The organism is Bradyrhizobium sp. CCH5-F6, from assembly GCF_001556045.1.
Taxonomy (GTDB): Bacteria; Pseudomonadota; Alphaproteobacteria; order Rhizobiales; family Xanthobacteraceae; genus Bradyrhizobium.
Genome location: NZ_LSIC01000041.1, coordinates 1 through 56981, shown reverse-complemented (window position 1 = coordinate 56981; position 56981 = coordinate 1). Strand labels below are relative to the sequence as shown.

Annotated in this window: 53 protein-coding genes (1 of these 53 running past the window's edge); 28 read left to right on the top strand and 25 right to left on the bottom strand. The window is 65.0% G+C overall.

What is annotated here, in order from left to right; all coding sequences use genetic code 11:
- A protein-coding gene (locus tag AX729_RS06835) for an ExeM/NucH family extracellular endonuclease (RefSeq protein WP_061021366.1) crosses the window boundary here: on the bottom strand, positions 1–3823 show its 5' end (the start). The gene continues 4673 nt to the left of window position 1, outside the view; the window shows 3823 of its 8496 coding nt (coding positions 1–3823); the start codon lies at positions 3821–3823; its stop codon lies beyond the left edge, outside the window.
- 492 nt (positions 3824–4315) lie between these two features.
- Here AX729_RS06835 and AX729_RS06830 point away from each other — a divergent pair, with 492 nt between their 5' ends.
- Both AX729_RS06830 and AX729_RS06825 read left to right on the top strand, forming a co-directional pair.
- Positions 4316–6094 carry a type I secretion system permease/ATPase gene (locus AX729_RS06830; protein ID WP_061021364.1) on the top strand — a complete coding sequence of 593 codons (1779 nt, stop codon included), beginning with the start codon at positions 4316–4318 and terminating at the stop codon, positions 6092–6094.
- Positions 6095–6104: 10 nt separating this feature from the next.
- The gene (locus AX729_RS06825) at positions 6105–7427 is read left to right on the top strand and encodes an HlyD family type I secretion periplasmic adaptor subunit (RefSeq protein ID WP_061021361.1); all 1323 of its coding nucleotides are present in this window, start codon (positions 6105–6107) and stop codon (positions 7425–7427) included.
- 409 nt (positions 7428–7836) lie between these two features.
- Here the strand turns inward: AX729_RS06825 and AX729_RS06820 are convergent, their stop codons facing one another.
- Positions 7837–8052: a hypothetical protein gene (locus tag AX729_RS06820; RefSeq protein WP_245325084.1), complete on the bottom strand. Its 216-nt coding sequence runs from the start codon at positions 8050–8052 to the stop codon at positions 7837–7839.
- Between the two features lie 251 nt (positions 8053–8303).
- Between AX729_RS06820 and topA the strand changes: the two genes are divergently transcribed.
- The 9 genes from topA (at position 8304) to AX729_RS06775 (ending at position 19403) form a co-directional block, all read left to right on the top strand.
- Positions 8304–11048, top strand: a complete 2745-nt coding sequence (gene topA / locus AX729_RS06815; protein ID WP_061021359.1) for a type I DNA topoisomerase — start codon at positions 8304–8306, stop codon at positions 11046–11048.
- A gap of 7 nt (positions 11049–11055) precedes the next feature.
- Positions 11056–13410, top strand: a complete 2355-nt coding sequence (gene rnr / locus AX729_RS06810; protein WP_061021357.1) for a ribonuclease R — start codon at positions 11056–11058, stop codon at positions 13408–13410.
- Complete coding sequence (locus AX729_RS06805) at positions 13404–13844, top strand: DUF983 domain-containing protein (protein WP_061021355.1); 441 nt, start codon at positions 13404–13406, stop codon at positions 13842–13844. Before rnr ends, AX729_RS06805 begins: the two co-directional genes overlap by 7 nt.
- A 33-nt stretch (positions 13845–13877) precedes the next feature.
- The gene (locus AX729_RS06800) at positions 13878–14630 is read left to right on the top strand and encodes an NUDIX hydrolase (protein ID WP_061021353.1); all 753 of its coding nucleotides are present in this window, start codon (positions 13878–13880) and stop codon (positions 14628–14630) included.
- A gap of 263 nt (positions 14631–14893) precedes the next feature.
- Complete coding sequence (locus AX729_RS06795; protein WP_061021351.1) at positions 14894–16219, top strand: LLM class flavin-dependent oxidoreductase; 1326 nt, start codon at positions 14894–14896, stop codon at positions 16217–16219.
- Positions 16220–16344: 125 nt separating this feature from the next.
- Positions 16345–16512, top strand: coding sequence for a 50S ribosomal protein L33 (gene rpmG, locus AX729_RS06790; RefSeq protein ID WP_007603295.1), 168 nt, complete (start codon positions 16345–16347; stop codon positions 16510–16512).
- Between the two features lie 249 nt (positions 16513–16761).
- Positions 16762–18003, top strand: coding sequence for an acyltransferase family protein (locus AX729_RS06785; protein WP_245325083.1), 1242 nt, complete (start codon positions 16762–16764; stop codon positions 18001–18003).
- A gap of 106 nt (positions 18004–18109) precedes the next feature.
- Entirely contained in the window at positions 18110–18616 is a 507-nt protein-coding gene (locus AX729_RS06780) for a DUF6789 family protein (RefSeq protein WP_063817223.1), read from the top strand.
- 142 nt (positions 18617–18758) lie between these two features.
- Complete coding sequence (locus AX729_RS06775) at positions 18759–19403, top strand: DUF6064 family protein (protein ID WP_061021347.1); 645 nt, start codon at positions 18759–18761, stop codon at positions 19401–19403.
- A gap of 97 nt (positions 19404–19500) precedes the next feature.
- Here the strand turns inward: AX729_RS06775 and AX729_RS06770 are convergent, their stop codons facing one another.
- Complete coding sequence (locus tag AX729_RS06770; RefSeq protein ID WP_061021425.1) at positions 19501–20739, bottom strand: MFS transporter; 1239 nt, start codon at positions 20737–20739, stop codon at positions 19501–19503.
- Between the two features lie 129 nt (positions 20740–20868).
- Between AX729_RS06770 and AX729_RS06765 the strand changes: the two genes are divergently transcribed.
- Positions 20869–21435, top strand: coding sequence for a TetR/AcrR family transcriptional regulator (locus AX729_RS06765; RefSeq protein WP_061021345.1), 567 nt, complete (start codon positions 20869–20871; stop codon positions 21433–21435).
- Between the two features lie 343 nt (positions 21436–21778).
- Here the strand turns inward: AX729_RS06765 and AX729_RS06760 are convergent, their stop codons facing one another.
- Together AX729_RS06760 and AX729_RS06755 are read right to left on the bottom strand one after the other, a co-directional pair.
- Complete coding sequence (locus AX729_RS06760; protein WP_061021343.1) at positions 21779–23152, bottom strand: PleD family two-component system response regulator; 1374 nt, start codon at positions 23150–23152, stop codon at positions 21779–21781.
- Between the two features lie 14 nt (positions 23153–23166).
- Positions 23167–23532: a response regulator gene (locus AX729_RS06755; RefSeq protein ID WP_008566616.1), complete on the bottom strand. Its 366-nt coding sequence runs from the start codon at positions 23530–23532 to the stop codon at positions 23167–23169.
- Positions 23533–23769: 237 nt separating this feature from the next.
- Here AX729_RS06755 and AX729_RS06750 point away from each other — a divergent pair, with 237 nt between their 5' ends.
- Positions 23770–24081: a DUF3572 domain-containing protein gene (locus tag AX729_RS06750; protein WP_061021341.1), complete on the top strand. Its 312-nt coding sequence runs from the start codon at positions 23770–23772 to the stop codon at positions 24079–24081.
- The gene (locus AX729_RS06745) at positions 24078–25367 is read left to right on the top strand and encodes a DNA polymerase IV (protein ID WP_061021339.1); all 1290 of its coding nucleotides are present in this window, start codon (positions 24078–24080) and stop codon (positions 25365–25367) included. Before AX729_RS06750 ends, AX729_RS06745 begins: the two co-directional genes overlap by 4 nt.
- Positions 25368–25391: 24 nt before the next feature.
- Here AX729_RS06745 and AX729_RS06740 read toward each other — a convergent pair whose 3' ends face one another.
- A complete protein-coding gene (locus AX729_RS06740; protein WP_061021338.1) occupies positions 25392–25901 on the bottom strand; it encodes a DUF4269 domain-containing protein in 510 nt (169 codons plus the stop codon).
- A 67-nt stretch (positions 25902–25968) separates the two neighbouring features.
- On the opposite strand from AX729_RS06740, the gene AX729_RS06735 reads away from it, so the two are divergent.
- Complete coding sequence (locus tag AX729_RS06735; RefSeq protein WP_061021336.1) at positions 25969–26376, top strand: ACT domain-containing protein; 408 nt, start codon at positions 25969–25971, stop codon at positions 26374–26376.
- A gap of 5 nt (positions 26377–26381) precedes the next feature.
- Here the strand turns inward: AX729_RS06735 and AX729_RS06730 are convergent, their stop codons facing one another.
- Both AX729_RS06730 and AX729_RS06725 read right to left on the bottom strand, forming a co-directional pair.
- Positions 26382–26783, bottom strand: coding sequence for a RidA family protein (locus AX729_RS06730; protein WP_061021334.1), 402 nt, complete (start codon positions 26781–26783; stop codon positions 26382–26384).
- 77 nt (positions 26784–26860) lie between these two features.
- Entirely contained in the window at positions 26861–27706 is an 846-nt protein-coding gene (locus AX729_RS06725; protein WP_061021332.1) for a cell envelope integrity EipB family protein, read from the bottom strand.
- Between the two features lie 229 nt (positions 27707–27935).
- On the opposite strand from AX729_RS06725, the gene AX729_RS06720 reads away from it, so the two are divergent.
- The 4 genes from AX729_RS06720 to AX729_RS06705 are packed head-to-tail and all read left to right on the top strand — an operon-like array spanning position 27936 to position 30940.
- Positions 27936–28403 carry a RidA family protein gene (locus AX729_RS06720; protein WP_061021329.1) on the top strand — a complete coding sequence of 156 codons (468 nt, stop codon included), beginning with the start codon at positions 27936–27938 and terminating at the stop codon, positions 28401–28403.
- A gap of 5 nt (positions 28404–28408) precedes the next feature.
- Positions 28409–29155: a glycerophosphodiester phosphodiesterase gene (locus AX729_RS06715; protein ID WP_061021327.1), complete on the top strand. Its 747-nt coding sequence runs from the start codon at positions 28409–28411 to the stop codon at positions 29153–29155.
- Between the two features lie 54 nt (positions 29156–29209).
- The gene (locus AX729_RS06710; RefSeq protein WP_061021422.1) at positions 29210–30451 is read left to right on the top strand and encodes a GNAT family N-acetyltransferase; all 1242 of its coding nucleotides are present in this window, start codon (positions 29210–29212) and stop codon (positions 30449–30451) included.
- Positions 30452–30511: 60 nt separating this feature from the next.
- Entirely contained in the window at positions 30512–30940 is a 429-nt protein-coding gene (locus tag AX729_RS06705) for an HIT family protein (protein ID WP_061021325.1), read from the top strand.
- Between the two features lie 121 nt (positions 30941–31061).
- Here the strand turns inward: AX729_RS06705 and tsaA are convergent, their stop codons facing one another.
- The 4 genes from tsaA to AX729_RS06685 all read right to left on the bottom strand — a co-directional run bounded on the left by tsaA (position 31062) and on the right by AX729_RS06685 (position 33847).
- Positions 31062–31553, bottom strand: a complete 492-nt coding sequence (gene tsaA, locus AX729_RS06700) for a tRNA (N6-threonylcarbamoyladenosine(37)-N6)-methyltransferase TrmO (protein ID WP_061021323.1) — start codon at positions 31551–31553, stop codon at positions 31062–31064.
- A gap of 31 nt (positions 31554–31584) precedes the next feature.
- Complete coding sequence (locus AX729_RS06695) at positions 31585–31935, bottom strand: AzlD domain-containing protein (RefSeq protein ID WP_061021420.1); 351 nt, start codon at positions 31933–31935, stop codon at positions 31585–31587.
- Entirely contained in the window at positions 31932–32672 is a 741-nt protein-coding gene (locus AX729_RS06690) for an AzlC family ABC transporter permease (RefSeq protein WP_061021321.1), read from the bottom strand. Before AX729_RS06690 ends, AX729_RS06695 begins: the two co-directional genes overlap by 4 nt.
- A gap of 221 nt (positions 32673–32893) precedes the next feature.
- Entirely contained in the window at positions 32894–33847 is a 954-nt protein-coding gene (locus tag AX729_RS06685) for a lytic transglycosylase domain-containing protein (RefSeq protein WP_061021418.1), read from the bottom strand.
- Positions 33848–33935: 88 nt separating this feature from the next.
- Here AX729_RS06685 and AX729_RS06680 point away from each other — a divergent pair, with 88 nt between their 5' ends.
- Positions 33936–34574, top strand: a complete 639-nt coding sequence (locus AX729_RS06680) for an HAD family hydrolase (RefSeq protein ID WP_061021319.1) — start codon at positions 33936–33938, stop codon at positions 34572–34574.
- On the opposite strand, the gene AX729_RS06675 is transcribed toward AX729_RS06680, so the two are convergent.
- A complete protein-coding gene (locus AX729_RS06675; RefSeq protein WP_061021317.1) occupies positions 34571–35602 on the bottom strand; it encodes a phenylacetaldoxime dehydratase family protein in 1032 nt (343 codons plus the stop codon). The genes AX729_RS06680 and AX729_RS06675 overlap by 4 nt on opposite strands.
- Positions 35603–35622: 20 nt before the next feature.
- Complete coding sequence (locus AX729_RS06670; protein ID WP_061021315.1) at positions 35623–36639, bottom strand: carbon-nitrogen hydrolase family protein; 1017 nt, start codon at positions 36637–36639, stop codon at positions 35623–35625.
- Positions 36640–36828: 189 nt separating this feature from the next.
- Between AX729_RS06670 and AX729_RS06665 the strand changes: the two genes are divergently transcribed.
- The 4 genes from AX729_RS06665 to AX729_RS06650 all read left to right on the top strand — a co-directional run bounded on the left by AX729_RS06665 (position 36829) and on the right by AX729_RS06650 (position 40066).
- The gene (locus AX729_RS06665; protein ID WP_061021314.1) at positions 36829–37785 is read left to right on the top strand and encodes an AraC-like ligand-binding domain-containing protein; all 957 of its coding nucleotides are present in this window, start codon (positions 36829–36831) and stop codon (positions 37783–37785) included.
- Between the two features lie 151 nt (positions 37786–37936).
- A complete protein-coding gene (locus AX729_RS06660; protein ID WP_061021311.1) occupies positions 37937–38962 on the top strand; it encodes an aldo/keto reductase in 1026 nt (341 codons plus the stop codon).
- Between the two features lie 78 nt (positions 38963–39040).
- Positions 39041–39385 (top strand): c-type cytochrome, encoded by a 345-nt coding sequence (locus AX729_RS06655; RefSeq protein ID WP_061021309.1) that lies wholly within the window; start codon positions 39041–39043, stop codon positions 39383–39385.
- Positions 39386–39616: 231 nt separating this feature from the next.
- Positions 39617–40066 carry a PEGA domain-containing protein gene (locus AX729_RS06650; RefSeq protein WP_061021307.1) on the top strand — a complete coding sequence of 150 codons (450 nt, stop codon included), beginning with the start codon at positions 39617–39619 and terminating at the stop codon, positions 40064–40066.
- Positions 40067–40144: 78 nt separating this feature from the next.
- On the opposite strand, the gene clpA is transcribed toward AX729_RS06650, so the two are convergent.
- Positions 40145–42547: an ATP-dependent Clp protease ATP-binding subunit ClpA gene (gene clpA / locus AX729_RS06645; RefSeq protein ID WP_061021305.1), complete on the bottom strand. Its 2403-nt coding sequence runs from the start codon at positions 42545–42547 to the stop codon at positions 40145–40147.
- A gap of 285 nt (positions 42548–42832) precedes the next feature.
- The gene (clpS, locus tag AX729_RS06640; protein WP_061021417.1) at positions 42833–43165 is read right to left on the bottom strand and encodes an ATP-dependent Clp protease adapter ClpS; all 333 of its coding nucleotides are present in this window, start codon (positions 43163–43165) and stop codon (positions 42833–42835) included.
- Between the two features lie 482 nt (positions 43166–43647).
- Between clpS and AX729_RS06635 the strand changes: the two genes are divergently transcribed.
- Positions 43648–45009: a TadE/TadG family type IV pilus assembly protein gene (locus tag AX729_RS06635; protein WP_061021302.1), complete on the top strand. Its 1362-nt coding sequence runs from the start codon at positions 43648–43650 to the stop codon at positions 45007–45009.
- An 81-nt stretch (positions 45010–45090) separates the two neighbouring features.
- On the opposite strand, the gene AX729_RS06630 is transcribed toward AX729_RS06635, so the two are convergent.
- Positions 45091–45429: a phasin family protein gene (locus tag AX729_RS06630; RefSeq protein ID WP_061021300.1), complete on the bottom strand. Its 339-nt coding sequence runs from the start codon at positions 45427–45429 to the stop codon at positions 45091–45093.
- Between the two features lie 388 nt (positions 45430–45817).
- On the opposite strand from AX729_RS06630, the gene AX729_RS06625 reads away from it, so the two are divergent.
- Complete coding sequence (locus AX729_RS06625) at positions 45818–47668, top strand: D-alanyl-D-alanine carboxypeptidase (RefSeq protein WP_061021298.1); 1851 nt, start codon at positions 45818–45820, stop codon at positions 47666–47668.
- Between the two features lie 239 nt (positions 47669–47907).
- On the opposite strand, the gene AX729_RS06620 is transcribed toward AX729_RS06625, so the two are convergent.
- The 4 genes from AX729_RS06620 to AX729_RS06605 form a co-directional block, all read right to left on the bottom strand.
- The gene (locus AX729_RS06620; RefSeq protein ID WP_061021415.1) at positions 47908–48633 is read right to left on the bottom strand and encodes a DnaJ domain-containing protein; all 726 of its coding nucleotides are present in this window, start codon (positions 48631–48633) and stop codon (positions 47908–47910) included.
- A 79-nt stretch (positions 48634–48712) separates the two neighbouring features.
- Positions 48713–49459 (bottom strand): vWA domain-containing protein, encoded by a 747-nt coding sequence (locus tag AX729_RS06615; protein ID WP_061021296.1) that lies wholly within the window; start codon positions 49457–49459, stop codon positions 48713–48715.
- A 122-nt stretch (positions 49460–49581) separates the two neighbouring features.
- The gene (locus AX729_RS06610) at positions 49582–50442 is read right to left on the bottom strand and encodes an alpha/beta fold hydrolase (RefSeq protein WP_061021294.1); all 861 of its coding nucleotides are present in this window, start codon (positions 50440–50442) and stop codon (positions 49582–49584) included.
- Positions 50443–50786: 344 nt separating this feature from the next.
- Complete coding sequence (locus tag AX729_RS06605; protein WP_061021292.1) at positions 50787–51710, bottom strand: division plane positioning ATPase MipZ; 924 nt, start codon at positions 51708–51710, stop codon at positions 50787–50789.
- A gap of 282 nt (positions 51711–51992) precedes the next feature.
- On the opposite strand from AX729_RS06605, the gene panC reads away from it, so the two are divergent.
- Entirely contained in the window at positions 51993–52844 is an 852-nt protein-coding gene (gene panC, locus AX729_RS06600) for a pantoate--beta-alanine ligase (RefSeq protein ID WP_061021289.1), read from the top strand.
- Here panC and AX729_RS06595 read toward each other — a convergent pair.
- The 4 genes from AX729_RS06595 to AX729_RS06580 all read right to left on the bottom strand — a co-directional run bounded on the left by AX729_RS06595 (position 52841) and on the right by AX729_RS06580 (position 55648).
- Entirely contained in the window at positions 52841–53281 is a 441-nt protein-coding gene (locus AX729_RS06595; RefSeq protein WP_061021288.1) for a DUF1489 family protein, read from the bottom strand. The two genes, panC and AX729_RS06595, sit on opposite strands and share 4 nt — an antisense overlap.
- Positions 53282–53323: 42 nt before the next feature.
- Positions 53324–54310, bottom strand: coding sequence for a hypothetical protein (locus AX729_RS06590; protein ID WP_061021286.1), 987 nt, complete (start codon positions 54308–54310; stop codon positions 53324–53326).
- A gap of 156 nt (positions 54311–54466) precedes the next feature.
- Complete coding sequence (locus tag AX729_RS06585) at positions 54467–54670, bottom strand: hypothetical protein (protein ID WP_085966667.1); 204 nt, start codon at positions 54668–54670, stop codon at positions 54467–54469.
- Between the two features lie 315 nt (positions 54671–54985).
- Complete coding sequence (locus tag AX729_RS06580) at positions 54986–55648, bottom strand: glutathione S-transferase family protein (protein WP_061021284.1); 663 nt, start codon at positions 55646–55648, stop codon at positions 54986–54988.
- Between the two features lie 121 nt (positions 55649–55769).
- Between AX729_RS06580 and AX729_RS06575 the strand changes: the two genes are divergently transcribed.
- On the top strand, positions 55770–56483 hold the full coding sequence (locus AX729_RS06575; RefSeq protein ID WP_061021282.1) for a DUF599 domain-containing protein: 714 nt from the start codon (positions 55770–55772) through the stop codon (positions 56481–56483).
- Positions 56484–56981: the final 498 nt, after the last annotated feature.

Below are 56981 nucleotides of genomic sequence, written 5' to 3'. Positions count from 1 at the left end.
CGATAAGCGCGGTTTTGCCGTCGGCGTTCGCGGTGACGATCGGATAGGTGTCGGCAGCGGTATCGCCGGCACGGAGCGTGTCGGTCTCGTCCGCCAGCAGCGTATGCGAGCCGCCGGCGACGATGACGTCGACGCCGTGCAGCAGGGGCGCCAGCGCCTTTTCGAGCGCGAGCTGCTGCAGATGGCTGACCAGGATGATCTTGTTGATGCCCTGAGCCAGCAGACCGTCGATCGTCGGCTGCAGGATTGCCGCCAGCGCCGCCATGTCATCGACATTGTCGCCGATCACTTCGACGCCGCCGGTCGAGGAGATGCTCTGCACGATCTGGGTGGTCGCGCCGATCACGCCGATCTTTTCGCCGTTCTCCTCGATGACCGTGGCCGGCGCGATCTTCTTGCCGATACCGGCCACCGGCGGGAAGCCGGTGTAGGCGTCGGCATCCTGGATCGTGCCGGTGTAGACCGAAGCGAGATTGGCATCGGCCGAGAAGTCCAGATTGGCCGCGAGGTACGGGAACTGCGCGCCGGGATAGCCGGCGGTCTGCTTGATGATGTCGGCGAACGCCTTGGTGCCGGCGTCGAATTCGTGATTGCCGATCGCCGAGGCCTGCACGCCGATGATGTTCAGCATCGCCATGTCGGCGGTGCCGAAGCCGGGCGAGATGTTCAGCGTCTCGGCAGCGAGGCCGTAATAGGTTTCCAGCGCGGTTTCGTAGACCTCCTTCAGCGAGCTGTCGCTGCCGGCGCTGAAGAACGGGCTGGGAATGAAATTATCGCCCGAAGACAGCGTGATCGAGTTCGCGTAGGTCTCCTCGAGATAGTCGACGATCGCCGCGAAGTTGCCGGCGCGATCGACCGCATTCAGACCCGCCTCGAAGTCCGATGCATGCAGGATTTGCAGCGTGTAAGCCGGGGTCGGCTCCTGTTCCCCGAGATTGAGGCCCACGATCACCGGATCGTGGTCGGACACCCGGATCGAGGAGTCGCCGTCGAAGATCGAGGTGTCGCGGCCATAGTCGGTGTTGTAGTCGAGCGCGTCGGCCTCGTCGGCATTGATGTGCCAGGTGGTCACACCGGACACCTGCGTGCCGAGGCTGGCATTGGCGAAGGCATAGTCGAGCGTGCCGGTCTGGCCGTCGAACACATAGGAATAAGCGCCGTCCTCGCGATCCTGCAGATTCTCATAGCCCGCGCTCTCGATGAGAGCGGTCGACTGCTCCTTGGCGTAGCCGTTGAAATCGCCGAGCAGCATCACGTCCGGATCGCCCGAGCCGGTCGGATCGCTCGCCGCCCAGGCGGTCAGCGCGGTGGCGGCCAGCTCGCGCTGGTTCTGCCAGTTGCCCTGGCCGTCGCCCTGATCGGAATCGGCGCCGGAGCCGGTACCGCTCTTGGACTTGAGATGGTTGGCGATCGCCGTGAAGGTTTCGCCGGTCGCGAGTTCCTCGAAGGTCACCGCAAGCGCGTTGCGGCTGGTGTTCTCGCCGTCAAACACCGCACCGACCGTGCTCTGCCCGAGCAGTCCGCCGAGGCCGAGGCCGGGCAGGTCGGCGTCGTTGAGGATCTCGATGGTCGTACCGTCGGCGATCTTCACCGCGGTGGTGTCGTAGATGAAGCCGACCGCGATGGCGTCGCCGCCAACGAACTGCCGGCCGGGATCGACCCAGGCATAGGTACCGGCCCCAGCCACGGCATTGAGCTGTTCCACCAGATACTTGATGGCATTGCCGGACGATGCAGCGGAGAAGTCGTTCTCCAGTTCGGTCAGCGCCAGCACGTCGACGTCCATGTCGAGGATGGTCGCGACCAGCTTCTCGGTCTGACGTGCGAACTCCGCGGCGTTGTCGGCACCGCGCGGCTCTTCGCCGATCGCGGTGTTGCCGCCATTGTCGAGCGTGGTGAAGTAGTTCAGCACGTTGAAGCTCGCCACCTTCAGGCGGCCGCCGACGTCTTCCGGCGCATCGGTGCGCGGATTGTCGCCGGCTCCGAAGGTGTTGGCACCGTCCTCGACCGAGCGTATCCGCCACGTCGCCCCCGAGGCAGAGTTGCCGGCCCACTGATAGTCGAGCACGCCGGTCAGGCCGGTGATGGTGTCGCCCATCCGCGCCGCGTCGGCGGTGCCGTAGTTCGGAGTGGCAGACGGGTTGTCGTTCGGATCGAAGCCGTCGAGGTTGTTGATCGCGGCGTTCTGGACGTTCAGGCCGTCATCATATGTGATGGTGCGGGCGCCGAGCTCGGCCAGATGCGCCTGGTAGGCGGCGGCATCGGGCGCGTTCTCCTGCGTGAACTGTTCGGGCCGTTCGCCCGCTACCAGCTTGATCTCGTTGAAGCGGTCGAGATTATACTGCTCGGTGACGGTCAGGGTCTCAGGGATCGTGACCAGCATGCCTTCATAGGCTTCAAGATCGGGCTGGTAGTCGCCGTCCTGGCTCAGCGTGGTGCCCATCGACGACAGGTCGATCTGCACCGCCATCGTGTCGACGTCGGCCACCGCGCCGGCCTGGACGACCGAGATGTTGCTCGCGGTCAGCTCTGTCAGACCGAAATATTCGCTGATCGAGCCGGTCACGCGCACCCGGTCGCCGATCTGGACGTCGGTGGCGCCGCCGTAGACGAATATTGCCTCGGAGGTCAGGACATTGCCGTCGGAATCGGTGGTCTCCTCCTGGAGATAGAAGCCGTTGAGATTGCGGCCGGCGTCGGCATCGCCGTTCTGGAAGTCGCCGACCACGATGGCTTCGACGGTCACGGTCTGGCCGACCATGGCACTGCTGGCCCCGCTACCCTGAATCGTGCTGATCTTGGTGATACCGACGTCGTCGTTGACGATGGTGCCGGTCGCCGTCGCGGCGCTGCCGATCGTGGTGGTCACGGCCGCCGAATTGGAAACGTTCTGCAGCGTCAGCGTGAAGCTCTCGTTCGCCTCATTGCCGGTGTCGCCGGCGACGGTGACGGTCACGACCGCTGAGGTCTGTCCGTCAGCGATGCTGCCGCTGAAGCTGACCGGCTTGCCGCCGACATAGTCGGCCGCATCGGTCTGCGCCGAAGCGATCGTTCCCGAGAACGCGACGTCGCCCGTCGTGCCGCCGCTCCGCTCGACGGTGAACTGATAGACGGTCGGACCGCTGTTGCCTTCGTCATGCGAGACCGTGATCGACGCCGGCGCGAAGGCGACGTGCTGCGCTTCGACCGACGATTCGGACGAACTGGTGACGCGGATGTCGTCGATACCGACCCACTCGTCATTGCCGGCGGCGTTGGTGGTGAGAATGCGAACCTGGATGTCGTTGCGGCCGTCGACGGCGGAGGGCAGCAGCAGATCGAACGGCGTCACCTGGGTCGCGGCGCCACCGGTGGTGGCGTCGGCGGCGTAACCGCTCGGAACGTTGGTCCACGACCCGCTCGAACCGAGCCGGTACTGCACGTTGATCTGCTGCGCGGAGTCGTCCGTGCCGGCGTCGAGGTCGCGTGCATTGAAGCTCAGCCGGACATCTTTGCGGCCGGTGGCGTCGAGATGGATCACGAGGCTGGGGGCATCCGCGCTGTTCGAGCCGTTCAGCGCCACCGTCGGGTTGGCGATCTGGAATTCGGCCACACCGCCGTTGGTGATTGCGGTGTTGGTCTGGTTGGCGATGACGTCGACGTCTCCCGACGACGATCCGGTAGCCGTACGCGCGTCCACCCCGGTGGCCGAAACGACATCGTTGCCGAGATAGCCGACGATCGATGCGACTCCCGACCAATCATCGTTAGTCGTGATGAGGCCGGTGTTGGACCAATCCTGCAGGAAATCGCCGTTCGCCAGGACATGGGGGGTCGTCGACATGTATCGCACTCCAGCGCTTGAGAAGAAGACGTCGCGGATCACCGCCTCACGGCATGCGTGAGGGCGCGGTCCAGACGGCCGATGGTTAACGGATCGTTAATGCGCGTTGATAGAATGCCGACGACAACAGATCGGTGACTGCTTCTTAACGGGTCGGTGAAGTCGCACTATGGAAAGTGACGCGAAGACCGCGCGAACCGACGACTCCTTGCGGCGTGCTCGACGGTCGGCCGGCAGCGATCGCCATTGAGTCATCGCGCTAAAGCTTGATCAGCCCGCCGCGAGGGACGACCACGCCAGGCTTCGGTTGCCGGCCGGTGCGGCCGAATTCCGAACCAGAGCGGCGTTTCGTCGCAGGATGTCGCGCCTCGTTGCCACTGGAACGCGTTTTCGCGCACGCGCCGCCTTGTCATGCGCCTGACGTTGAAGCTCGCTAACGAACGCCGACCGCACCGACCGTGACGGTCCGACGTCGTTTTGAATTTGAGTATCATGACCGCAACAACGTCCTCCGCGTCGACTCCCGCGTCCGGCGATCTCACGTCGGCCGCGCTCGCCTCCTGCAGAACGGCCTTTCTGACGGTGGGACTGTTCTCGGCGGTGCTCAATCTGCTGATGCTCACCGGCTCGATCTACATGTTGCAGGTGTACGACCGGGTCATTCCTTCGCACAGCATTCCGACCTTGATCGCTCTGTCGATCGCGGTGGCGGCGGCGTATGCGATGCAAGGGCTGTTCGACCTGCTGCGTCAGCGCATTCTGACCCGGATCGGATCGGCACTGCACGCCGCGCTGTGGCAACCGGTCGTCCGCAACATCCTGCGCGGGCCGCTGCGCGGCGGCGGCGCCAATCGCGGCCTGCAATTGTCACATGATCTGGACTCGGTCCGGTCGTTCCTTTCCGGGCTCGGCCCGACGACCCTGTTCGACTTGCCGTGGATGCCGCTGTATCTCGCCGGCTGCTTTCTCCTGCATCCTTATCTCGGCTGGACGCTGGTCGCTGGCGCGGTGCTGCTGTTCGGAATCGCGCTGCTCACCGAGGTGCTGACGCGGGCGCCGACCCGGGACGCGTCGCGTGCCGGCGCAATCCGTGGCGTCCAGCTTGAAGCCGGCCGGCGCAACGCCGAAATCGTGGGCGCGTTGGGGATGGAACAGCGGTTGATCGACCGGATCGGTGCCGCCAACGACGATCTCGTCGCCGCCCAGCAGCGCAACGCCGATATCGCCGGATCGCTCGGCGCATTGTCGAAGACGCTGCGCTTCATGCTGCAATCGGCGCTGCTGGGTCTCGGCGCCTATCTGGTGATCGAGGGGCTGGCCAGCGGCGGCGTGATGATCGCCGCGTCGATCATGGGCAGCCGCGCGCTCGCGCCGGTGGAACTGGCGATCTCCATCTGGCGTCCGTTTCTCGGCGCGCGACAGGCGGGCCAACGGCTCCGCGCCGCTCTGCGCGACGGCGACGCCCCGACCCCCGACGTCGCGCCCGAACGCGCCGTCCATCGGCTCACGGTCGAGCAGGTAACGATCGCCGCCCCCGGCGGCACCACCGCGATCGTGCACAACGCCTCGTTCGCACTCGAAGCCGGCCAGGCGGTCGGCATCATTGGCCCGTCAGCCGCCGGCAAATCGACGCTGGCGCGGGCGCTGGTCGGGATCTGGCCGATCGCACGCGGCGAGATCCGCCTTGATGGCGCCACCCTCGACCAGTGGCCGGCAGAAATTCGTGGGGGCATGATCGGCTACCTGCCGCAGGATGTTGAATTGTTCGATGGAACGGTGGCGGAGAACATCGCACGTTTCGACCCGGGGATCGACGAGGCGGCGGTGATCGCCGCGGCAAAGGCCGCCGGCGCCTACGAGATGATCCTGAAGCTGCCGAAGGGGTTCGAGATGCGGATCGGCGAAGCCGGCGCCACCCTGTCGGGTGGCCAGCGGCAGCGGATCGCGTTGGCGCGCGCGCTCTACAAGGATCCGTTCATGGTGGTGCTCGACGAGCCGAACGCCAGCCTGGACGCGGAAGGCGACGCCGCGCTGACCGACGCAATCCGGCGTGTCCGGGCTCGCGGCGGCATTGCCGTCATCATTGCGCATCGACCGGCGGCGCTTGCGGCGGTCGATCTCGTGCTGACGCTTGCGTCCGGCCAGGTGCAGGCGTTCGGCCCGAAGGACGAAGTGCTGCGCAAATCGCTCGCCGCTCATCCGGCGCCGGGCGGCGCGGCGCTGCAGGCGGTGCCCGATGCGCGCCCAGTTCCGGCCGCAGCCGTCAGTTGAGGACCTCAATATGACCGCACCCCGCACGCGCGAAGCTCGCCGCAACGATCCGTTTCGCGACATCCGGCGCGCCACAGGACTCGGAATCGGCGCGCTGGCGATCGTGGTGTCCACCGCGGGCGTTTGGGCCGTGACCGCCCCGCTCGCCAGCGCCGTGATCGCGCCGGCGCAGGTGGTGGTCGACAGCAACGTCCGCCGAATTCAGCACCCGACCGGCGGCGTGGTCGCCGAAATCTACGTCAACGACGGCGATCAGGTTCGGGCCGGCGACATGCTGGTCCGCCTCGACGAGACGATGTCGCGCGCCAACCTTGCGCTGATCGAAAACCAGCTCAACCAGCTCGGGGTGCGTCGTGCCCGGCTGCAGTCCGAGCAGAACGGCCGCGACGCTGTGGTGCTGCCCGGGGAGATCGCCGCACGGCGCGCCATCGCCGTGATCGCGGAGATGATCGAGGGAGAGACCACGCTGTTCGCCCGGCGACGCGAGGCGATCAGCGGCCAGCAATCGCAGCTACGCGAACGCAAGGCCCAGATCGCAGACGAAATCCGCGGCCTGGAGGCGCAGATCGCGTCGAAGCGCGAACAGATCCGCTGGATCGAAACCGAGCTGGAGGGCGTCCGCCAGCTGTACGACAAGCGTCTGGTGCCCTATGCGCGCCTCACCGCGCTCGAGCGCGAGGCTTCCCGTCTGACCGGCGAGGAAGGCCAGCTGGTCGCCGAGATCGCGCGCGCCAGGGGCCGGATCACCGAAACCGAGCTGCAGATCATCCAGCTGGTCCAGGACCAGCGCCGCGAGGTCGCGACCGAATTGCGCGACGTCGAGACCAAGCTTGCGGATCTCGGCGAACGCCGCATCGCCGCGATGGACCAGCTCGATCGTGTGGTATTGCGCGCGCCGCAGGACGGTCTGATCCACCAGAAATCGGTCTTCACCGTCGGTGGCGTGATCACCGCGGGCGAACAGCTGATGCTCATCGTGCCGAAGGATTCGCTTGTGGTCGAGGCCCGGATCGATCCGCAAATGATCGACCGGCTCAAGGTCGGGCAATCCGCCAAGCTCCGCTTCAGCGCGTTCGACGCCGCCGTGACCCCCGAGCTCCACGGCACGCTGACGCGGATCGCCGCCGACCTTACCAAGGAACAACAATCCGGCGCGGCTTACTACGTCGCCCGCATCAGCCTCGACCCGAGCGAACTCGCCAAGCTTGACGGCAAGGCGCTGGTACCCGGCATGCCGGTTGAAGCCTTCATCCAGAACGGCGTGCGGACGGCGCTCGCCTACCTGCGCAAGCCGCTGGAAGATCAGCTCGCCCGCGCGCTGCGGCAGAAATAGTCCTAAATTAGTCTGGCATCCGACGAGCGTGACCCGGCGGACCGTCTTGATGCGGTCATTGCTCTGATGCCGGCCGAACGCGACATCGTAGTTGAGGTCATAGAGGCAGCCGACCTTCATGGCGGCAAATTCAGCATTGCGCTCGATCACGTAATTGCCTGCTGGATCCGTCCTGAGATGGACGATCCCGGGCTCCGCCCATGCCTGGTCGACGCCGCGATAGATGACGCGATCCGTCCGGCCGGCGATCATGAACCAGAGGATCAATCCTCCGATCAGCAAGGCGGCGATGACGAGGCTGCGGACGTCGCTGGCCAATTGGTCGGCCAGGGTCGAGAGTTTGAAGGCGTTCTTCACATCGGCTTGGTCGCCGGGAGCACCACGGCAGTTCACGAGCAAGGCTCGCCCCCTACGAGAGCTTGCGCTTGCTCCGCAGACGCAGATGCTCGTCGGCTTCCAGCTTGGTCATGCCAAGCAAATAATGCAGCACGTCGAGCTTGTGCCGTTCCGCGAGTTTGCGCAGGGCCGCCACCTGCTCGGCGATGAAGGCGACGGCCTCATCTGATCCGCCTTCGCCGGGTTCCTCGCCCCGCGGACGTGCCTGCGCGCCGGAACGCGCGCGCACGCGTTTCCTTCCTGGTTTGGTCACCAACCTCACCCCGAATCCGCGCCCCGGAAGGACTCTACGCCGACAGCCCCCGCAACTGAAAGGTGGTAATTTACAACTTTCTCGATATGAAACTTTCCCCGTCGCCGGCCCCGTCAACACCCCTCGATTTGACAGGAACGGCCTCACCACCCATGTTCGGTTCGAAACGGCCGACCCGAATCCTTTCGTTTTCGGCCCAAGATTTCCCCATAAGTTACTGGAACTACATGAATATCGTCATCGTGGAGTCGCCGGCGAAAGCCAAGACGATCAATAAGTATTTGGGCTCCTCCTATGAGGTTCTGGCCTCGTTCGGCCATGTCCGCGACCTGCCCGCGAAGAATGGCTCCGTCGATCCCGATGCCAATTTCAAGATGATCTGGGAGGTCGATCCCAAGGCTGCCGGCCGGCTCAATGAGATCGCCAAGTCCCTGAAGGGCGCCGACCGCCTGATTCTGGCCACCGACCCCGATCGCGAGGGCGAGGCCATCTCCTGGCACGTGCTGGAGGTGCTGAAGGAGAAGCGCGCGCTCAAGGACCAGAAGATCGAGCGGGTGGTGTTCAACGCCATCACCAAGCAGGCGGTCTCGGACGCGATGAAGCATCCGCGCCAGATCGATGGCGCGCTGGTCGACGCCTATATGGCGCGCCGCGCGCTCGACTACCTCGTCGGCTTCACCCTCTCCCCCGTGCTGTGGCGCAAGCTGCCGGGCGCCCGCTCGGCCGGCCGCGTGCAGTCGGTGGCGCTGCGCCTCGTCTGCGACCGCGAGCTCGAGATCGAGAAGTTCGTGCCGCGCGAATATTGGTCGCTGATCGCGACCCTGCTCACCCCCCGCGGCGACCCCTTCGAGGCGCGCCTGGTCGGGGCCGACGGCAAGAAGATCCAGCGGCTCGACATCGGCACCGGCGCGGAAGCCGAAGACTTCAAGAAGGCGCTGGAAGCCGCCAGCTACACCGTGACCGCGGTCGATGCCAAGCCGGCCCGGCGCAATCCGCAGGCCCCGTTCACCACCTCCACGCTGCAGCAGGAAGCCAGCCGCAAATACGGCTTTGCGCCGGCGCACACGATGCGCATCGCCCAGCGCCTTTACGAAGGCATCGACATCGGCGGCGAGACCACTGGACTCATTACTTATATGCGTACCGATGGCGTGCAGATTGATCCGTCCGCGATCACCCAGGCGCGCAAGGTGATCGGCGAGGATTACGGCAACGCCTATGTGCCGGACGCACCGCGCCAGTACCAGGCCAAGGCCAAGAACGCCCAGGAAGCGCATGAAGCGATCCGCCCGACCGACCTCTCCCGCCGCCCCGACAGCCTGAGCCGCAAGCTCGATGCCGATCAGGCGAAGCTCTACGAGCTGATCTGGAAGCGCACGATCGCGAGCCAGATGGAATCCGCGGAGCTGGAGCGCACCACGGTCGACATCGCGGCCAAGGCAGGCTCCCGCACGCTGGAGCTGCGCGCCACCGGCCAGGTCGTCAAGTTCGACGGCTTCCTTGCGCTCTACCAGGAAGGCCGTGACGACGAGGAGGACGAGGACTCCCGCCGCCTGCCCGCGATGAGCCCGAACGATGCTCTGAAGCGGCAGAGCCTGTCCGTCACCCAGCACTTCACCGAGCCGCCGCCGCGCTTCTCGGAGGCCTCGCTCGTCAAGCGCATGGAAGAGCTCGGCATCGGCCGTCCCTCGACCTATGCCTCGATCCTCCAGGTGCTGAAGGACCGCGGCTACGTCAAGCTGGAGAAGAAGCGCCTGCACGGCGAGGACAAGGGACGTGTCGTGGTCGCGTTCCTCGAGAGCTTCTTCAGCCGCTACGTTGAATACGACTTCACCGCCAATCTGGAAGAGCAACTCGATCGCATCTCGAACAACGAGATCTCCTGGCAGCAGGTTCTGAAGGATTTCTGGAGCGGCTTCATCGGCGCCGTCGACGAGATCAAGGATCTGCGCGTGGCGCAGGTGCTCGACGTCCTCGACGACATGCTCGGTCAGCACATCTATCCGCCGCGCGCCGATGGCGGCGACATCAGGCAGTGCCCGAACTGCGGCACCGGCCGGCTCAATCTCAAGGCCGGCAAGTTCGGCGCCTTTGTCGGCTGCTCGAACTATCCGGAATGCCGCTACACCCGACAGCTCGCCGCCGACAGCGAGGCGACCGCGGACCGTTCGCTCGGCCAGGACCCTGAGACGGGTCGCGACGTCTGGGTCAAGGCCGGCCGCTTCGGCCCCTATATCCAGCTCGGCGAGGCCAAGGATTACGAGGAAGGCGAGAAGCCCAAGCGCGCCGGCATCCCGAAGGGCACCTCGCCCGCCGATGTCGATCTCGAGCTTGCCTTGAAACTGCTGTCGCTGCCGCGCGAGATCGGCAAGCACCCGGAAACCGGTCAGCCGATTGTCGCCGGCCTCGGCCGCTTCGGGCCGTTCGTGAAGCACGAGAAGACCTATGCCAGCCTGGAAGCCGGCGACGAAGTGTTCGACATCGGCCTCAACCGCGCGGTGACGCTGATCGCGGAGAAGGTCGCCAAGGGCCCGAGCCGCCGCTTCGGCGCCGATCCCGGCAAGGCGATCGGGGATCATCCGACGCTGGGCACCGTCACCGTCAAGAGCGGCCGCTACGGCGCCTATGTCACGGCCGGCGGCGTCAACGCGACCATCCCTGCCGAGTTCGAGAAGGATACGATCACCCTGCCGCAGGCGATCGCGCTGATCGACGAGCGTGCCGCCAAGGGTGGCGGCAAGGCGAAGAAGGCGGCAAAGCCGGCCAAGGCCAAAAAGGCCGCCGAGACCGCTGCGGGCGGCGATGACACCCCGCCGAAGCCGAAGAAACCGGCCGCGAAGAAAGCCGCGGCAAAACCAAAATCCGAATCAACCAGCAAGGCGCGCGCCGCCGTATCGTCGACCGCCAAGACGTCGCCGACCAAGGCCGCCGCCGGCAAGGCTCCGGCCAAGAAAAGTGCCGGCAAGAATTAGAGGCTAAGTGAAACGCAAGAAAGACCATGGCTTTCCCGACAGGAGCGCCATCGTCGCCTTCATCAAGGCAAATCAGGGAAATGTCGGGACCCGCGACATCGCACGCGAGTTCGGCCTGAAGAACGCCGACCGTGCCGAGCTCAGGCGCATGCTGCGCGAGCTCGCCGACGACGGCATCGTCAAGAAGAAGCGCCACAAGATCTCGGAGCCGGATACGCTTCCGCCGACGCTGCTCGCGGACATCACCGGCCGCGACAGCGACGGCGAATTGATCGCCTCCCCCGCCGAATGGGACGAGGTCGAGAGCGGCGAGCCGCCGAAGATCCTCATCGAGATGCCGCGCCGGCCGAAGCCCGGCACCGCCGCCGGTGTCGGCGACCGCGCGCTGTTGCGCGTCGAGCGCTCGGACGAGACCGAAGGCCCCGCCTGGCGCGGCCGCATCATCAAGGTCATCGACAAGGCCAAGAGCCGCATCCTCGGCGTATTCCGCGAGCTTCCCGAAGGCGGCGGGCGACTCGTTCCCGTCGACAAGAAGTTCGCCGACCGCGAGCTGAACATCGCAAAGGCCGATACAGGTGGCGCGCAGGATGGCGACCTCGTCAGCGTCGACATCGTCCGCTCGCGCGGCTTCGGCCTGGCCTCGGGCCGGGTCAAGGAGAAGCTCGGCTCGGTGAAGTCCGAGAAGGCGATCAGCCTGATCGCGATCTATGCCCACGACATCCCCCTGCAATTCTCACCCGCCGCCGAGCGCGAGGCGGAGGCGGCTGAGCCCGCCAATCTGAAGGGGCGCGAGGATTGGCGCGACGTCCCGCTCGTCACCATCGATCCGCCCGATGCGAAGGACCACGACGACGCGGTCCACGCGCAACCCGATGACGATCCCAACAACAAGGGCGGCTTCATCGTCAACGTCGCCATTGCCGATGTCAGCTTCTACGTCCGTTCGGGCACCGCGCTCGACCGAGACGCGCTCGACCGCGGCAACTCGGTCTATTTCCCCGACCGCGTCGTGCCGATGCTTCCCGAGCGCATTTCCAACAATCTCTGCTCGCTGGTGCCCGGCGAGCCGCGCGGCGCGCTCGCGGTGCGCATGGTGCTCGGCCCCGACGGCCGCAAGCGTTCGCACAGCTTCCACCGCATCCTGATGCGCTCGGCCGCGAAGCTGAGCTACGCGCAGGCCCAGGCTGCGATCGATGGAAAGCCTGACGATATCACCGGCCCCCTGCTCGATCCGATCCTGAAGCCGCTCTATGCCGCCTATTCCTGCGCCAAGCGTGCGCGCGACGAGCGCGATCCGCTCAATCTCGATCTGCCCGAGCGCAAGATCCTGCTCAAGGGCGACGGCACGGTCGACCGCGTCGTCGTGCCTGAAAGGCTCGATGCGCACAAGCTGATCGAGGAGTTCATGATCCTCGCCAACGTCGCCGCAGCCGAGATGCTGGAGAAGAAATCGCTGCCGCTGATCTACCGCGTGCATGACGAGCCGACGCTGGAGAAGGTCCACGCGCTCTCCGAGTTCCTGGAGACGCTGGACATCCCCTTCACGAAATCAGGCGCGCTGCGCCCGACACTGTTCAACCGCGTGCTGGCCCAGCTCGAAGGTCACGACTATTACCCGCTGGTCAGCGAAGTCGTGCTGCGCGCCCAGGCGCAGGCGGAATATTCCTCCGAGAACTACGGTCATTTCGGCCTGAACCTGCGCCGCTACGCGCATTTCACCTCGCCGATCCGCCGCTATGCCGACCTCGTGGTGCATCGCGCGCTGGTCCGCGCCCTCGGCCTCGGCGAAGGCGCGCTGCCCGACAGCGAGACGCCGGAAACGCTCGGCGAAGTCGCGGCGCATATTTCGGTGACCGAGCGGCGCGCGATGAAGGCGGAGCGCGAGACCGTCGACCGCCTGATCGCGCATCACCTCGCCGATCGCATCGGCGCAAGCTTCCAGGGCCGCGTCTCCGGCGTCACCCGCGCCGGGCTGTTCGTCAAGCTGAGCGAGACCGGCGCCGACGGATTGATCCCGATCCGATCCCTCGGCACGGAATATTTCAACTATGACGAGAGCCGTCACGCGCTGGTCGGCACACGCAGCGGCACGATGTTTCAGCTCGGTGACGTCGTCGACGTCCGTCTGGTCGAAGCAGCCCCGATCGCGGGCGCGCTGCGCTTCGAGCTGCTGTCCTCGGAGAGCGGCCAGAGCGAGCGCCGGCAGTTCCGCCCACCGCGAAAATCATCCAAGCCCCATCCCGGACGCAGCCCGGAGAGAAAACGCAAGCCGGAGAAGCAGAAGTCCGGCAAGGGAAAGAAGGGCCGAGACAAGGGCAAGGCGAAGAACAAGGGAAAAAGCAGGAAAGGCAAGGCATGGTGACGATGAGCACGGCCCCGAAAATCTGGACGCGCGAGACCGGTCTCGTCGAGAAGCGCGACGTCTTTGCAGCGATGAAGCGCGGCTTTCGCGGCCGCTGCCCGCGTTGCGGCGAGGGAAAACTGTTCCGCGCCTTCCTGAAGACGGCGGACAACTGCGCGACCTGCGGCCTCGACTTCACGCCGCATCGCGCCGACGATCTGCCCGCCTATCTCGTCATCGTCATCGTCGGTCACATCGTGGTGCCGGCCGTTTTGTGGATCGAGACCAATTACACCACGCCGGTCTGGATCAGCTTCGCGGCCTATCTGCCCTTCACTTTCGTCGCCTCGCTCGCGCTCTTGCAGCCGGTGAAGGGAGCTGTGGTCGGCTTGCAATGGGCTCTGCGCATGCACGGGTTTGACGAGAACCCGCCGGATGGTATTCCGCCTGTGTAAGCAGAATAAGCAAGAACGGTTTTGGGTGAGGACATGACGGATATTTCGCAGGCCGAGGAGAGAACCAAGGTTCACGAGGAGAAGGAAGCCGACCACCATCCCTATTTCCGCCCGAAGGATGCGGCGACGCTGATCCTGGTCGATCGCAGCGGCGCCACTCCGAAAGTGCTGGTCGGCAAGCGCCACGACAAGGTGGTGTTCATGCCCGGGAAATTCGTCTTCCCCGGCGGCCGCGTCGACAAGGCCGATTATCGCATCCCCTGTGCCGCGCCCGTCACCGCGGAGCTGGAAGCCAATCTCGCCAAGGGCAGCCCGAAGACCCCGGCCTCGCGCGCCAAATCGCTCGCCGTTGCCGCGATCCGCGAGGCCTGCGAGGAGACCGGTCTCTGCCTCGGGCGCAAGGCGGAGGGCAAGGTGCCGAAGCTCGACGGTCCCTGGAAGCCGTTCGCGGATGCTGGCCTGCTGCCCGATCCTTCCGGGCTGTTCCTGATCGCCCGCGCCATCACCCCGCCCGGCCGGGTCAAGCGTTTCGACACCCGCTTCTTCACTGCGGACGCCTCCGCGATCACCCATCGCGTCGAGGGCGTGATCCATGCCGACGCGGAGCTGGTCGAACTGGTCTGGGTCGAGCTCGGCTCGAAGCCGCTCGCCGATCTGCATCCGATGACGCGCAACGTGCTCAACGAGCTCGACGCCCGCCTTGCCACCGGCCCGCTCCACCACAACGCGCCGGTGCCGTTCTTTCATTTCTACGGCGGCAAGATGCAGAAGGACATGTTGGGCTAGGTCCGGCGCCAAGCCCTCGTTCGTCATTGCGGGACGCAGCTCTCTCCTCTCGTCATTCCGGGGCGCGCGTCGCGCGAGCCCGGAATCCATTCATCCACCGTCTCCGCGGCACGATGGATTCCGGGCTCGCCGCTCCGCGGCGCCCCGGAATGACGTGCTGAGGGAGCATCGAAAAACAAAATAATCTTCCCGCCTTCCCCGATGGCGGAGTTCCGCCGCGTGCCTATGTCTTTCCGAGCGTCACCAAGAACGGACACCGGGCGATGGCACAACGGCAACTCAAGCTTGGCGCGTTCATGCGCCCGATCAGCATCCACACCGGCGCATGGCGCTATCCCGGCGCCTGGCCCGACGCCAATTTCAACGTCTCGCACATCAAGACGCTGATCCGGAAGCTCGAGGCCGGCAAGTTCGACGCCTTCTTCATGGCCGATCACCTCGCCGTCCTGAACATGCCGATCAACGCGCTCAAGCGCAGCCATACCGTCACGTCGTTCGAGCCGTTCACGCTGTTGTCTGCGCTTTCCGCCGTCACCGAGCGCATCGGCCTGATCGCCACGGGCTCGACCACCTTCGACGAGCCCTACCACGTCGCGCGCCGCTTCGCCTCGCTCGATCACATCAGCGGCGGCCGTGCCGGCTGGAACATCGTCACCACCTCGAATCCTGACGCCGCACTCAACTTCGGCCTGGACGATCACATGGAGCACGCCGAGCGCTACAAGCGCGCCCGCGAGTTCTACGACGTCGTCACCGGCCTGTGGGATTCCTTCGCCGACGATGCCTTCGTGCGGGACGTCGAGAGCGGCCTGTTCTTCGATCCCGCCAGGATGCACACGCTCGACCACAAGGGCAAATACCTGAAGGTGCGCGGCCCGCTCAACATCGCCCGGCCCGTGCAGGGCTGGCCGGTGATCGTGCAGGCCGGCGCGTCCGAAGACGGCAAGCAGCTCGCGGCCGAGACCGCGGAAGCCGTGTTCACCGGCGGCGGCAGCCTCGCCGACGGGCAGAAGCTCTATGCCGACATCAAGGGCCGCATGGAGAAGGTCGGCCGCGACCCCGAGCACCTCAAGATACTCCCCGGCGCCTTCGTCGTGGTCGGCGACAGCGTCGATGAGGCCAGGGAGAAGCGCGCCCTGCTCGACAGCCGCGTGCATTACGACAGCGCCATCGCCTCGCTCTCCGTCATCCTCGGCACCGATGCGTCCGGCTTCGATCCCGACGGCCCGCTCCCCGACATCCCCGAGACCAATGCCAGCAAGAGCGGCCGCCAGCGCATGGTCGATCTCGCCGCGCGCGAAAAGCTCACCGTGCGCCAGCTCGCCCAGCGCGTCGGCGGCTATGGCGGGCTATCCTTCGTCGGCACTGCTAAGACGATCGCCGACCAGATGGAGGAATGGCTGGTCGGGCGCGGCTCGGATGGCTTCAACATCATGTTCCCGTTCCTGCCCGCCGGCCTCGACGATTTCGTCGACAAGGTCGTCCCGGAGCTCCAGCGCCGGGGAATTTTCCGGAAAGAGTATGAAGGGCCCACCTTGCGGGAGAATCTGGGCCTCCCGCGGCCGAAAAACCGGTTCTTCGAGGCCTGATCGGGCCGATTTGGGTGGTTTTCGGGGTGTAAAACCTTGACATCAGGCGGTTTCTGGCTAGGTTGCCGGCCAACGCGGGCCGTTTGGCCGGCTCCCAGATTCCCCGATATTCTGAGGTTCAGAACATGGCCAAAGCGGTCACCATCAAGGTCAAGCTCGTGTCCTCGGCCGACACCGGCTTCTACTACGTCGCCAAGAAGAATTCGCGCACCATGACCGACAAGCTGGTCAAGAAGAAGTACGACCCGGTCGCGCGCAAGCACGTCGAATTCCGCGAAGCCAAGATCAAGTAAGATCGCGGGACGTTGAAGACTTTGACGGGGCCCTTGCGGCCCCGTTTTCATTTTTGGCCTGCCCTCCCTCCCATGTCCCAACTCCCATGTCCCAAGCGCGCTGCAACGCGCAAGCGCTGCTGCGCTGAGCCGGGACATGAACTGCCGCCGCAGTGGCCCGCCGCGGGGCAAGTGTGACCAACCTCGCAGAGCGCCATGAGCCGCTTCAATATCTCCAACGGGATCGTTCCATGAACCTGGTCCATTCCCGTGAAGAGCCATTTGTCCCTGCTGGATCCGCTGCGCTTCACCGCCGCGCTCGGCGTTGCCATCTTTCACCAGATGTTCTGGTCATGGGCCTGGGTCTCGATCGGCGTCCCCGGGTTCGAGCGCTATGTCGCCGCTGACGTCCTCTACCCCTCCGCCGCGCCGTTCACCTGGTTCGGCTGGGTCGGCGTCGAGATTTTCTTCGTCATCTCCGGTTTCGTCATCGCCAATTCCGCGAGCCAGTCTTCACCCGGCGCGTTTCTTCTCGGTCGCGCACTCAGGCTCTATCCGGCCGTCTGGGTTTGCGCCACGGCGACCTTCCTCGTCCTGCTTCTCTTCGGGAGCGGACCCGCTTCCGAATTCATCCTGCCCTACGTCCACGCCATGCTGATGGTCCCCAAGGGCGTCACGGGCCAATGGCTCGACGAGGTCTATTGGACGCTGGCGGCCGAGACCGCGTTCTATGGACTGGTGTTTTGCGCGATGCTCACGAAGAGGATCACGCTGCGACACCTCGCATGGGGCCTCACCATCTACAGCGCAATCTTCAACACCGTCGCGCTGCTGGTAGCGGCCTGCACGACGCCATCCGACCTGCCCTATCTCGTCATCCTGATGTTCCGGGTGCCGTGCGCCGCGTTCCTGTTGACGCATGGCTGCTTCTTTGCGCTTGGCATCTGGCTGTTCATTTCTTCGAACAGGCAATTGACGGCGCTCGAACAGGTCGCCATTGCCGTCACCTGTCTGTCGGGCGCAGCCGAAATCTACTTCTTCGCCTCCTTCTTTCTGACGTCGATACCCGCCATCTCGGATCAATCAGCCCTCGTGCCGATCATGGTCTGGGCCGGCGCCGTGCTTCTCATCGGCATTGCCGCGAACCGCAGCAGACGCTCTGAAGGCATCGCCTCCCCTGAAGCACCACCGGCGTATCTGAGGACGCTAGGATTGATCACCTACCCGCTCTATCTCACCCACAACGTGATCGGCAGCGCGATCATTCGTGCCCTGGTCGATGCCGGCCTGGATGCCACGTCGGCTGTATGGGTCTCGCTGGGCATGCTTGTCCTCGTCTGCTGGTTCATTTGCGCGAAGATCGAGCCGGTCGTCAGATCCGCGCTGATGCAGGCGCTCGCGCATTTCGGCAAGCTGCCGGAAAGACGGCGGGCATCGCGACATCGGGCGTTTGCACGAGGGCTGCGTCTCCCGCTGCCCGTCCCCGCGAAGGTGAATGTCGCGGCGTCATAACCAGTGCTGATCTGCCGAAACCGTGTCGCTCGATGTCGACGATCGGCCAGAAACTGGTTGACGCAGATCAAAGTGACCTCGGTCGCCCGCTGCAAACTTACCGACCATGCAGACTGCGGGGCCAAAGACCTCACCTCACCGTGAGCGGACGGCGTGGGAGTGGATCTGGAAATCCGCCATATCCGGGCTGAGCGGCAGCACCGCTTCGACCGCGCTGATGTACTTCAAGGCAAAAGCCGGAATCCTGCCCTCGTTCCAGCCGTTCGAGAACTTCCAGATGGCAGCGGCGGACTTGATCGGGCGCGACATTCATCCGCAAGTTCTTTGGCTGGCCTCCTTCTTCAACGGGTCGACTGCGGTCGGCCTCGCCTTCGGCTATCTCTATCGATACTTGCCAGGAGGCAGTGGTGCCTCGAAGGGAATGGTTTTCGGGCTTTGCGGCTGGCTGATGATGAATGTGTTCGCATTTCCGCTGGTCGGCCTCGGCCCGTTTGCATCCGCCATAGGACTAGGCCCCTGGCCGGCCGCATTTTCGCTGGCGATGCTCTCAACCTATAGCGTTACGATGGGATTGATTTACGGTCTGCTGGAGCGATCCGAGAAGATGAGTTGATATCGGCTCTAGCGGTTCGCGCGTGACCTTCTGTGGCCAAGTGTCTGCTGTCCGGGATCATGAAAGGCCAACTTGCGTCGCATCAAGCGGCGACCTCTGAGGGTCGACTACCCTGGCGAGAGATCGCGTGGAGGCATTGGCGATGCTGCCATTCACTCAGCAGCAGTTTCTGGCGGTGTTCTCGGACTACAACGAAGCCATCTGGCCGAGCCAGATTCTGGCGTACCTGCTCGGCGGCGCGGCCGTTCTCCTGCTATTCCGGCAAACGGCGAGATCGAGTCGCGCGATCGCGTTCGTACTCTCGGCGATGTGGATATGGACCGGCGTTCTCTATCACGGGATCTGGTTCTCCCAGATCAACAAGCCCGCATATCTCTTCGCCGTGTTGTTCGTGATCGAGGGCGGTGGCCTCCTCCTGGCCGGCGCATACCGACATCAGTTGCGCTTCGGCTTCCGCCGCGGTGCCGCAGCCTTCGTCGGAGCGTCACTGGTCGCCTATGCTGCGATTGCCTACCCATTGATCGGCATGGCCACAGGCCATGACTATCCTGCTGCTCCGGTATTCGGCGTCACGCCGTGCCCGGTTGCGATCTTCACGTTCGGCATGCTCCTGTTGACCATTGGTCCGGTGCCGCGCTGGCTTCTTGTCGTTCCTGTCATCTGGTCCTTGATCGGCGGCAGCGCCGCCATACTGCTCGCCGTGCCGCAGGATTGGCTCCTGCTGGTGAGCGGGCTCGTCGCCGCTCCTCTCATCGCCATTCGTCGCGCCGATGTACGGACGGCGTGAACATCAAATCCGCTTCGGGTCCACAAGCAGCCGATCACGACCAAGCAGCGTGGCGTCCGCTGCTCCCGGCCACGACGAAAGCGATCACACGTGCCACCTACGCCGTCCGCAGCACCGGAGCCGGCGGCCGCGACGGCCTGATCAGGGCGAACGCGACCTGGACGATGCCGCCGGCCAGACCCAGCGCCACGCCGATACGCCAGGCCATGGTGTAGGAGCCGAGCGCGTCGTAGATCACGCCGCCGCCATAGGCGCCGAGGAAGCTGCCGATCTGGTGGCTCATGAAGGCGAGGCCCTGGATCATCGCCTGCCAGCGCAGGCCGAACATCTCGGCGACGGCGCCCGCGACCAGCGGGCCGACGCCCATCCACAGAAAGCCCATGATGGCGCCGAACAGCAGCGTCGAGAACGGGCTCGCCGGCAGCATGAAGTACCAGGCGAGCGCGAGCGAGCGCAGGATGTAGATCGCCCCCAGCAGCGCCAGCTTGTTCCAGCGTTGGCCGGCCCAGCCGAAGAACAGCGAGCCCAGCACGTTGAAGCCGCCGATCATGCCGAGCGTCTGCGCGCTGAGCATGGGATCGAGGCCGCAGATCGCGAGATAGGAAGGCAGATGCGTGGTCAGGAACACGAGCTGCATGCCGCAGACGAGATAGGCGCAGGTCATCACCACGAAGGAGGCATTGCCGAATGCGGTCCTCGCCGCCGCCGCGGCCGTGGCGTCGTCGATCTCGTCGGCGGCCGGCTTCGGCAGCGGGATCTTGTCGACGCGCCCGGCATACCAGGCGGCGGGGATCATCAGCACCGACATGATGACGAAGCCGGCAAGCCCGATGCGCCAGCCGAAGCCCTCGTTGAGCATCTGCCCGATCGGCGCCGACAGGAGCGCGCCGAGCGAGCCGGCGCCGGAGACGATGCCGAGCACGGTGGAGCGCACAGTTTCGGGCACCGCGCGCGCAGCCACCGACATCGCGATCGCCGCCGCGGTGCAGGCCATCGAGGTGCCGATCAGCACGCCGCCGCCGATCATCACACTGGTGAGCCCGTTGGCGGTCGCCATCAGCGCGAGCCCCGCGATGTACATCAGCGAGCCCACGATCATGATGGGACGGAAGCCGTAGCGCACCGTCATCGCGCCGGCGAGCGGCTGGAGAAAGCCCCAGGCGAGGTTCTGCACGGCGAGCGCCAGCGTGAAATCGGACACCGAGATATGGATGTCCTGCGTCAATGGCTGCAAGAAGATGCCAAGGCTCTGCCGCAGCCCCATGCTCAGCGTCAGCATGATGGAGGCGCCGATCAGGATCGGCAGTGTCGGACGCAGCACCTGCAACAGGGGCATTTTCTTCTCCCTCATGGGCACGGCGCAAACGCCGACGTCTGCTTTTGCCGCTGATTTTGGTTACACAGACCTGTTTACTTAGGCTATGATTGCCTTGTGCTGTCAAGCGAACAGGACGTCTGCAGCCGCATGGCTCCCCCGCCCCCACATCAGACGATGAAAGAGCGGATCCTCGAGACCGCCGACAAGCTGTTCTATCTGCAAGGCATTCGCGCGATCGGCGTCGACACCATCGCGGCCGAGATCGGCATATCCAAGCGCACGCTGTACAACCATTTCCCCTCCAAGGACGCGCTGATCGCGGCATATCTGGAGCGCCGCTTCGTCGCTCAGCGCCCCTCCGACAAGCCGCCGGCCGAGCAGATCCTTGCGACGTTCGATTCGCTGGAGCGGCGCTTTGCGGCCAAGGATTTTCGCGGCTGCCCGTTCGTGAACGCGGTGGCCGAGCTGGGACCTGCCGACCGGGCCGTGAAGAAGATCGCGATCGCCTTCAAGGAAAGCCGACGTCTCTGGTTTCGCGATCGGTTGAACGAGCTCGGCGTCGCCGACGCCGATGCGCTCGCGACGCAGCTCGTGCTGCTCGTCGATGGCTCCATCGCCCAGGACCTCGTGCGCGACGACCCCGCGATGGCAAGAGCTGCAAAGGCGGCGGCGATGGTGTTGCTGCGCAATGCCGGAGTGGATGTGGGGAATTGACGCAGTGATCGCTGCGACGACGCAAAACAAACGTCCACCACACTGACCACCGTCGCCGCATCGGACGGTGTCATCACCCGCGAAAGCGGGTGATCCAGTATTCCAGAGCCGATTGTGATTGAACCGAGAAGCCGCGGCGTACTGGATTCCCCGCTTTCGCGGGGAATGACAGTGGAGTTTGTAAGACCGCCGCCATCCTACAAAAATGCCCCTGTTTTGCCCGACAAGTCAAACGACGCTGCCACAGGCGCACGCCTCTTTGCCACCCGCGTAAGTCATTGATCCGACTGGCGTCGTCTACTGTGCATGGGGTTGTTTTCGCAACTTTTGTGTCGCGGCGGCCTCACGCCGCCTGCGACACCACCCGGTTGCGGCCGTCGTGCTTGGCCCGATAGAGCGCTGTGTCGGCGCGCTTGAGGACGTCGGCGACCGCCTCGCCCTTCTGCTCGAGCGTGGTGAGACCGATCGAGATCGTGACCTCGATGCGCTTGGTGCCCTTGTGGATCGCGAACGGCTCGCCCGCGATCGAGCGGCGCAGGCGCTCGGCGACCATGCCGGCGACGTGGAGATCGGTCTCCGGCATCACGATGACGAACTCCTCGCCGCCGTAGCGGCAGGCGAGGTCAATGCCGCGGATCGACTTGCGCACCCGCACCGCGAACTCGCGCAGCACGTCGTCGCCGGCATCGTGGCCGTAATTGTCGTTGATCGACTTGAAGTAGTCGATGTCCAGGATCATCAGCGCCAGCGGCTTGCCGCGGGTCGCGGCCTGCTCGGCCAGCGTTGCCAGATGGCTCTCCATGTAGCGGCGATTGTGCAGCCCGGTCAGCGCATCGGTGATCGCCATCTCGATCGAGTTCTGCACGTTGTCGCGCAGGTGATCGGTGTAGCGGCGACGGCGGATCTGGGTGCGGGCACGCGCCAGCAGCTCGATCTTGTCGATCGGGCGCAGCAGATAGTCGTTGACGCCGATCTCGAGGCCGCGGAGCAGCCGCGTCGAATTCTCGGGGTCGGCAATCGCCAGGATCGGCACATGCCGCGTGCGCTCGAGCGAGCGCGCCTGGCTGCAGAGCCTGAGGCCGTCGAAATTGTTGAGGTCGAGCGAGACGATCAGGAGGTCGTAATTGCCTTCTGCTGCGTGGAACAACGCTTCCGTCGGGTTCGGCTCGACGTCGACGGTGTGCTCGGCGGCGAGGATCGTCGCCAGCCGCTCGTAGGAGGACTCGCGGTCGTCGACCAGCAGGATGCGGCCGCCCTTGCCGGTGTCGGCCACGGCGCTGCGCTCGGGCGCCTGCATGCCGATCTCGAGCGAGGTGATGGCGCGCATGCGCAGCTCGTCCGTCATCATCTTCAGCCGCGTCAGCGAGCGCACGCGCGCGATCAGCACGACATCGGAGACAGGTTTAGTGAGGAAATCGTCGGCGCCGGCTTCAAGCCCGCGGTTGCGGTCGGACGGGCTGTCGAGAGCCGTCACCATCACGACCGGGATGTGATGCGTCGCCGGATCGGTCTTCAGGCGGCGGCAGACCTCGAAACCGTCCATGTCGGGCATCATCACGTCGAGCAGGATGATGTCGCATTCGGCGCGCCGGCTGATCGCCAGCGCCTCGGTGCCGTTCGAAGCGGTCATCACGTCGAAATATTCGGCGGACAGGCGGGCTTCGAGGAGCTTGACGTTGGCAGGAACGTCATCGACGACCAGGATACGCGCGGACACTTTGAACTCACTTCCTATCCGATAAAACGCCGGACCGTCTCAATGAATTTGCCGACCGAGATCGGCTTGGACAAATAGGCTTCGCAGCCGCCCTCGCGGATGCGCTCTTCGTCGCCCTTCATCGCGAACGCAGTGACCGCGACGACGGGAATGGCGCGCAGCTCCGGATCGTCCTTGATCCAGCGCGTCACCTCGAGGCCGGAGACCTGTGGCAATTGGATATCCATCAGCACGAGGTCGGGCCGCATCTTGCGAACGAGGTCGAGCGCCTCGTAGCCGTTGCTGGTGCCGGAGGTCTGGTAGCCGTGCGCCTCCAACAGGTCGCGGAAGAGCTTCATGTTGAGCTCGTTGTCTTCCACGATCAGGACGGTCTTAGCCATCCCGTCCTCCTGATTGGCACCAAGCCGGATACATGTGACGCCTCAGGCGCCGCTTTCCGGCGCTTCGAAAACTGGATTCAAACTAGTCTCAGATTCGCTCTAGTTTCGTTAAAGCCGAGGGGCCACTTTCTGCGATGTGGTTTCCAGTTGCTTGCCCCCGGTCGCAAGACTCAGGCACGAGACTCGGGCATGATGTAAAGTAGACACCGAAAGTTAACGGAAAGGCAAACCGGGCCCGTGAAAAAGCCTGTTCACAACCCCCGCGAAGTCGCTGAAATCGTTGCGATTCAGGCGCTGTCCTTCGTCGCGAGCGACCCCGAGCGGCTGGGCCTGTTCCTGGCCGAGACAGGTGTGGGCCCGGAGACCCTCCGGAACGCCGCCGCGGACCCGAATTTCCTCCTCAGCGTGCTCGATTTCGTGCTGCGGGATGACGCTACCGTGAAGGCCTTTGCCGGCACTGCGGAACTGCATCCGACCAACGTTGCCGCAGCGCGGCAGGTTCTGGGCGATGCGCTCGGGGACCGGACCTGGGAGCGCGACGTGCCGTGAGCGTCCCCGACCCGGCCGGGCCCCGCTGCTTCTGCCGGGATTGTCTGGCCGATCTGGACATCGGCGTGCGGCGCTGCTCGGCCTGCGGATCCCCTCGCCTCGTCCGCCATCGCGCGCTGGCTGGCCTGACCATCGCCCATATCGACTGCGACGCCTTCTATGCCACGGTCGAGAAGCGCGACAATCCCGACATTGCCGACAAGCCCGTCATCGTGGGCGGAGGCAAGCGCGGCGTGGTGTCGGCCGCCTGCTACATCGCGCGCACCTATGGCGTGCGCTCGGCGATGCCGATGTTCAAGGCGCTGGAGGCCTGCCCGCATGCGACCGTGATCCGGCCGGACATGGCCAAATATGTCCGCGTCGGCCGCGAGGTGCGGGAAGCCATGCAGGCGCTGACGCCGCTGGTCGAGCCGCTCTCGATCGACGAGGCCTTCCTCGACCTCTCCGGCACCGAGCGCGTGCACGGCATGATCCCCGCAAAGGTGCTGGCGCGCTTTGCCCGCGACGTCGAGCGCAACGTCGGCATCACCGTCTCGGTCGGCCTGTCCTGCAACAAGTTCCTGGCCAAGATCGCCTCCGACCTCGACAAGCCGCGCGGGTTTGCTGCGCTCGACCAGGAGGAAGCGCGAACGATGCTGGCGGAAAAGCCGGTCGGCTTCATCTTCGGTGTCGGCCCCGCAACGCAGGAGCGCCTGGGCCAGCGCGGCTTCCGCATCATCGCCGACCTGCAAAAGGCCGACGAGATCGAGACGATGCGGCAATTTCCGAGCGAGGGCCGCAGGCTGTGGCGGCTCGCCCGCGGCATCGACGACCGCCGCATCGAACCCGACCGGGGCGCCAAGACGATCTCCAGCGAGACCACCTTCGAGACCGACATCCGCGATTTCGCGACGCTGGAGAAGATCTTGTGGCGGCTGTGCGAGAAAACGTCGTCGCGCCTGAAGAGCAGCGAACTCGCCGGCTCCACCGTGACGCTGAAGCTGAAGACCGCCGACTTTCGTCAGCGCACGCGCTCGCAATCGATCGCAGCCCCGACGCAGCTCGCCGCGAAAATATTCTCGATCTGTCGCGAGATGCTGGCCAAGGAGATCGACGGCACCGCCTTCCGCCTGATGGGCGCCGGCGTCAGCGCGCTGCGCGAGGGCTCGCCCGCCGACGACACCGACATGCTCGACCGCCGGGCCGCCCACGCCGAGCGCGCGGTGGACAGTCTGCGCAAGAAGTTCGGCAGCGCCGCGGTGATCCGCGGCATTGCGTATGAAGGGCCGGAGAAGGCGCAGGAGTGATCGCCGGTCGGCCCACGCTCTTCGTCACAGCCTGCTCAGCCGGGCCCGCAATTGATCGTCCGTTTCGCGGACGAGATCGAGCAGGCCGCGATAGGGATCCCCGGCGATCTCGAGCACGGCGGCAAAGGCTGGCTCCGTCTTGGCACCCCGCGATCTCAGCCGAGCGACGGCGCTGCGCAGGCGACCATCGTCGAGCTCCAGGAGCCTTCTTTCGATCTCGAAGTGCAACCATCCCGGCTGCTCGTCGACCGGTCGTTGCGCTCCGAAAACCTCGAACGGCCACCCGCCCCACGCGAAGCGCGCGACCAATGGACGCCCCGCAGACGTCCACTGATGCAGCAGGAAATCATCGCAGGAATGGTATCGCCGCCAAATCGTCTCGGCAAACCCGACGGGATCAAAGGCGTGGCAGACGATATCCACGTCGCTTCCCGACACAGCAAGTCCAAGGGGCAGTGTGCCGACCACGCGCGGGTCAAACACGCGAAGCGACTCCAATACCCCCGAGCTTTCAATTGCAGCTTCGTAGTCCATTGCGGTTCGTATAGCACCGGTTACTGTCGCTGAATCGCGAAGTGATCCGCGGAAAAGGCAACGCGTCATGGCAGGTGAGCTCGATCTCAACGCCTTGTTGAAGAATATGAATGCGGACCTGCTTCCGGACCTCTTCGTGTTCTGCACGGTTGCGCAAGATGAGCCGATACCCGCCTCCATCTGCGCGCAACTGACGTTCCGCGAGCGTGAAGGCATGACAATTGTGATGCGGCGCGAAGACGCCGAGCGTGCGGGACTGTGCTACGCCTTTGCCTCGCGCCTGATCACCCTGACGGTTCACTCCGCGCTCGATGCGGTGGGTTTTCTGGCGGCAGTCACGTCACGTCTGACGGAAGCCGGCATCAGCGTGAATGCCATTTCGGCCTTCTATCACGATCACCTGTTCGTGCCGGCGGACAGGGCCGACGAGGCGATGGCCATTCTGCAAGGGATGGCCAAAACCAGGTCGGCGTAGCCGGGTTAATCCGCGACCGCCACGGCCTCGATCTCGATCAGCCATTCCGGCGCGGCGAGCGCGGAGACGCCGACCAGCGTCGAGGCCGGCGGCTCCATGCCCTCGAAGAACGCAGAGCGGGCCTTGCCGATGATGGGACGCAGCTCCGGCTTGTAGTTCACGACGAACGTCGTGATCTTGACGATGTTGGCGTAGGTCGCCCCCGCCGCTTTCAGCGCGTGGCCGAGATTCTGCATCACCTGCGTCGTCTGCGCGGCAATATCGCCCTCGCCGACGATCCGCCCCTCCTCGTCGGTCGACACCTGGCCGGAGATGTAGATGGTCCGAGCGCCCGATGCGCTCACGACGTGGGAATAGGCGGGATTGTGATGAAGGCCGCTGGGGCGAAGATGATCGAGCTTGGGCATGGTGCTTGCCTCCCGGAGTTTGTGCTTGGGAGGAAGCGTAGCTGGAGACGGCGTTGAGGGCTAGATGCAACGCCCCCTCAATTGCAGGGCTTGCTGTCCTTCACGTCGAACTTGCCCATGGAGCCCGAGATCACGAAGTCGTTGTAGTCGAGCACGAGCTGGCGGGAGACGCCGTTCTCGTAGAGTTCGAACGACATCGCATAGACCGGCGTCTGCTCGCCTTCCTTCTGCTGGGCGTCGCGGTCGAAATAGCTGACGGTGACCGGCCAGCGCTTGAGCGACTTCATGTGCTCGTCCGAGGTCGACGGATCGGCCGAGGTGGCACGCTCGGCGGCGATCGGCTGGCCGATCACGGTCAGCGTGTTGTAGACCTTCTGGCCGTCGTCGGAGCCGTCATAGACGGAGAGCTCGAGCAGCGACTTGCCGTCCCTGGCGGCGGCGATGATGCGCTGGATCTGTTCGGTCGGGAACACGATGTTGCCGTCGAGGGTGAACGTCTTCGGCGCCGGCAGCTTCAGCTTGACGTTGATGCGGTCGCCGTCGCGTTCCGCCGAGCCGTCGACGCGGCCTGCATCGGCCTCGTTCATGCGCGTCTCGATCTTGAAGCGGTAGCTTTTTCCCGCGGCGTCCTCCCAGGAATTGGAGCGGAGATCGCTCAGCGTGACCTTGCCCTCGCCGCTGTCGAGTTCGGAGACCTGGCGGAATTCCGAGGTGTAGCCCTCGCAGGCGTTCCCCGTGAAATTGTAGAGGATGCGGCCGCGGGCGCTGTTGACCGAATTGGAGCGCGATTTGACGAGGCTGAGGTCATACAGCGCCTGATGCGCAAGGAACGGACCGTTGGCGGCCAGCGCCACGCCGCCGGGGCCGAAAGCGGCCGCCGCGAGCGCCATCACACCGAGCGAAGTCCGGAAAAGGTGCACCATGTCTGTTCCCTGAGGAAGCGCAGATTCGACATTTTAATGACCGTTCCATTGCGTCGCAACTGAGGCCGTTTCACGTAAAGTTGCCCCAACGCGTTGAACCTGCTGTTTTGCCCCGGCAAAATGCGGATCCTGCCGTTGCTTGCATGTGACGGCACGATGGGCGAAACAGGGCGCGCCCGGCCATCAAACGGACGCGCCGGGGCAATGATTTGGACAACGAGGTCGGGACATGGCGGGCACGGTCGAGCAGAAACTGGCGGAACAGGGCATCAAGCTGCATGAGGCCCCCACCCCCGTCGCCAATTACGTCCCGTTCGTACGCACCGGCAATCTGCTGTTCGTCTCCGGCCAGGTCTGCTTCGATCCCGCCGGCAAGCTGATCGCCAAGGGCAAGCTCGGTGCCGGCGTCTCCATCGAAGAGGGCGCGGCGGCCGCGCGCGGCTGCGCCGTCAACCTGCTGGCGCAGGTGAAGGCGGCGCTGGGCGACCTCGACAAGGTCGTGCGCGTGGTGCGCCTCGGCGGCTTCATCAACTCGGCGCCGGACTTCCTGGACGGACCGAAGGTTCTCAACGGCGCCTCCGACCTGATGGTCGCTGCCTTCGGTGACAAGGGCCGTCACGCCCGGACCACCGTCGGGGTCGCCTCACTGCCCGCCGATGCGGCGGTCGAGGTCGATGGCGTGTTCGAGGTCGCCTGAAGCGCATGCGCGCTCCGGATTGGCTGACAGCCCGGCCGGTCGCCCATCGCGGCCTGCATGACATTTCGCGCGGCATCGTCGAGAACATGCCGGGCGCGGTGCAGGCTGCGATCGCGGGCAATTTCTCGATCGAGGTCGATATCCAGCTCTCGGCCGACGGCGAGGCCATGGTGCATCACGACCATGCCCTCGGCCGCCTCACCGAGGCCACCGGCGAGGTGATCGCAAAGACCGCGGCTGAGCTGAGGACAATCAAGTTCAAGGACACCGACGAGCGGATGATGTCGCTGTCCGACCTCTGTGCCCTGGTTGCCGGGCGGGTGCCGCTGGTGATCGAGGTGAAGAGCCATTTCGGCGGCGACCGCAAGCTGGTGAAGCGGATGGCCGAGGTGCTGGCATCCTATGACGGCCCGGCCGTCGGCATGTCCTTCGATCCCGACCAGGTGCTGGCGCTACGCGAATTGCTGCCCTCCCGTCCGCGCGGCATCGTCGCGCAGCGGACCTATGAGGACGACTACTGGGCTGACCTGACGCAGCAGCAGCGTGACAGCATGCTGTACCTGCGCCATGGCTTCCAAACCCAGCCGCATTTCGTCGCCTTCAAGGTCGATCACCTCCCGGCTCCCGCCCCCTGGATCGCCCGCAACGTCTTCGGCTGCGCCCTGCTCGGCTGGACCGTGCGGACACCCGAGCAGCGGACGCGGGTCGGACAATACGCGGACCAGATGATTTTTGAGGGGTTCGTGCCGTAGGCTTGAGGGCCCTGACCCTTGAAGTCGCTGCTGCAATGCACGATCTTGGCCACGATGGCATCATCGGAAATTACGCTCGAGGCCGTACCGTCCATCGGCGAAGTCTCGCCCGAGGACTGGGACGCCTGCGCCAATCCCGGCAAGGCTTGCAATGGGCATGACGGGGGAACCTCATCCGCCCGTCCAGGCGATTCCCTCGGCCCCTTAAAGACCGCCTATAACCCATTCGTCTCACACGCATTTCTTTCCGCCGTCGAGAAATCGGGTTCGGCAACGATCCGGACCGGCTGGGGGCCGCGGCATCTGGTGGCCAGGCTCGACGGCCGCGTCGTCGGCGTCGTGCCCTGCTACCTGAAATCCCATTCGCAGGGCGAATACGTCTTCGACCGAGGCTGGGCGGATGCCTATGAGCGCGCCGGCGGGCGCTACTATCCGAAGCTCCAGGTCTCGGTGCCCTTCACGCCGGCCACGGGGCCGCGGCTGCTGGTCCGCGACGGCGTCGATCGCGAGCGGATCACCGAGGCCCTGGCGAGCGGGCTGGTGGCACTGTGCGGGGTCAGCAAGGCCTCCTCGGTGCATGTCACCTTCGCACGCGAGGCGGAATGGAAGCTGCTCGCAGAGCACGGCTTCCTCCAGCGCACCGACCAGCAGTTCCACTGGCACAACGAAGGCTTTGCGAGCTTCGACGACTTCCTGGCGACGCTGAACTCCCGCCACCGCAAGTCGATCAAGCGCGAGCGTCGCGATGCGCTCGCCGCCGGCATCACCATCCATTGGCTCACGGGCAAGGACATCACCGAGGACGCCTGGGATGCCTTCTTCATGTTCTACATGGAGACCGGCTCGCGCAAATGGGGCCGGCCGTATCTGACGCGCGAATTCTTCTCGCTGATCGGCGAGACCATGAGCGAGGACGTGCTGCTGGTGATGGCGCGCCGGAACGATCGCTGGATCGCGGGCGCGATCAACTTCATCGGCTCGGACACGCTGTTCGGCCGCAACTGGGGCGCGGTCGAGCATCACCCGTTCCTGCATTTCGAGGTCTGCTATTATCAGGCGATCGATTTCGCGATCAAACGCGGTCTCAAGCATGTCGAGGCCGGCGCGCAGGGCGAGCACAAGATAGCGCGGGGCTACCTGCCGCAGACCACCCATTCGGCCCATTTCATCGCCGATCCCGGTCTGCGCCGCGCCATCGACGATTACCTCAAGCGCGAGCGCGCCTATGTCGCCGAAGCCGGGCGGGAGCTTGCCGAGCTCGGCCCGTTCCGCAGGGGCACCGACGAGGCGCCTTGACGCCTCGCCGTTGCAGGTGACAGTAAGCGCAAAATCTCACGGAGCCGCCGAGGAGCTACCATGACCGCCTACGACACCACCAACATCTTCGCAAAGATCCTGCGCGGCGAGCTGCCCTGCTACAAGGTGTACGAGGACGAGCACGTCTTCGCCTTCCTCGACATCATGCCGCGCGTCCCCGGCCACACCCTGGTGATCCCGAAGGCCCCTGCCCGCAACATCCTCGATATCAAGCCGGACGACTACGCCCACGTCGCCCGCGGCGCGCACAGGATCGCGGCCGCCGCGATGAAGGCGTTCGACGCCGACGGCATCACCGTGCAGCAGTTCAACGAGCCCGCCGGCGGACAGGTGGTGTTTCACCTGCACATGCACGTGATGCCGCGCCACGACGGCGTCGCCATGCTGCCGCCGGCGAGCCGCAAGGAAGACGACAAGGTGTTGCAAGAGCACGCGGCCAAGCTGATCGCGGCGCTGAAGGGTGGGTAGCCCCACAGACTTCGTCATTGCGAGGAGCCCTTGCGACGAAGCAATCCAGAATCCCTCCGCGGAGGCAGTCTGGATTGCTTCGTCGCTTCGCTCCTCGCAATGACGACGGAGAGAGCCTTGACTACTCCGCCTCGAAATCGCCCTTCTGCGGCGCGGCCAGTGGCGTGAACTCGCAGCGGTCGGGCTTGATGTCGATCAGCGGCGTGTTGTCGAGGCAGTCGAGCCCGCGCACCAGGATTGCATTGCCCTCAATGCCGACCAGCTTCACGATCGACGTACCGATCGGATTGGGCCGCACCGGCGAGCGCAGCGAAAACGTGCCGCGGGTCTTCTCGTTGTTCTTCGGGCTTTGCAGGATGATGTCGCGGCGCGACTGGTCGAGCCAGTAGAGCACTTCGAGATTGCTGTAGAAATCGACGCCCTTGATCGCCGGCACGAACGGCTCGAAGATCTCGAGCCGGCATATCGGGCCGTCCTGACGCCCCTGCCGCGGCGTCTCCAGCCGCGACGTCCAGGGCGTGCGGATACGGCCGATGAAGACCAGCCCGGCATCTTGGGTCGGCGGCAGCTCGATGGCGACCTCGCCCTCGCGGAGCTCCTGTTCGCGAACCATATGTCCTGTTCCTTGCTGTTCGCCGGCGGTTTTAGCCCAACCACCACTTGCCGGCCAGCATGAAGACTTCGCCCGTGACCACACCCGCGAAGATCGAGCGGCGGGTGAGCAGGAAGACCACGAGCCCGGCACCGACCGCGCCATAGCGCAGGACGTCGGGCACGCTGGCGAGCGCACCCGGCGGCTCGACCACGATCTGCGCGATGACGCCGGCCAGGATGGCGGTCGCGACCGCCCGCACCCAGACCAGGAGCTCGGAGCCCTCGTCGATGCCGCCGCCGAACCACAGGCCCAGCATGCGCCAGATCTGGTTGGGAACGACGCCGGCGACGAACAGCACGGCGAGCGCCTGCCAGTCGCCGATGAGCTGCGCGTAGCTCATGCGCGCACCTGCCGCCACCAATGCACGCCATAGGCAATCGTGCCGGCCACCACGCCGCTGACGAGGATGTCGAGCCCCGAGTTCATCTTCGCGGCCAGCGGGTAGAGCACGATCCCGAGCGTCAGCGCGACGACGTCGGCGAGCTCGCGGCTATTGCGCGCGGTCGAGAACAGGAAGGACAGCGGCGTCAACAGCAGGATCGCCGCTCCCAGCGTCTGGGTCAGATTGGCGGCGAGGAAATAGCCGACCGTGTTGGCGACGAGGCACACCGACACGAGACCACAGCCGAGGCCGTGGACGAAAGCGATGCGCCGCTCACGCGGCACTTGTGGCAGGAAACGGTGGCATTCGACCCACAAGGTCACCGCCGTCAGATGCGCGGCGAAGATCAGCTCACGCCGTTTCGTCGTCGGCGTGCGCATCAAGGGCAGCACCGAGACCACCATCGGAAACAGGCGGATGGCGCTGACCGTCACTGCGATCGCGGACTGCACGATGGTCGCGCCCGAGCCGAGCGTGGTGATGAGAATGATCTGCGCGGGACCGGCCCAGACGAACAGCGTCGAGGCGAGCGCCCAGACCAGGCTGAAATGGGTGTCATGCGCGAGCGCGCCGATGCCGAGATAGGTCACGAACAGCACGATGGTGAGGATCGTCTGCGTGATCGAGCGCAGGCCCCACGCAAAGGCGCGCCAGGGACTTTGCCATTCTGGTGAATCGAGCGGAGGAAGCGCCACGGGAGCTTTCGTCGGGGTTACGGAATCGTGCCCGCATAACGGGCAATGGGGGCATCCGCGTCAAGGAAGCCCGCGGCGGGGCTGGCATGCGTGACACATCCACCGCTGTCATTCCGGGGCGCGCGAAGCGCGAGCCCGGAATCCATCTCGCGACGATCTCTGCGGTCCGATGGATTCCGGGTTCGCGCCCAAGGGGGCGCGCCCCGGAATGACAACGAGCCCTACCCGCTCATGCCGCGGTTCCTCAGCACGAAGCACGCGCCGCCCGCCTTGCGGATGCGATGGCACAGATCGTCCGCCTCGGCACGCGTGTCGGTGCCGATACGGACCTGGTAGAACGCCCGCGTGCCGCGGCTGCGCATCACCGAGCTCAGCAAGCTTGGATCGCGTTCACCGATCACGGCGCTCAGCCGCGTGACGGCGCGGGAATACATCGCCAGCGCCCGGTTGCGGTCGAAGCCAGCGGCGAGCTGCACGCCCCAGAGCTTTGCCGCAGCAAGCTCGACATGCTGCTCGAGCTCGGCAACGAAGGCATTCGGCGCACGCTTCAGAAGCGCCATCAGATCGCGGCAGCTCGTGGGCGGCGCGCTCGGCGGTCCCTTGCCGGTCGCTCCTGCCTTGGCCCAGGCATCGACGCTGGTGCCGGTGATGGCGTAGACGTAATTGCGGGTTTGCTCCGGCATTCCGCCGGTGCCAGCGAGCCATTCCTGCACCCGACGCGGCCCCGCATTATAGGCAGCGGCCGCCAGGCCGAGATTGCCGAACTGATTACGCAACTCGTTGAGAAACTCCGCGGACTTCGGCAACGCCTGCACCGGATTGAAGGGATCAAGCAGCCCGCGCTCACTCGCGGTGCCCGGCATGAACTGCGCGATCCCCTGCGCGCGCTCGCCGTTGCGCGTCACCGGCCCGACCGCGTCGGACTGGAAGCGACTCTCCTGCCAGATCACGCGGGCGAAGAACTCCAGCGGCAGATTGGCGTCGCGCGCGGCCGCCTCGATGATCAGGCAGAGCGACTCCCGCGTGTCGCTCTCGCGGGCGTCTGCGGGTTTCTCCGCCGGCTTTGCCGGCTCCTGAGCCTTGGGGGGCGCGACCGGAAGCGGCGCCTCCTCCGCCAGCCCCGGCGCCAGCACGAGGGCCAGGCACAAGACGGCGATGACCCGAGCTATTCGCATGGCATTGATGCAATCGGACAAAACGAACCTTGACTTGGAACCCCAGCCAACTAGCAACAAGCGACAGTATCAACGCAGGTTCGCCCGGATGGTGACAATCTTTTTTGATCTCGACGGCACGCTGACCAATCCCAAGCCGGGGATCACGCGATCCATCCAATATGCGCTGGAGCGGCTCGACCAGCCCATCCCGAGCGAGGACGAGCTGACCTGGTGCATCGGGCCGCCGCTGCATGCCAGCCTGAAAAAGCTGACCGGAACCGACGAACTCGCCGACCGCGCGCTGCTGCTATATCGGGAGCGCTTCAGCGATATCGGCCTGTTCGAGAACGAAGCCTATGCCGGTATCATGGACACCTTGACGACGCTGGCCGCGACATCACCGCGCATGTTCGTCGCCACCAGCAAGCCCGCCGTCTATGCCACCCGCATCGTCGATCATTTCGGCCTGAAGCCGTATTTCGAGCGCGTATTCGGCTCCGAGCTCGACGGCACGCGCGTCGACAAGCGCGACCTGCTCCGCTATGCGCTCGACGAGGCGCGGGTCGATCCGGACACCGCCATCATGATCGGCGACCGCAGCCATGACGTGGTCGGAGCCAGGACCAACGGCATGACCGCCATCGGCGTGCTCTATGGCTATGGCAGCGAGGACGAGCTGCGCGATGCCGGCGCACACCACATCTGCGCCGCACATCCGGAGCTGCTCGTTCACTGTGTCGCTTAGGCGCTGACGGTCTCGACCGCCGCCAGCATGCCGGTCTTCGGATGGCAGTTCAGATATTCAAAGAACTGCTCGTCCGCGGCTGCCACCGTGACCTCGTGATACAGGCGCAGCCTCGCTGAGGGGCCGAGCGTCGAGAGATATTTCATCGCAGCACCGAAGATCCTGACGTGGGTCGGATGCGACTCCGCCCAGCGTTCGAGCGCCGCGAGGCTCTTCCACCAGCTCTGGCCGTAGGATTTTTCGCTCGCGCTGCCGTCGTCTGCGAGCACGCGCATGTAGCGGCTGGCATAGCAACCGATGGCGAGGCCCTCGTCGCGCAGGAAATCCATGCCTTCACGCAGCACCGGCTCGACGTCGTCGAGATAGAGCTTTCGTTCCGACGCCTCGGTATCGCTCCAATCCTGCCCGGAGCGGATCAGGCAGAGATTGTCATGCGCCTTCACGCGAAGGCGCGCGCCGTCACGGATCAGCTCGGGAGCGCCGCCGGGCATCATCGCGTCTGTCTGCGACAGCGGGATACGATCGCGCATGCCGCCCCAATAAGCATGCTCCTGCACCTCGCCGCTGATGCCGTCCGCAATGACGGCGACACCCTCGGGCCGGTCGGGCGAGGAGAACAAGGTCTCGTGCCGCGCCACAAGAGGGCGCAACACCTCGATGAAGGTGCCGACGCCATCACGCGCTTTGCCGGTCCAGGCTTCACGCGCGCCCTCAAACCAGGCATCGAAGCGCGCGAGCTCGTCCCAATAGGCGACCGTGACGATGGTCTCATAGCCAGACTGGTCGACATAATACGCGCGGTCCCAGTGCGAAGGACCGCCCTCGCCCGCAAGCAGCCCCGCGATCTCCGTCAGCGCCGCCAGCGGCGTCTCACCGCGATACTGGACGCCGAAATAGGCCATCACGACCCGGCTCACGGCCGGCTTGTAGCGCGCCACGAAGGACGGATATGGCGGCTGATAGTCGTCAGGCACGCGCTTGTGACGCGTGCGCGCAGTTTCGAGATGAACGGGAATTGCGGATTCCATGGCGATGCCTCCCTGCGGCGTCAGCTTGTCGCCGCTGCGATCTCCATGGGTTCGACGCTGTCGACCGGCAGCGCGAACTGCTCGACACGCTGGTACCGCTTCTTGTTGAGCAGAAGCCGCGTCACATCGGGCCGCGAATAGTGGCCGGCCGGGTCCGCGGCGTTCTTGGCAACACCGATGGCGCCGAGATCGATCTCGGCGATCAGCAGCCCCTCCTGATCCGGCGCCAGCTTCTCGCCGATCTGACTGCCGTCGGGGCCGTAGATCGCGGCAAAGCCGCCGCCGGCATGCAGCAACGCATGCTTGTCCGGCCGGTCGCAAAGCTCGTCGATCATGGCCTGCGACACCGTCGCGCAAGGCGCCAGCACGAAGCAGGAGCCCTCCACCGCATAGACCCGCGAGGCGGCGTTGTTGACCTCGGCGCCCAGCGCCGGCGCAAAGGGATCGTAGAGCGAGAAGCTCGGCCAGGCCGCGACATGGACCTGCTCGTTCTGGGCATACATTGCGTATTTCGACAGCGGCTGGAGATGCTCCCAGCAGCACAGCGCGCCGAGGCGGCCAATGTCGGGCCTCGCATGCACGGCGAGATCGCTGCCGTCGCCTTCACCATAGACGGTGCGCTCGGCATGGGTCGGCCGCAGCTTGCGGCGCTTTGCGATGGTCTCGCCGTCGGGCCCGATCAGCCATTGCGCCAGATAGAGGCTGCCGCCATCGCGTTCGGACAGGCCTATCACGGCGGTGAGCTTTGCCATGCGCACGGCTTCGCGCAGCCGCTCGGCCTGCGGGCTGTCGTAGGACAGCGAATTGTCGAAATAGCGCTGCACGAAGCCGCGGCCGATGGCCCAGGCCGGCGAGTCCATCCAGATGTGCCAGGGATAGCCGGGGATGAAAGCCTCCGGAAAGGCGATCAGCTTGGCGCCCTTTTCCGCGGCCTCCTTGATCAGCGCGATCGACTTGTCGATCGAGGCGTCGAGGTCCAGCCAGGCCGGCGCCGCCTGCACCACCGCGACCTTGTATTTCGGATGTTCGATGCCCATTCCCGCCTCCATTGCCGGTTGATCGGAAACCACGTCCGATGCAGTCTATTTGGCCAAGCCGGGTGGCCAGGCGCTCGACCACGGCGGAACAAAAACTCGACTGGGAAGGGACCGTCGGCCGGTACGGGATTTGCCTCCGGCAAGCTGGATTCCCCGCGTTTTGCGGGACGTGAAAGGGAGGCAGTCCGGATGCCAATCCAGTTCACCACCGACGGCAGCCCCGGCTATCGGCGGCTCGCCCTCTGGCAGGACATCGTCTGCGACGTCTTCGTCGGCCTCGACTGCAAGTCCGATCTCGGCAGCGCGTTTCGCGGCTCGGTCACGCAGGCATCGCTCGGCAGAGCCGTATGCTCCGAGGTCTGCTCGGACCGCCAGCACGTGTTCCGCACGCCCTCGCGCATCTCGCGCTCGGACCAGGATTTTGTTCTCGTTGCACTCGGCAATCGCGGCATCGGGGGCGTTGTTCAGGACGGGCGCGAGACCGTGATCCATCCCGGCGAGTTTGCCCTCTATGACACCACCCGGCCCTATGAGCTGAAGTTCAACGAGGCCTTCACGCAGACCATCTTCAAGGTGCCGCGGGAGATGTTGCAGCGCCGGCTCGGCGGCACCGAGACGCTGACAGCGATGACGTTCGGGACCGACGCACCGCTCGAACGACTCGCCTATGATTTCATCTTCCGCCTCTGCCAGAATGCGGACGGGCTTGCTCCGGACAACGCCGCGGCGCTGTCGGAGCAGGCGGTCGATCTGCTCGCGATGGCATTGAGCGAGCGGCTCGGCAAGACATCGCTGCCGACCTCGACCCACCGCTCGGCCCTGCTCTATCGATTGAAGGCGCACATCCGCGCGCATCTGGCCGATCCCGACCTCTCGCTGGCCGAGACCGCGGCCGCGCTCGGCATCTCGGCTCGCTACGTCAACGACCTTCTCGCCGACGAGGACACCTCGTTCCAGCGCTGCGTTCTGGCCGAACGCCTAGCCCGATGCCGGCGCGATCTCGCCTCGCCCGTGCTCGCCCATCGCCATATCAGCGAGATCGCCTTCGGCTGGGGCTTCAACGACCTCTCGCATTTCGGCCGCGTCTTCCGCGAGCATTTCGGAATGTCGCCACGCGACTTCCGGCAGAGCCAGTTGCGGCATTGAGATCTCGTTCCAGTCAGCGACCGCCTGCACGACCATGCCGTTCCTGAGCAAGGCCGGTATGTGAGCGCGTGATAGGACGCCGGCCCCGCTTGCACTATCCTTCGTCACCAAGGCCGCGTCGATCAACCAGAAGCCAGCGAGGAGCATACCAATGGAATACCGACGCTTGGGCCGCTCAGGCCTCATGGTGCCCGCTTTGAGTCTCGGGACCGGCACCTTCGGCGGCGTCGGCCGCCTCGCCGCCTGGGGCGCGACGGACGCGACCGAGGCCCGGCGCCTTCTGGACATCTGCCTCGAAGCCGGCGTGTCGATGTTCGATACGGCGAACGTCTATTCGCTCGGCGAGTCCGAGCGGGTGCTCGGCGAAGCGATCAAGGGCCGCCGCGACAAGGTTCTGATCTCGACCAAGGCGACGTTCCGCTTCGGTGACGGCCCCAACGACATCGGCTCGTCGCGGCAGCATCTGCTCGCGGCCATCGACGGTTCGCTGAGCCGGCTCGGCACCGATTACATCGACCTGTTCCAGCTCCATGGCTTCGATGCCTTGACGCCGCCTGAAGAGGTGCTTGGCACACTCGATGTGCTCGTGCGCGCCGGCAAGATCCGCTACGTCGGCGTGTCGAATTTCTCGGGCTGGCACCTGATGAAGTCGCTCGCCGTCGCCGACAAGCACGGCTTTCCGCGCTACGTCGCCAACCAGACCTATTACTCGCTGATCGGGCGCGACTACGAATGGGAGCTGATGCCGCTCGGGCTGGATCAGGGCCTCGGTGCCGTCGTCTGGTCGCCGCTCGGATGGGGGCGCCTCACCGGAAAAATCCGTCGCGGTCAGCCGAAGCCGGAAGTCAGCCGACTGCCCAAGACGGCCGAATTCGGCCCGCCCGTGCCGGACGAACATGTCTACCGCGTCGTCGATGCGATCGATGAGATCGCCAAGGAAACGGGCAAGAGCGTCTCGCAGATCGCGCTCAACTGGCTGCTCCAGCGTCCGACCGTCTCGACCTTGATCATCGGCGCGCGCAACGAGGCCCAGCTGCGGGAAAATCTCGGCGCGGTCGGCTGGTCGCTGACCAAGGACCAGGTCGCAAAGCTCGATGCGGCGAGCGCGGTGACGCTGCCCTACCCCTACTGGCACCAGCGCGTGACCTTCACCGAGCGGAATCCGCCGGCGGTGTAGGACACTTGAGCTGCATCAAGCCCGCTTGCGTCGGCCGTGGCATCCTGCTGCCATTGCGGGGCCCGACGGGAGTGCGCGATGAACAAGTTCGCGCCAGCGCTGCTGGCCGTTGGCGTTCTCTGGAGTACAGCAGGTCAAGCCCTGGATCTCGAACAGCGGCGCGCTGAAGCGTTGCTGCAACGGATGTGCGCGCAGTGCCACGCGGTCGGCCGAACGGGCAAGAGCCGTAACGAGCTGGCAACGCCTTTCCGGAACCTCGGCGAGAACAAACTCTACGACCCCGACTTCCTGCAGCGCCTCCAGGAAGGCTACAGCAGCATCCACCGCTCCATGCCAACGGCTCGATTCGGCCGAGACGACGCCGAGGCCGTGGTAAGCTACCTCAAGGCAATTCAGGAGCCACGGAAGCCGAAACAGGACTGAAATCGTCCAGGCTTTGGCAGGATCTATCCCGGGTTGGACCAGGGACCAGCAGCCGCGTCTCTCGTCGACCACGATCGAGCACGCTGCACGATGTCGTCGACCATGATCGAGCATGCCGACGGCCTGCCGCAACCGCAGCGCAACCTGTGCGTGGCTTAACTATCCCGACCTATGACGTATTGCACTCCCGCTCCGGTTGCGCTTCAGTAGTGGCGGGACAAGGGGCATTTCATGCGTTCATTGGGAATTGTGGCGCTCAGCGTCATGCTGGGCGGCTGCGCGTCTGTCACGCGCGGCACGACCGAGAATATCAGCATCTCGTCGACGCCCTCGGGTGTGGAAGCGGTGGTCAGCGGGCTGGAGGTGCCTACCACCTGCACCACGCCATGCGCCATCGTCGCCAAACGCAGCGCCGACATCTCCATCACCTTCGAGAAGGAAGGCTACCAGTCGCAAACTGTACAGCTCACCAAGGAGGTCTCGGGTACCGGCGCTGCCGGCTTCGCCGGCAACCTCTTGGCCGGCGGCCTGATCGGCATGGGGGTCGATGCCGCGACGGGCGCGGCGACCGATCACAAGCCAAATCCGGTCATCGTGACGATGCAGCCGTCCGTTCCGCACGCAGCCCCGCGCTCGCCGAGGAAGCCGCGGCCACCGCGCGTCCCCGAGGCTGGAACCTAGGGATCCCAGAGACGGACATCGCCGCAACAAAAAAGGCCGGCTCTTCAGCCGGCCTTTTCAAATCATCGCGTACGCCGATCAAGCCTTGACCAGCGGGCCTTTGGTCGGCCCCTTCGAGCCTCCCGGACCGCCCGGCTTGGACTTGCCCGGGCGCTTGCGGGTGCCGGGCAGCTTCTCCTGCTTCGGCGTCACAGGGCCATCGAGATACTCGAAGCCGATCTTTTCCTTGGTCTCGTCGGCCTCGTCCTTGACGAGTACGACGCGAACATGGCCGCCGCCCTTGAGCTTGCCGAACAACACCTCGTCGGCCAGCGGCTTCTTGATGTGCTCCTGGATCACACGGGCCATGGGACGTGCGCCCATCTGCTCGTCGTAGCCGTGCTGGACCAGCCAGGCCTTGGCCGGCTCGGACAGCTCGATGGTGACGTCGCGGTCGCCGAGCTGCGCTTCGAGCTGAAGCACGAACTTCTCGACGACAGTGCCGATCACATCGACGCTGAGGTGGCCGAACGAGACGATGGCATCGAGGCGGTTGCGGAACTCCGGCGCGAACTGCCGGTTGATCGCCTCGTGGTCGTCGCCTTCCCGCTTCGAACGGGTGAAGCCGAACGCCTGCTTGGCGAGATCCGCCGCGCCCGCATTCGTGGTCATGATCAGGATCACGTTGCGGAAGTTGACCTGCTTGCCGTTGTGGTCGGTGAGCCGGCCGTGGTCCATGATCTGGAGCAGCACGTTGTAGAGATCAGGATGGGCCTTCTCGATTTCGTCCAGCAGCACCACGCAATGCGGATGCTGGTCGACGCCGTCGGTGAGCAGGCCGCCCTGGTCGAAGCCGACATAGCCGGGAGGTGCGCCGATCAGGCGCGACACGGTATGCCGCTCCATGTACTCGGACATGTCGAAGCGCAGCAGCTCGACGCCGAGCGTCGCCGCGAGCTGCTTGGCGACCTCGGTCTTGCCGACGCCGGTGGGACCCGAGAACAGGTAGCAGCCGATCGGCTTCTCCGGCTCGCGCAGGCCCGCGCGTGCGAGCTTGATCGAAGCGGCAAGCGACTCGATCGCCCGGTCCTGACCGAACACGGTGCGCTTCAAGGTCGTCTCGAGATGCTTGAGCACCTCGGCATCGTCCTTCGACACGCTCTTGGGCGGAATCCGCGCCATCGAGGCGATCGTGGTCTCGATCTCCTTGATGCCGATGGTCTTCTTGCGCTTGTTCTCGGCCACAAGCATCTGCGCCGCGCCGGACTCGTCGATCACGTCGATCGCCTTGTCGGGCAGCTTGCGGTCGTGAATGTAGCGCGAGGACAGCTGCACCGCGGCCTCGATCGCCTCGTTGGTATATTTCAGCCGGTGGTAGTCCTCGAAATACGGCTTGAGGCCCTTGAGGATCGCGATGGCGTCCTCGACGGTCGGCTCGTTGATGTCGATCTTCTGGAAGCGCCGCACCAGCGCGCGGTCCTTCTCGAAGTGCTGGCGATATTCCTTGTAGGTGGTCGAGCCCATGCAGCGAATCGTGCCCGAGGCCAGCGCCGGCTTGAGCAGGTTCGAGGCATCCATCGCCCCGCCCGACGTGGCGCCCGCACCGATGACGGTGTGGATCTCGTCGATGAACAGAATGGCGTTGGGATGCGCCTCGAGCTCCTTCAGCACCTGCTTCAGGCGCTCCTCGAAATCGCCGCGATAGCGCGTCCCGGCGAGCAGCGTACCCATGTCGAGCGAGAACACGGTGGCAGCCGCCAGAACCTCCGGCACTTCGCTGTCGACGATGCGCTTGGCTAGGCCTTCCGCGATCGCGGTCTTGCCGACGCCGGCCTCGCCCACGAACAGCGGGTTGTTCTTCTGCCGGCGGCACAGCACCTGGATCGCCCGGTTGATCTCGGAGTTGCGTCCGATCACCGGATCGATCTTGCCGTCGCGCGCCTTCTTGTTGAGGTTGACGCAATAGGTCTCGAGCGCCTCGCCCTTCTTCTTGGGGTCCTCGGTACCCTTTGTCTCGGTCTCCTCGTCGACGCCGCGCACGGGCCGCGCTTCGGAGACGCCCGGCCGCTTCGCGATGCCGTGGCTGATGTAGTTGACCGCGTCATAGCGCGTCATGTCCTGCTCCTGCAGGAAATACGCGGCATGGCTCTCGCGCTCGGCGAAGATCGCGATCAGCACGTTGGCGCCGGTCACCTCTTCGCGACCGGACGACTGCACGTGGATCACCGCGCGCTGGATCACGCGCTGGAAACCGGCGGTCGGCTTGGCGTCGTCGGCGCCATCCGTCACCAGATTCTCGAATTCGGTCTCAAGATAGTTGACGAGGCTCGTGCGGAGCTTGTCGAGATCGACGCTACAGGCGCGCATGACGGCGGCTGCATCGGAGTCGTCGATCAAAGAGAGCAGTAGATGCTCGAGCGTCGCGTATTGGTGATGACGCTCGTTTGCGATCGCCAGTGCACGATGCAGGGATTGTTCAAGGCTTTGAGAAAAAGTCGGCATTCGCGTCCTCTATGGCCCCCACCATCATGATCGTCCTCGCCCGGTCAGGCAACAACAACCTTTGTCACATATAGTTATACAAGACCGCGGCGAAAGACCGGTTCCGCGACTCGGCGGCGACACACCTGCGGTATTTTCGATGCAAAACCCGTTCCGATTTGGGCAGGATCTGCGCTGGCGCAGAATTCCGTAGTTTTGCCGGGGTGCAACGGAATCGCGCGCAGCCGTCAGGCGACAATCACAGTGGCTTACGCAACAGGTGGCATCAAGCTTGCCGCACGGTGCTTACTTCTTCTCCATCACGCATTGCAGCGGATGCTGGTGCTTGCGGGCGAAATCCATCACCTGCGTCACCTTGGTCTCGGCGATCTCGTAGGTGAAGACGCCGCACTCCCCGATGCCATGATGATGGACGTGGAGCATGATCTTTGTCGCGGCTTCGATGTCCTTGTTGAAGAACTTCTCCAGCACGTGAACCACGAACTCCATCGGCGTGTAGTCGTCGTTCAGGATCAGCACGCGGTACAGGTTCGGCCGCTTGGTCTTCGGCTTGACCTTGGTGATGACCGACGTGTTCGGACCCGTGGGGCCGCCCGAACGGTTCTCGTCATTGCTCATGCGAGGAGCGTCGGCAGCGGCTGGCGCGGACAGGTGGAGGCTGGAAGTCAGTTGCGGCATGGCACAGGCGTTCAAATTCCCCACGGAAGCGAAGGCGGTCACCGCGCGACCCGGCCCGTCGGAGCCTGGCGCAGGCGCGCCGCCTGGTTGGATCGCCGCTCCCGACAGATCCGGCTCGAGCCGGATCGTTCGCCAGCAATATGGGCCTGCCCCCGGCTGGCCGCAAGCTTGCGAAGGTCCGGCCGATGCGGCCGCGGCAGTCCCGATTCCCGGTCCGGGCGATCCTGATCAGGTTAATCAATCCGGACCGATTTGACAAAAATTTCCGCCCCTCGCGTTTAGAACACGTTGACCAGAAACCTGCCCCTTAACCCGCCTGCGACGGGTTTTCCGCAGATGGCTCCGGGTTTCTGCGGTCCAATTTACCTGCCATTCAATGGCGTGGCGCGAAATCGGGCAGGATACAGATTTCGGGGATCGTCATGTCTCGCCTGCCTCTCGTGAGCCGCCTCGGTCGGCAACTCGCCCGCTTTGCAGCGGCCGAGCAGGGCAATATCGCCGTCATCTTCGCCATCGCGCTCGTTCCGGTGCTGAGCTTCGTCGGCGCCGCAATCGACTATAGCCGCGCCGCCCAGGCGCGCTCCTCCATGCAGTCAGCCCTGGATTCCGCTGCGCTGATGCTCTCCAGGGACCTTTCGTCCGGCACGATCACGACATCGCAGTTATCCACCAAGGCGCAAGCCTATTTCAACGCCCTGTTCACGGACACCAACACCCTGCCTTCGGTCAACGTCGCGGCCACCTATAACGCCAGCACCAGCATCGGCTCGACCATCCAGCTCAGCGGAACCGGCACCTACACGACCACCTTCATGAAGATCGCCGGCTTTCCGACGCTCGACATCGGCACAACGTCCACCAGCGCCTGGGGCTTGACGCGCATGCGCGTGGCCCTGGTGCTCGACGTCACGGGATCCATGGCAGACGACGGCAAGATGCCTGCAATGCAAACGGCCGCAAAGAACCTGATCGATCAGCTCAGCGCGCTCGCGAAGAACAACGGCGACGTCTACATCTCGATCGTGCCGTTCTCCAAGGACGTCAACGTCGGCAGCACCAACTACACGAAAAGCTGGATCGACTGGTCCGACTGGGAAGCCGCGAACGGGACTTGCAGCAACACCAACTACACGAAGCGGTCAAGCTGCGTGAACAACGGCAAGACCTGGACACCGAAGAACCACAACACCTGGACCGGCTGCGTCACGGACCGCGACCAGAACTACGATACCAAGAACACGACACCCGTGAGCGGCAATTCGTCCACGCTTTTTCCGGCCGAGCAATATACCTACTGCAACCCCAGCAATTCGGCCTACATCCAGCCGATCATGCCGCTCAGCTACGATTGGACCTCGCTCAAGTCCCTTGTCGACAAGCTGGTTCCGACCGGCAATACGAACCAGGGCATCGGCCTTGCCTGGGGCTGGATGACGCTGTCGACCGGCGATCCCATGAACGCGCCGGCCAAGGATACGAACTACACCTACAAGGACGCCATCGTCCTGCTCTCGGATGGTCTCAACACGCAGAACCGCTGGTACAACAATGCTTCGCAGATCGACGCCCGGCAGAAGATCCTCTGCGACAACGCCAAGGCCCAGCCCTACAACGTCACGATCTACACGGTCCAGGTGAACACCGGCGGCGATCCGACATCGAGCGTGCTGCAATATTGCGCCAGCGGCAGCGACAAGTTCTATCTGGTCACCTCGGCGAGCCAGACCGTCTCGGTGTTCAAGGATATCGGCACTTCGCTGTCGAAGCTGCGCGTGGCGCGCTGACGGATCTATCCAGCGAACGATGCGCGCAAAAAAGCCCGGCTGTTTGAGCCGGGCTTTTTCGTTTCAGGACGTCCTGAAACGTTACTGGGCGGCCGGGGTGAACTTCGACACGATGGTCTCGACCGGCTTGAACGCCTGCTTGGCGAGGTCGCTGTAGAGGCCGGCGATCTTCTGCGATTCCGCAACGAAGGTCTCGTAGGTGGAACGGGCAAAATCGGTCTGCGCTTCCATGGCCTTGTCCAGCGACTTCACGCCGGACAGCTTCTCGACGAAGGACTTGGTGTCTTCGAACGACTTCTTCGTATAGTCGCCATAGGCGCTGGCGATCGCCTGGAGGCCGTGCTGCACCGAGGTCGCGGAGGCAACGCACTGCTCGAACTGCTCTTTCCCGTAATTCTGAAAGTCTTCAACCTTGAACATGTCGGAATCCTTTTCCCTGGCTCGCGTCGGGAAGCCCCGGCTCCCTGACTTCGCACAAATTTAGTGCAGCGCACAAAAAAGTCAAGAATCTTGTGCGTCGCACAAAAATCAAATGCAAATCGCAGAGATTCCCAGGGTTTCCCGCAAGGGTTCCTTAAGCTTTTGGAAACCGCAGCCCCCTACCCTGATTCCCTGGACGTGTTCACTTCCGACAGCGGCCAAAAGCCGTTTGAGAACATCACCTTAGCCAGAACAGCGGCTCGGGTTCAACGTCCCCCGCGGCGAACACCAGCGGAGGGACAGCCTGAGCAGGTAAGATCCCGGGTCGATTTGGGCACAATTTCGCCCCACGGGCCGGTGATCAAGTCAGAAACGGGGACGGGGTTCCATGCTTCGTAAAAACTGGTCTTCCTCGCGCTGGGCGCGGGTTGGCGTTTTCGGGCTTCTTACGGTCACCACCGCAGTCATCTTCACCACCGATGCCGCCGAGGCCAGGCGCCATCGCCGCCACTACGCGCACCACAAGGTGCAGCGCGATGTGTCGGATACCTCCAGCTCGAAATTCGCGTCCATCATCGTCGACGGCAATTCCGGCGCGGTGCTCCAGGCGACAAGCCCCGACGGGATCCGCCATCCGGCCTCGCTGACCAAGATCATGACGCTCTATCTGCTGTTCGAGCGCCTCGAATCCGGCAAGCTGAAGCTCGACACCGAGCTGCCGGTGTCCCGGCACGCCGCCGATCAGGATCCGACCAAGCTGAACCTGCGTCCCGGCCAGACCATCCGTGTCGAGGATGCGATCAAGGGGCTCGTAACCCGCTCAGCCAACGACGCAGCCGTGGTGATTGCGGAGGCGATTGCCGGAAGCGAGGACGACTTCGCCCAGATGATGACGCGCAAGGCGCGCTCGCTCGGCATGTCGAAGACGGTCTATCGCAACGCCAACGGTCTTCCCAACGACGAGCAGGTCACGACCGCGCGCGATCAGGCCACGCTCGGTCGCGCCATCCAGGAGCGTTTCCCGCGCTACTACCGCTATTTCGCCACCTCGACGTTCAACTGGCGAGGACAGTCGATCCGAAACCACAACCACCTGCTCGGCAGCGTCGAGGGCGTCGACGGCATCAAGACCGGCTACACCCGCGCCTCCGGCTTCAACCTCGTCACCTCGATGCGCCGCGGCAACCGCCACCTGATCGGCGTGGTGCTCGGCGGCCGCAGCGGCGGCTCGCGCGACGCCATCATGCGCAACCTGCTGGCGGAGAATCTCGAGAAGGGCGCGACCGTCCACACCGTCGCGGCGATCACTGAGCGCAACGGCGCTGACGCCAATACCGATGTTGCCAATGCCTCGGATGCGCCGACACGGCCTCCCGCGCAGGTTCAGGTCGCTGCCGCCGCTGCTCCCGAAGCGGCCCCGTCGCGTCTCGCCGCGCGTCTGTCTACGCTTGCAGCCGCGACCGCTGCAATGCCGCCGGCTCAGCCTCGATCTGAAGCGAGCAAGCCGGAAGTTCGGCCGACCGAATCCAGGGTCGAGCCGGCGCCGCTCACCAATGGCGTGATCTCGAGCCAGCCGCTCTCCATCATCCCCGGCTCGTCCGAGCCGATGAAGCCGGTGCGGGTCAAGACGGTGCAGGTCAAGGCCGGCCCCGTGAAGGTCGCCTCCGCCGCCCCGACCCAGGTCGCCCCGCCGGTCACCAGCACCATCCCGCCCCGTTCCGACGTCGCGGAAACCTCCGGCGCCGTCGTCGCCAGGGCGGATCTCATCAACAAGCCGCAGGCTGTAAGCCAGCCGGAAGCGCCGAAGGCCGAGATTGCCCGCACCGAACTGCCGCGGCAGCCGGCGGGATTCGGCACCGGCAACGGCATTCTCGGAGTGCTGCCGGCCGCAACTGCCGCTGCGCCCGCTCCCGCGGGTCCGAAGCTCGCGTCCGCCGACCCGGCGCCGCAGCCGATCCAGATGAGCGCCACCACCAAGCCGGCCACCCTCCACAGCGGCTGGATCGTCCAGGTCGGCGCGCTCGAGAGCGAGAACGAAGCTCAGCAGCGCATCGATGCCGCCCGCAACTCGGCCCGCGGCCTGCTCAGCAAGGCCGACCCGTTCACCGAGCCTGTTGTCGCCAAGGACAATCGCAAGCTCTACCGCGCCCGCTTCGCGGGGCTCGAGCGCGACCAGGCCGAAGCTGTCTGCCGCGCCTTGAAGCGCGCCGAGATCTCCTGCATCACCGTCCGGAACTGATCTCCCTTCTCCGTCCCGGATCAAATGCCCGCGCCCAGCGCGGGCATTTTTCGTTTTGAGATGCGACGAGGCCGAGGCTGTTGATGAGAAGGCCGCTCCCCGACAACCTCTCGTCAAGGATTTACGGTTAAGACTTTGCTCAAGGGATCGACCACGCCGACAAGGGCGGGCATCGGGGCGACGGCAGACAGAGCAAGCAGAGCTCACGCGGTACGAGCGTTTGTAGCGTGGTGCCGGAGTCAGCCGTTATGCGTGCGAAGCAGAGTATCCTTGGCCTCGTTTACCCGGGCGGCGAGATACGTCGAGCCCCCCTGGTCGGGATGGAGTTTCTTCATCAGGGACTTGTGCGCCCGGCTGATGTCGTCGCGCCCCGCCCCCGGCTGCAAGCCAAGGATCTGATAGGCTTCCTCCGCCGTCATTTTGCCGCTCGCCGTCGTGCGGCGCTGCCGCCCTGCCGCATCTCCCTGCGCGTTCTGACGCCAGGCGGGAAACCGGCGGTCCAGATAGCTTTCAAGTAAGGCCACGCTCTCGGCATCGAACGCCGGGACCATCGCCAGCAGGCCGGCGAGATCGAACTCGCCGAGATCGCGACCGGCGTGGGGGCCCGCGACGATCCGGCCCGTCAACTGGCCGGTGTCGTGGTCGAGCCGCATGTCCAGGAATTGCGATCGCACCTGCGAGGCCTGTCCGGACGGGCGCGCCGCGCCGCCGCCGAACAGCCCACCGAAATTGCCGAAGCCGGCATTCGCCAAGGGCGTCCAGCCGAGCAAGCCGGCGCCAAAAATTCCGAGCGGGATCGCAACCGCCAGCTCGCCCCGCAAGCCGGTGAACGCGGCGACCGCCAGCGCCAGCACGCCGCCGCCGAACTTGACGGTGCGCGCCAGCACCGCCGGATTGGCGGAACGGAACATCTGGAGCAGGAGGTAAAGCGTGATAACAGCGACAGCGCCGGCAATCAGGGTCATGGCCGGAATATAGGCGCCCTCGCGGCAAAATGCATCGCGTCCACCTCCGCCGCCGCCGCGCACCGCGCCAGCCTGATCGCTACTTCATCTGGCCGATCAAATTTGCCGCGCCGCTCGCGGTCTGCGCCAGCTTCAACAACGCTTCGCGTCCGCCTGCGGCATAGGCCGCAGCTGCCCGCAACAGCTCGCGCAGCTGCGCCGCCGCACCGGGATCGAACCGGCACCAGGCACCGCCGGTCAGGCGCGCGATCTCGCGAAAGGCCTGCTCGGCAACGGCGTCATGCCCCTCCTGAAACACGAACACTGGCACCTTGAGCATACCGAGCTCGCCAGCCCTGGCGCAGAGTTCCTCGAGCCTTTCCTCCATGGCATCGCCGATGAACACCACGGCCCGCACGCCGGATGCGACCGCCTCGCGCCGGGCCTCGGTCAGCACCTTGCCGATCTGGGTATCGCCGCCGCGGCAATCGATCGTGCTCATCAGCGTCGCCAGCCTGGTGCTGTCGGAGATCCAACCCGTGGCGCGGCACTCGTTGAGGCCGCGATAGTAGACCAGCCGGATGTCGAGACTGCCGAGCGTAGCGGCCTCGCGAAACATGTCGGCCTGGAGCGCGCAGGCCATGTCCCAGGTCGGTTGCCGGCTCATCGTCGCATCCAGCGCGAAGATCAACCGCCCTCTTGCACCGGGCGCATGCGGCGACAGCGCACGCGCCTTGGCGACGAAGGCGGCAATGTCCTCCGAGGTCGACGTCCCGGTCTGCGGCACTGCGCCGCCGGTCGTCGTCGAGACGGCATCGCCGCGCGGTTTGATGGGCTGGCCCGACATCCCTGCTCAATCATGCGTGGGCAACTCATGTGGTGAGCGCGCAGAGCCCGGTCAATGCGCGAAGCCTCCGCGGACGTAGGCCGGCGGAGGCTTCGAAGTGAGTGTTGATGATGGCGTAGGCGTCAGCTCTTGGCAGGCCCCATCAGTGCGACCGGACCGGGCTCGAGAATCTTCGGCGGGGAGGATTGCGTGTCGACCGGCGCGACCTGGCTGTCGGTCGCGCTCAAGAACTTGTCGAGCATGCTCTGGATCGAGCTCTTGGCCACATCCGGACCGGTGTCGCGCATGTCGTTGTGCTGGAATTCGGTCTTCACGACCTGGATGCCCGCCTTCTCGCATTCCTCGTCGGTCGGAAGCACGCCTGCATCGGGCTTGAACTGCGGATCCTGCGAGCGGAACGACAGGATCTTGAACTTGCCCGCGGTGACGAAAGGCACGCGCAGATTGTCGAGCGTGACGACCTTCTTGACCTCATCCGGATACTGCTTGGCGAAGTACATCGTGATGTCGCCGCCCATGGAGTGACCGACCATCGTCACCTTGTCGTAGTCGGCGTTGGGCTGAACCTTCTTCATTTCGTGCATGGCGAAATGGATGTTGGCGACGCCGCGCAGGATCTGCGGCAGCCGGCCGACATAGAGCTCGCCGGGCTTGGTCACCATCGGAGGATCGGTCGGCAAGTCATGCTGGGGGCTCACGACCATGTAGCCGCGCGCAGCGAAGATGTTGGCGAGGAAGCCGTACTCGGTGTTCTTGACGGTGTTGCCGTGATTGATGACGGCGACCGGCAGCGTGATCATGCCGGCATTGGCCTGCATTTCCTTGTCGCGGCGCACCGCGATGTGGAGCGGCACCGGACGGTTGTCGCGCGAGGCGTCATAGAAGGTGATGGTCTCGTGCTTGATCGCCCACTTGCTCGCCGTGAAATAGGCGATGCCGCAGAGAGCACTGACAGAAACCAGAACGGCAATTCCACGCTTCATTTTCGTCCTCAGCCTCAGGCTCCAGCGGCCTGAATCCCTGTTGAAAATCGTGTTCTTCCGGGCTCTTCGGTCCCTTGTCGCCTATTCCCTAATATATGTCACAGCAGCGTGACAGGAAGGCTAAATATTGTGAATCGGCCGCCCTTCCATTGTGCGTCGCACTCGTTTTGTGGGCACCCCATTCTCATACCGCTACGTGAGGTACACCTTACCATCCGACGCAACCGGTCTCGATTGGGTTCAATTTTGAGGTCAGCGTGGGGTAAAAACGCGCAGGGCGCAGGACGGGTTCCCGCGTGAAACCATGGGCTCGGGTCCGCCGGAAGTAGCCGTATACCGCGGCGTCAGGCGCCCAGGATATCGTGGACCTCGAGCGGCTTGTCGACCTGACTGAACCACTCGGCGCGGTTGGCGGCACGGCGGCGGCCGCGCTCGTCGAGCGGCAGCTTGAGCTGTCGAAGCAGGCTCGTCACCTCCTCCCGCGCGGTGAGGTGGCCGAGATTGGGCCGCACGCCGAGCGTGGCCTCGTCGATCTCGTCGAGGGCGGTCAGGCCGCGCGGAAAAAATTCGCGATAGACGACGCGTTCGGCGAAGCCGTCGACGTAGCGGAAGCCGAGCCGCAGCGACAGATCCTTCAATCCCTCGGCGACGAGCTGCTTGTTGCGGGAGCCGAGCATGGACAGACGGTTGCGCACCACGATCCAGTCGGTGGTTACGCCGTCGAGCTGGCGGCGCTTGCGCCTGACGTCACGCACCATCTCGGCATAGTGGCTCTCGCCCGTGACGGCGTAATTGGCGGGGTCGACGGTGCCGAGCACGTCGAAATCGAGGAAGCTGTCGTTGATCGGCGTCACCAGGGTGTCGGCCATCGAATGCGCGAGGCGCATCAGGTAGCTGTCGGTGCCGGGCGTATCGATGACGATGAAGTCGAAGCTGCTCTCGACCGCCGAAACCGCATCCATGAATTGCTGGAACTCGGAATTCTCGTTCTCGGCAATATGCATGGTCTCGCCGAGCTTGATGCAACGATGCACCGGCAGTTCGAGGTCGAGCTTGGTACGGCGGGCCCAGGCCGCGCGGTTGTCGATGTAGTGGGTGAAGCTCTTCTGGCGGCAGTCGAGGTCGATGGTGGCGACGCGCTGGCCGGCCTTCAGCAGCGCAACGGCGATGTGCAAGGCGGTGGTCGATTTGCCGGAGCCGCCCTTCTCGTTGCCGAGCACGACCACATGCGCCGAGCCGGATTGGCCTTGGCTAGCCTGCACAAGCATAGCAATCCTCAACACCCCTTGACGAATATCTTCGAGTTGACCGCGTCTGCGGTCAAGTGAAATGCGTGACAGGTCATGCAAATCACAGCGCACTGCTTCGTCATGAATCGCTGCGCCGTCTTTCGTCCGTGATCTCGCCCACAATGTCGCGACATCGTGCGCCACCTTGCGCGGGATGCTGTGCCGCATCCGGATGCATGGCGTCCACGATCGCCGCTTGTTAAGGTTAGCCGGCCGGGCGCAACGCCCGTGCCTGCGATGATTCCAAACCGTCGAGTCCTGATGTCAGCAAGCCCATTGATCGCCCGCACGGTCCCCGCCCTGCGGCGCGCCGTCGACAATCTCCGCAAGCGAAAGGCCACGATCGCGCTGGTCCCGACCATGGGGGCCCTCCATGACGGGCATGTGTCGCTGGTCCGCCTCGCCAAGCGGCGCGCCAGCCGCGTCGTGGTGTCGATCTTCGTCAACCCGACCCAGTTCGCCCCGACCGAGGATTTCGGCGCCTATCCGCGAACCTGGAAGGCCGACATCGCCAAGCTCGCGGCCGAGGAGGTCGATGTCGTCTGGCACCCAGGCGTCGAGGCCATGTATCCGGAAGGCTTTGCCACCCGCATCGTCCCGGAGGGACCGGCGCTGGCCGGGCTCGAGGACCGCTTCCGCCCGCATTTCTTCGGCGGCGTCGCCACCGTCGTCGGCAAGCTGTTCACGCAGTGCCGGCCGGACTTTGCGATCTTCGGCGAAAAGGACTTCCAGCAGTTGCGGGTGGTGACGCAGATGGCGCGCGACCTCGACCTGGGCGTCAAGGTCATCGGCTCCCGCACCGTGCGCGAGCGCGACGGGCTCGCGATGTCCTCGCGCAACGTCTACCTCTCGCCCGACCAACGCCAGACCGCCACCGTCCTCTACCGAGCGATGAAGGCGAGCGCCGCGCGCATCCGTGCCGGCGATTCCATCGCGCCGGCGATGGCGGGCGGTGCCGAGATGATCGAGGCGGCCGGCCTGGTGCTCGACTATTACGAGGTCCGCCATGCCGAGACACTGGCACCGATCACCTCGCGCAAGGACGGCCCGCTCCGAATCCTGGTCGCGGCCAAGCTCGGCACCACCCGGCTGATCGACAATATCGCGGTTTAGAGCAGCCCGAGGTCACGCAGCTCGCGCCGCATCGGCTCCGGCATCGCCGCGATCGAGCCGGCCGCGGACTTGCCGAGATCGGCCGGCACGGAATCGTCGGTGAGATAGCGCCAGCCCTGGAACGGGCGCATCGGCCGCGGCGAGACGGAGATCACTTTCGGCTGCATCACGATCCGGCAGCGCCCGATACCGTCCTTGTCGCGGAACGGCTCGATGCCGATGATCTTTTCGCGCGCGGCGATCTCGCCCTTGATGACCCAATAGAGCGAGCCGCCGGCGAGGATTTCGGCGTCGCGCTTGGGCACCATGCGGGTGATGTGGATGTGATGTTGCGGCAGACCCTTCTTCCTGGCGGTCTGCATCCGTTCGGCCACCCACTCCTTCAATTCCTTGACGGAGTCGCAGCCGACGGCGAGCTTGATCAGATGTAGCGGCATGCCCAAGCATTAGCCGGGCAATCTCGCATTTGGAATGCCGATCTACTCGTTATCCGCAGCCGCGGGAGCAGCCGTAGACGCCGGCGGCGGCGCGAGCGGAACCGGTGCGGCGGCGGGCGCACGCGCAGCCTTTGGAGCCGGCGGTTTCTTCGCGGCCGGCGCAGCTGTTGCCGAGGGCGCTGCGGCCTGTGCCGAGGCCGCGGCGGGCGCACGCGGTGCCGGCCCCGCCTGGCGCGTCGCCGCCGTGGGCGGCTCCGGATTCATGATGCTCACCGGCGGCGTCGACGAAGCGCTCGGGAACTCGGCATTGGTCGGCCTGCCCGTCGGCATCGACGGCGGCATCCCGGCGAGCGCCGCGGTGGCCGGCATCGCCGGTGCCGTTGGGGGCGCGTTCCAGGTCGGCGCATAGCGCGCGATCAGCGTGTCGTAGAGATGGGATTCCATGTTGGCGGCGACCTGCTGCTGGTCGGTCAGCGAGCGGAACGCGGGGCAATCGAATTGCGTGCAGCCGTCGCGAGCGATCAGCACATGCGCGACCAGGCCGTAGCGATCACGCTCGAGCGATCTGCGCAGCACCTTCATCTCGATCGTCAGGCGCTTCTCGGCCGTGGCGACGTCTCCGATCGCAGTGAGCCGGTCGATCCTGGCGGCAGTGTTGGAAACGGCCGCGGCCGCTGCGTCAGGGGCGCCGAACAGCGCCTTCTCGCAGCCAGCGGCGACGGCATCGCCGGCGAGGTCGTCGAGACAGGACAATGCCGGCAGGCTGGCCGTGACAGCGGCCTGCTCGCGCGCTTCGGCCGGAGCGGACTGCCCTTCCGGTCCATAGACGCGCACGGTGGCTGCCCCTGCGATCACGATGGATAGCAGCGTGATGACGGTGAGCGCACCGTTGGCGACCGATCTGTCGGCGCGCAGCAGTGTGATCAGGAGAATCAATCCGAAGAATCCGGCAGCCGCCAGCGTCATCCACATCGGGAATGCCGGCGAACGCCAGATTTGGTCGAGCGAAGTGGCCCATGCCCAGTTCATGCGCGACGTCCCCTCACGCGAGCAAAGAGCGAATGGTCAAGCGAGCACCGCGAGTCGGCCACTGCCCCCGGTTCACGTTGTGAAGGCGAAGCGGGCCTTTTGACGGCGGCAGGACACTAATCCCTGATGGCACCGATGCGCGGGTGCGGTCAGCCTTCAGGAAAGCGCGAGCTGGCTTTCCTTGGCGACGCGCTCGAAGGCTTCGGTCGAGCTCTTGATCCGGTACTGGCAATCGTCGCCATCGGTCGGCAGCAGACGGATGACCTCGTACGACCCGCTGGCAGCGGGGCGCGCGACATTGCTGGCGGTGAACAAGACGCGCGATCCCACGGGAAATTTGTGCTTCAACACCCTCTCCATAACTCAAACAGCGCCTGCCTCGCCCATGGTCCCACTGCGATGGCCGGCCGGAAACCCGGCTTGTTGTATAGCACGCGCAGGGCCGTTTTGGCCAGCGCCATGCCGGCATGGCGAGCGATCAAATTTTGCAGTCATTTCAGAATGATACCGGGGCAATCGGCGGGCCGATGATACCGTGGTAGCGGTTTGTTCCGCCGGCATGTCGCAGGCTGATGTCGCAGGCAAGTGTCGCAGCCCGGTCCCGCCGCCCTCGCCCCGTCCCGCCTTGAGATCCGCTGGCCGGAACTCGGTCAGCGGCCCCGGCCGGATCTGCCGTCAGGCATCCTCGAACTTGTCGATGACAAGCGTTTCGGCAAGCCCGTCGCGCGTCCATTCCTGGAATGCCGGCAGCGCCATCATCGTCTCCATGTAGGCCTTGGTGTCCGGCGTAACCTCGATCGCGTAGGTCCGGAAGCGGTGCACGACCGGGGCATACATCGCGTCCGCCGCACCGAAGCGACCGAACAGGAACGGTCCCCCGGCACCATAACGGGCGCGGCAATCGCGCCAGATCTCCTGAATTCGCGCGATGTTGGCCTTGGCGTCCGCCGACAGCGTCACAGGCCGCACGGGGCGGTGCAGGTTCATGCCGCACTCGTTGCGCAGGGCCATGAACCCCGAATGCATCTCGGCGCACACCGACCGGGCATGGGCGCGGGCCGCGGCATCGTCGGGCCACAGCTTCTTCTCGGGAAATCGCTCGGCGATGTACTCGATGATGCTGAGCGAATCCCACACCGTGATGTCGCCGTCGACCAGCACCGGCACCTTGCCGGCGCGGCTGAAGGACAGGATCTGCTCCTTGTCCGCGGGGTTGTCGGTGTAGAGCGGGATCAGCGTCTCCACGAACGGGATGTCGTTGGCTCGCAGCGCGAGCCAGGGCCGCATCGACCATGACGAGTAGTTCTTGTTGCCGATCGCGAGTTTCAGCGCTGCCATGTCATCAATCCTTCCCACGACGCCTTGAAGCGAGCCGCTTTTAGCGCCATCGCCTGCCGCCAATCAATCGTTGCCGCACCGGATCACGCGTGGCAATCGTTGCGATTGCGAGGAGACAGACATGAGCAGGCATTGGGTCGACATCGCCGCCGTCGGCTTCTTCATCATCGAATGGCTGGTCTATGCGCTGACGCTGGAGCACTCGGCCTATGGCCGCGACAGCCTGTCGGCGCGGATGAATCGATATCGCGAGGTCTGGGTGCGCCGGATGCTCCACCGCGAGACACGCATGGTCGACATGCAGATCATGGCCTCGCTCCAGAGCGGCACCGCCTTCTTCGCGTCCACCAGCCTGTTCGCGCTCGGCGGCGCGCTGGCGCTGCTGCACGCCACCAATGATGCGATCACGATCCTGAGCAAGCTGCCGATCGACCTCAGCACGTCGCCGGCCATGTGGGAGCTGAAATGCGTCGGCCTGGTGCTGATCTGCGTCTACGCTTTCTTCAAGTTCGCCTGGGCCTACCGCCTGTTCAACTACGTCGCGATCCTGTTCGGCGGCATGCCGCCGGCTGACCGGCGCGACACGCCCGAGGCCGAAGCCCATGTCATCCGCACCTCGCGTCTGTTCGAATCCGCCGGCCGTCATTTCAACCGCGGCCAGCGCGCCTTCTTCTTCGCGCTCGGCTATCTCGGCTGGTTCGTCAGCCCCTGGGTGCTGTTCGTCACCACGGCGGCGGTGGTGGTCGTGACCTGGCGACGGCAGTTCGCATCGAGTGCCTGGGCCGCGATGGCGCCGGAGGTGGTGGATGGCGAGGCGATGAAGCGCGGTCATTGAGGCGCGTGTCGCGGACAAGCTGCAACGCGCAAGCGTTGCGGCGCAGAGCCGAGGCCCAGAGAGCGGCACGACGCAGTGCTCTGCAGCGCACCGTCGAAGCGACTCTGCGCTGCGTCCGGGGCGCACGGGAGAAGAGCACACACACGCATCCTCGTCATTGCGAGCGCAGCGAAGCAATCCAGAGTCTTTTCGCGGAAGGATTCTGGATTGCTTCGTCGCAAGCGCTCCTCGCAATGACGGAGCAAGGGGCGACATCGCCACTCTTCCAACATGCATTTCCAATCGCAGACACGCCTTCGCGCTCTCGCGGCGCAATTCGCCCGAGCTTTGCTGATTACTCCCACCCTCTGAATCCAAGAGAGCGCAGGGAAGGCCGGGTGCTGACAACGCACCCGCGGTCTGCTGCGCAAAATGCACACGCAGAAGAACCGCACAGCAGCATACAGGTGGTGCCGATCACTCGGCCTTCCCTGCGCGATGGTCGGACGGCTTATGCCG

Bases quoted from the DNA above. Each gene is read 5' to 3' on its own strand.
- AX729_RS06830 (WP_061021364.1), top strand. From the start codon at position 4,316: ATGACCGCAACAACGTCCTCCGCGTCGACTCCCGCGTCCGGCGATCTC.
- AX729_RS06825 (WP_061021361.1), top strand. From the start codon at position 6,105: ATGACCGCACCCCGCACGCGCGAAGCTCGCCGCAACGATCCGTTTCGC.
- topA (WP_061021359.1), top strand. From the start codon at position 8,304: ATGAATATCGTCATCGTGGAGTCGCCGGCGAAAGCCAAGACGATCAAT.
- AX729_RS06805 (WP_061021355.1), top strand. From the start codon at position 13,404: ATGGTGACGATGAGCACGGCCCCGAAAATCTGGACGCGCGAGACCGGT.
- AX729_RS06800 (WP_061021353.1), top strand. From the start codon at position 13,878: ATGACGGATATTTCGCAGGCCGAGGAGAGAACCAAGGTTCACGAGGAG.
- AX729_RS06795 (WP_061021351.1), top strand. From the start codon at position 14,894: ATGGCACAACGGCAACTCAAGCTTGGCGCGTTCATGCGCCCGATCAGC.
- rpmG (WP_007603295.1), top strand. From the start codon at position 16,345: ATGGCCAAAGCGGTCACCATCAAGGTCAAGCTCGTGTCCTCGGCCGAC.
- AX729_RS06780 (WP_063817223.1), top strand. From the start codon at position 18,110: ATGCAGACTGCGGGGCCAAAGACCTCACCTCACCGTGAGCGGACGGCG.
- AX729_RS06775 (WP_061021347.1), top strand. From the start codon at position 18,759: ATGCTGCCATTCACTCAGCAGCAGTTTCTGGCGGTGTTCTCGGACTAC.
- AX729_RS06770 (WP_061021425.1), bottom strand. From the start codon at position 20,739: ATGCCCCTGTTGCAGGTGCTGCGTCCGACACTGCCGATCCTGATCGGC.
- AX729_RS06765 (WP_061021345.1), top strand. From the start codon at position 20,869: ATGGCTCCCCCGCCCCCACATCAGACGATGAAAGAGCGGATCCTCGAG.
- AX729_RS06755 (WP_008566616.1), bottom strand. From the start codon at position 23,532: ATGGCTAAGACCGTCCTGATCGTGGAAGACAACGAGCTCAACATGAAG.
- AX729_RS06740 (WP_061021338.1), bottom strand. From the start codon at position 25,901: ATGGACTACGAAGCTGCAATTGAAAGCTCGGGGGTATTGGAGTCGCTT.
- AX729_RS06735 (WP_061021336.1), top strand. From the start codon at position 25,969: ATGGCAGGTGAGCTCGATCTCAACGCCTTGTTGAAGAATATGAATGCG.
- AX729_RS06730 (WP_061021334.1), bottom strand. From the start codon at position 26,783: ATGCCCAAGCTCGATCATCTTCGCCCCAGCGGCCTTCATCACAATCCC.
- AX729_RS06725 (WP_061021332.1), bottom strand. From the start codon at position 27,706: ATGGTGCACCTTTTCCGGACTTCGCTCGGTGTGATGGCGCTCGCGGCG.
- AX729_RS06720 (WP_061021329.1), top strand. From the start codon at position 27,936: ATGGCGGGCACGGTCGAGCAGAAACTGGCGGAACAGGGCATCAAGCTG.
- AX729_RS06715 (WP_061021327.1), top strand. From the start codon at position 28,409: ATGCGCGCTCCGGATTGGCTGACAGCCCGGCCGGTCGCCCATCGCGGC.
- AX729_RS06710 (WP_061021422.1), top strand. From the start codon at position 29,210: ATGGCATCATCGGAAATTACGCTCGAGGCCGTACCGTCCATCGGCGAA.
- AX729_RS06705 (WP_061021325.1), top strand. From the start codon at position 30,512: ATGACCGCCTACGACACCACCAACATCTTCGCAAAGATCCTGCGCGGC.
- tsaA (WP_061021323.1), bottom strand. From the start codon at position 31,553: ATGGTTCGCGAACAGGAGCTCCGCGAGGGCGAGGTCGCCATCGAGCTG.
- AX729_RS06695 (WP_061021420.1), bottom strand. From the start codon at position 31,935: ATGAGCTACGCGCAGCTCATCGGCGACTGGCAGGCGCTCGCCGTGCTG.
- AX729_RS06685 (WP_061021418.1), bottom strand. From the start codon at position 33,847: ATGCGAATAGCTCGGGTCATCGCCGTCTTGTGCCTGGCCCTCGTGCTG.
- AX729_RS06680 (WP_061021319.1), top strand. From the start codon at position 33,936: ATGGTGACAATCTTTTTTGATCTCGACGGCACGCTGACCAATCCCAAG.
- AX729_RS06675 (WP_061021317.1), bottom strand. From the start codon at position 35,602: ATGGAATCCGCAATTCCCGTTCATCTCGAAACTGCGCGCACGCGTCAC.
- AX729_RS06670 (WP_061021315.1), bottom strand. From the start codon at position 36,639: ATGGGCATCGAACATCCGAAATACAAGGTCGCGGTGGTGCAGGCGGCG.
- AX729_RS06665 (WP_061021314.1), top strand. From the start codon at position 36,829: ATGCCAATCCAGTTCACCACCGACGGCAGCCCCGGCTATCGGCGGCTC.
- AX729_RS06660 (WP_061021311.1), top strand. From the start codon at position 37,937: ATGGAATACCGACGCTTGGGCCGCTCAGGCCTCATGGTGCCCGCTTTG.
- AX729_RS06655 (WP_061021309.1), top strand. From the start codon at position 39,041: ATGAACAAGTTCGCGCCAGCGCTGCTGGCCGTTGGCGTTCTCTGGAGT.
- AX729_RS06650 (WP_061021307.1), top strand. From the start codon at position 39,617: ATGCGTTCATTGGGAATTGTGGCGCTCAGCGTCATGCTGGGCGGCTGC.
- clpA (WP_061021305.1), bottom strand. From the start codon at position 42,547: ATGCCGACTTTTTCTCAAAGCCTTGAACAATCCCTGCATCGTGCACTG.
- clpS (WP_061021417.1), bottom strand. From the start codon at position 43,165: ATGAGCAATGACGAGAACCGTTCGGGCGGCCCCACGGGTCCGAACACG.
- AX729_RS06635 (WP_061021302.1), top strand. From the start codon at position 43,648: ATGTCTCGCCTGCCTCTCGTGAGCCGCCTCGGTCGGCAACTCGCCCGC.
- AX729_RS06630 (WP_061021300.1), bottom strand. From the start codon at position 45,429: ATGTTCAAGGTTGAAGACTTTCAGAATTACGGGAAAGAGCAGTTCGAG.
- AX729_RS06625 (WP_061021298.1), top strand. From the start codon at position 45,818: ATGCTTCGTAAAAACTGGTCTTCCTCGCGCTGGGCGCGGGTTGGCGTT.
- AX729_RS06620 (WP_061021415.1), bottom strand. From the start codon at position 48,633: ATGACCCTGATTGCCGGCGCTGTCGCTGTTATCACGCTTTACCTCCTG.
- AX729_RS06615 (WP_061021296.1), bottom strand. From the start codon at position 49,459: ATGTCGGGCCAGCCCATCAAACCGCGCGGCGATGCCGTCTCGACGACG.
- AX729_RS06610 (WP_061021294.1), bottom strand. From the start codon at position 50,442: ATGAAGCGTGGAATTGCCGTTCTGGTTTCTGTCAGTGCTCTCTGCGGC.
- AX729_RS06605 (WP_061021292.1), bottom strand. From the start codon at position 51,710: ATGCTTGTGCAGGCTAGCCAAGGCCAATCCGGCTCGGCGCATGTGGTC.
- panC (WP_061021289.1), top strand. From the start codon at position 51,993: ATGTCAGCAAGCCCATTGATCGCCCGCACGGTCCCCGCCCTGCGGCGC.
- AX729_RS06595 (WP_061021288.1), bottom strand. From the start codon at position 53,281: ATGCCGCTACATCTGATCAAGCTCGCCGTCGGCTGCGACTCCGTCAAG.
- AX729_RS06590 (WP_061021286.1), bottom strand. From the start codon at position 54,310: ATGAACTGGGCATGGGCCACTTCGCTCGACCAAATCTGGCGTTCGCCG.
- AX729_RS06585 (WP_085966667.1), bottom strand. From the start codon at position 54,670: ATGGAGAGGGTGTTGAAGCACAAATTTCCCGTGGGATCGCGCGTCTTG.
- AX729_RS06580 (WP_061021284.1), bottom strand. From the start codon at position 55,648: ATGGCAGCGCTGAAACTCGCGATCGGCAACAAGAACTACTCGTCATGG.
- AX729_RS06575 (WP_061021282.1), top strand. From the start codon at position 55,770: ATGAGCAGGCATTGGGTCGACATCGCCGCCGTCGGCTTCTTCATCATC.